Here is a 54,815-nt window from a genome sequence, read left to right as displayed (position 1 = left end):
GCTGGTCATCGCGGCGACGGTGGTCAGGACCTCGAGCTCGGACAGGCCGAAGGCGGCGATCTCCGGATGCTCGCTGTCGATCACGCCGACCACCTTGCCCTGCGAGATCAGCGGCACGCAGATCTCGGACCGCGCCGGTTGCGTGTCCGGAATGTAGTTCTGATCCTTCAGCAGATCGTCGACGACGATCGGCTTGCGGGTTTCGGCGACCCGACCGGTGATCCCCTGACCGAACGGGATCCGCAGCGGGTTGATGATCGTGCGCCCGTAGGGGTTCTTCTCGCCGAGGGCCGCGGCCTGCGTCAGCGTCGTCCCCTCCGCATCGGCGCGGTAGATGATGCAATCGACGAAGTTCAGCCGGCCGACCACGTTCCGGGCGACGTACCAGAACAGGTCCTCGACATTCGGGATCGAGATGATGTCCACCGCGAACGCGTTCAGCGTCCGCAGGGTCGAGGCGTGTTCCGGACCCGTGCGGTCGAATGCTGCAAACTTTATCGCGTCCCGCAAGGCGTCATCCATCCGGTAACCCTGGTCCCGATCGCCAACCGACGGAACCCCCGTCGCTCGGCATTAACATCCGTCCGATCCGAGACCGGACGAATGACGTTGATCGTAGCGATTTGAGGCAATCCGGCAATGGTCGAGATGTCATCCGGCCCTTACGGGAACGGTGGCGCCGCCGGTCGAGGCCGTTGACAGGCCCCGACGCCGCGGGGAAAGCTTCCGCAATGCAGGTGACGGGTGGAGGAGACCCGGCACCTGCGAACGGTCGAGGGACGGGCGCCGGAGCGGATCCTGCCCATCCGCTCGTGCGTCCACCGAGGGAGGAACGACATGCACAGAAGAACCATGCTGGCCGGCGCGACGCTGGCCCTCGCGAGCGTCGCGGCGGGCGCGCCCGTCCTGGCGCAGGATTATCCGTCCCGACCGATCCAGATGATCGTGCCCTGGGGCGCGGGCGGGGGAACCGACGCGGTCGGGCGTGTCTTCGCCTCGCTCCTGCAGGAGAATCTGGGCGTGCCGGTCAACGTCGTGAACCGTACCGGCGGCTCCGGCGTGGTGGGCCACAGCGCCATCGCCAATGCCGAACCCGACGGCTACACGATCGGGGTCATGACGATCGAGATCGACATGATGCATTGGCAGGGCCTGACCGACCTGACCTACGAGAACTTCGACATCCTCGCGCTCGTCAACGCGGATCCGGGCGGGCTCATGGTCTCCGCCGACAGCGAGTACCAGGACGCCGCCGCGCTGCTCGAGGCGATCCGGACCGAGCCCAAGGGCACGTTCAAGGGCTCGGGCACGGGGCAGGGCGGCATCTGGCATCTGGGCCTCGCCGGCTGGCTCATGTCCGAGGGGCTGCCGCCCGACCAGGTGACCTGGGTGCCGAGCGAGGGCGCCGCGCCGGGGATCACCGACATGGTCGCGGGTGGTGTCGACATCGTGCCGTCCTCGCTGGCCGAGGGGCGCGCGATGATCGAGGCGGACCGGGTTCTGCCGCTCGCCTCGATGTCGCAGGAGCGGCAGGAGGCGTTCGCGGACGTGCCCACCGTCACGGAGGCGACCGGCACCGACTACACCCACGCCGTCTGGCGCGCGATCGCGGCCCCCGACGGTTTGCCCGAGGATGTCCACGACCGGCTCGAATCCGCGATCCAGGCGGCCTACGAGAGCGAGGAATACCAGAGCTTCATGCAGGATCGCGGTTTCGGGCTCCGCTGGGCCGGGTCGGAGGAGGCGACCGAGATCGTCGCGGCCGACGACGAGAGCCTCGGCGCGGTGATGAAGGAGGCCGGGCTTGCCGCCGAGTGACCGCGGGACCGTGACCGGACGCACGGCGTGAAGCTCAACGATTCCGCGCTCGGTCTCATCCTGATCGTCGCGGCCATCGCGATCCGATGGTCCGCGACAGGCTTCTCCCGCCTGCCGAACCAGGCCTACGGATCGGAGACCATGCCGATCGCGCTTTCCGCGCTGGCGCTCGGGCTCGGGGCCTACATGGTGGGGCAGGGGGTCGTCGCGCGCGACGGCCTGCCCCGGGCACGGATGGCCGAGTGGGCCCGGGCGCCGAGCGCGGTGGCCCGCGTCGCGCTCGCGCTGGCGCTGGTGGCGGGCTATGTCCTGCTGGCCGGGCGGCTCGGCTTCGTCCCTGTCTCGGTGGCGATCCTGCTCGTCCTGATGCTCGCCACGCGGGTCCGGTGGTGGGTGGCAATCCCGGTGGCCGCATTCGCCACCCTCGTCATCCAGCAGGCCTTCGGGCGCCTCCTCCTCGTGCCGCTGCCGCGTTCGGACGCGCTCGGCTTTCTCTGGTAGTCGCCATGTCCGTCTTCGCCGAGGCCCTCGGGCTCGTCTTCCAGCCCTTCGTCCTCCTCGTGATCCTCGGCTCGGCGGCGTTCGGGATGTTCGTCGGCGCCATCCCCGGCCTGACGGCGACGATGGCGACCGCGCTCCTGGTCCCGATCACCTTCTTCATGGACCCGGTCCCGGCCATCGCGGCGATCGTGACGGCCACGGCGATGGCGATTTTCGCGGGCGACATCCCGGGCGCGCTGCTCCGGATGCCCGGCACGCCGGCCAGCGCCGCCTATGTTGAGGACGCCTACGCGATGACGCGCGCCGGGCGCTCGGAGGAGGCGCTCGGCGCGGCGCTGGTCTTCTCGGCCATCGGCGGCATCTTCGGGACGATCGTGCTGATGACGCTCTCGCCGGTCCTGGCCGAGGTCGCGCTCAAGTTCTCCTCATTCGAGTATTTCTGGCTCGTGGTCCTCGGCCTCTCCTGCGCGATCTTCGTCTCACCGGGCTCGGTCGCGCGCGGGCTGATCGCGCTCCTCATCGGACTCTTCGCGGCGACGGTGGGGATCGAGAATCCCGCGGGCCAGCCACGCTACACCTTCGGCAGCGTCGAGCTTCTGGCGGGCGTGCAGTTCATCCCCGCGATGATCGGCCTCTTCGCGGTAAGCGAGGTGCTGCGCAGCCTCGTGGACGCGACGCGCCGGCCGGCGATCGTGCCCGACCGGGGCAGCGGCATCTTCCGCCGTCAATGGGCGAACCTGCGGGCCTATCCGTGGCAGACGCTCCGAGGCAGCGCGCTCGGCACCGCCATCGGCGCGCTGCCCGGCGCGGGGGCCGACATCGCCGCCTGGATCTCCTACGCCGTCTCCAAGCGCTTCTCGCGCGAGCCGCGGAAGTTCGGGACCGGACACGTGGAGGGGCTGGTCGAGGCGGGGGCTTCCAACAACGGGGCGGTGAGCGGGGCGTGGATCCCGGCGCTGGTCTTCGGCATTCCGGGCGACTCGATCACCGCCATCGTGATCGGCGTGCTCTACATCAAGGGAATCAATCCCGGCCCCACGGTCTTCATCAATGACCCGCAGCTGATCTACGCGGTCTTCGTCGTGTTCCTGCTCGCCAACGTCATCATGCTGCCGCTCGGTTGGGTGGCGATCAAGGCGGCGGGCACGATCCTCGCGATCCCGCGCAACGTGTTGATGCCGATCATCCTGATGTTCTGCATCGTCGGCGCCTTCGCGATCAACAACTCGGTCTTCGGGGTGGGCGTGATGCTGGTCTTCGGGGTGCTGGGCTTCCTTATGGACGAAAACGACATCCCGATCGCACCGGCGATCCTGGGCCTCGTCCTCGGACCGATGCTGGAGCGGAACTTCATCACCTCGATGATCAAGGCCGATGGCAGCTTCCTCGCCTTCTTCGAACGGCCGATCGCGGCGGGACTGGGCCTCTTCACCTTCGCGGTCTGGTGCATCCCCGCCGTCGCCTGGGCGATCCGGCGCCGCCGGGACGCCTGACGTCGCGCCGAGGCGGGCGCTCTCTGCCTCGGCCTCCGGTCTGCAACCGTCCACGATCTCATGGGCCGGAGCGGTGGATCGAAGCGTCCCATCGCGCGAGATCGGGGGAGCAGCCATTCGAGCGCGCTAGCCCGTTTTCGCTTTTTTCAGGCCTGCGTGAAATATGCCCCCAGTCTGTTGCGCGACGCGCCGGGACAATGCGACGATGACTTCGGCTCGGACGGCGTTGCTTTCGTTACGTCTGGCTGAAAGGCCTCTACCCTCGCCGCGTCGATCCCTTGCTGTCCCATGAACCCGACATCCAGGCCGATCTTGCCGAGGCTGTCGCAGGATCCCGCATGCGGGGCTGCCATCGCGATAGGACGGTCCGCTCTGCCTCCTAGGCGAAACCGTCCGTGAGACTTAGTGAAGCCGCCATGGGCGCCGGGGCTGCGTCGCCTATGGCCCAACGTCTGGCAATCTTTAACCGGACCACCGAGTTGCAGACGGCCGGCTTCCGGGGAAGGCGATGCGATCCGCGCCCGGTGCCATGCTCGTGGACGATGCCAGCCGGCAATACGGTACGGCGCTAGAAGCGGCCGCGCGGCCTGCACGTGCGTGCGGCCCATGATCTCAGTCGTGCTGACGCGCGCGTCCAGAGGCTGCAAAGCCTGCATCAGCCAGCCTGTGACAACCTCCGACATGACCGCTCCCCAAGTTGGATTGTTGCGATCCCACCTTGGCACAGTGTGCCGTCGGGGGGCGGTTACACCATCAAAGCCGGATAATGCCCATACCAAGCAAAAACGATGATGGCAGAGGCGGTGGGATTCGAACCCACGAGACGCTTTCGCGCCTGCCGGTTTTCAAGACCGGTGCCTTCGACCGCTCGGCCACACCTCCGACCCGGTCCGGCTACACCGGCGCGCGGGATATGGAAAGGCGGATCGCGCCGACGTACGGGCAGGGATGCGACGAGGCCACGCGCGCCGTATCGCGACCATGTCACTTGCCCCTCGCCGCACCCTTCGGCACCCTGCGGCCGACACCGCCGATCCCCGAGGTTCGATGCTCGACGCCGCCGCCCGCCGCCTGATCGATCCGCCGCTGAACCGCGCGGGCCGGGCCCTCGCCGCACGGGGCGTGGGCGCCGATGCGGTGACGCTCGCGGGCCTCGCGCTCGGCCTCGCCGCCGCCGCCGCCATCGCGGGCGGCGCGCCGGGCTGGGCGCTCGTCCCGCTTCTTGCCTCACGTCTGCTCGACGGGCTCGACGGTGCCGTGGCCCGCGCCACGCAGCGCACCGATTTCGGCGGCTATCTCGACATCTGGTGCGACTTCGTCTTCTACGGCGCCGTGCCCTTCGCCTTCGCGCTCCTCGACTCGGCCAATACTCTCGCCGCCGCCTTCCTGCTCCTGACCTTCTACGTCAACGGGACGAGCTTTCTCGGCTACGCGATCCAGGCGGAGAAGCGGCTGATGGCGACCACGGATCAGGGCCTCAAGTCGTTCTACTACTCGCGCGGGCTGCTCGAGGGGACGGAGACGATCCTGTTCTTCGTCCTCCTCTGCCTCGTGCCGCAACATTTCGTTCCGCTGGCCACTGCCTTCGGCCTCCTCTGTCTTGCCACCGCCATCGGACGCGTCCTGCGCGCCCGGGCCATCCTCACATGAAAGCTCCGCCCATGCGCCTCGCCCTCGCGCTCGCCGTGACCACGGCCCTCATCCTCCCCGTTCATGCCCAGAATGCGCCCGACCCGTCCGACTGGGACGCCGTGACCGAGGCGGCGCAGGGCCAGACCGTCTACTGGCACGCCTGGGGCGGCGCGACGCCGACCAACGACTTCATCGCCTGGATCGGCGACCGTGCGTCCGAACAGGGGGTCACGCTCGAGCATGTGAAGCTCGCCGACACCGCCGACGCCGTGGGCGCGGTCGTCACCGAGCAGCAGGCGGGCCGCGACGCGGACGGATCGGTCGACCTCATCTGGATCAACGGCGCGAATTTCGCGTCGATGAAGGAAGCGGACCTGCTCTTCGGCCCCTTCGCCGAGCAGCTTCCGAACTGGCGCTACGTCGATGTCGAGGGCAAGACCGTCACCACCGACTTCACCGTCCCGACGGAGGGTTACGAGAGTCCCTGGGCGATGGCGCAGCTCGTCTTCGTCTACGACGGCGCCCGCGTGCAGGACCCGCCGCGGACCGCGCCCGAGCTTCTCGCCTGGGCCGAGTCCAATCCCGGTCGCTTCACCTATCCGCAGCCGCCCGACTTCCTCGGCACGACATTCCTCAAGCAGATGCTGATCGAGCTCGCGCCCGAACCCGCGGCGCTGCAGGACCCGGCGGGCGAGAACTACGACGAGGTCACGGCGCCGCTCTGGAGTTTCCTCGACACGCTGACGCCGCAGCTCTGGCGCGAGGGCCGGGCCTATCCCGAGACCGGGCCGCGCATGCTGCAGCTCATCAACGACGGGGAGACCGACCTGGCGTTCAGCTTCTCGCCCGGCGAGGCCTCGACCGCGATCGCGAACTTCCAGCTGCCCGAGAGCGTGCGGACCTACGTGCTGGAGGAAGGGACGATCGGCAATGCCAGCTTCGTGGCGATCCCCTACAATTCCTCCGCCAAGGAAGGCGCGATGGTCGTCGCCGACATTCTCCTGTCGCCCGACGCGCAGGCCCGCGCGCAGGACCCGGCGGTGCTGGGCTACGATACGGTCCTCGACCTCGGCAAGCTGTCGGAGGCGCAGCGCGCGGCCTTCGACGCGCTCGATCTCGGCGTGGCCACCCTGACGCCCGAGGAACTCGGTCAGGCCCTGCCGGAGCCGCACCCCTCCTGGGCCACGCGGCTCGCCGAGGATTGGGTCGCGCGCTACGGCGTCGCGAACTAGGGGCGTGCTCCGCCCGCTGCCGCTCCTGACGGCGGGCGTGCTGGCCGGTCCGGTCGCCTTCGGTCTTCTGGGTACGGTCCTGCCGGCCTTCGGCCTGCTGGTCCCGGAGGCGGAGATGCCCTGGGCGCAGGCGCTCAGCTGGCCGGGTCTGCCACGCGCGCTCGGCGTGGCAATCCTATCGGGTGTTCTCTCGACGCTGGGCGCGCTGACGATCGCCACGCTCATCCTCGCGGGCTGGCACGGGACCCGCGCCTTCGCCTGGCTCGAGCGCGCTCTCTCGCCGCTCCTCGCCGTCCCCCACGCCGCGGCAGCGCTCGGGCTCGCCTTCCTGATCGCTCCCTCGGGTTGGATCGCGCGTGTTCCGGCAACGCTGTTGGGTTGGGAACGTGCGCCGGACCTGCTGATCCTGAACGACCCGTGGGGCCTGTCGCTCGCCGCCGGGCTCGTCGCCAAGGAGATGCCGTTCCTGCTGCTGATGATGCTCGCCGCCCTGCCGCAGGTGCAGAGTCGTCGCCGCCTCCGCGTCGCCCGGTCGCTGGGGCAGGGACGGGTCGCGGGCTGGCTCAAGGCGGGGTTTCCGGGCGTCTATGCGCAGGTGCGGCTGCCGGTGCTGGTCGTGCTCGTCTTCGGCATAACGAACGTGGACGTCGCCGTGATCCTCGGGCCGAACACGCCGCCGACGCTGGCCGTGCAGGTGGCACGCTGGATGATGTCGCCGGACCTGTCCCTGCGTGCGGTGGCTGCCGCGGGCGGGCTGATTTTGCTTTTCGCGACGCTCGGCGTTCTCGCGCTCTGGCTTCTCGGCGAGCGAATCGCCGGACGCCTCGGCCTTCTCTGGGTTCGCAGCGGGCGCGGCCTGCCGGAGCGGCGCGCGCGGGGCGCGGGCTTGCTCCTCGCCGGAACCTCCGCCACGATGGTGCTTGCCGGACTGGCCGCGCTCGCGGTCTGGTCGGTCGCCGCGCGATGGAGCTTTCCCGACCCGATGCCCGAGGCGCTGACCTTGCGCAGCTGGTCGCGCTTCGGCCCGGACATGCTCGCCGTGGCCGGCGACACGATGGCGCTCGCGGCCCTCGCCACGCTTGCCTCCCTCGTCCTCGTGATCGGCTGCCTCGAGGCCGAGCATCGCTTCGGCCTCACGCTGGGCCAGCGCGCGCTGTCGCTGCTCTACCTCCCCCTCCTCGTGCCGCAGGTGGCGTTCCTGCCGGGGCTGCAACTCCTGCCCCTCGCGCTCGGGATCGGCCCGTCCTGGCCGCTCGTCCTGGCCGGCCACGTCGTCTTCGTCCTGCCTTACGTCTTCCTCTCGCTGGCCGGCCCGTTCCGCGCCTGGGACGCGCGGCTGGCGCGCGTCGGAGCGGGGCTCGGCGCGTCGCGGGACAGGGTGCTCTGGCGCCTGCGACTGCCGATGCTGACGGGGCCGCTGCTGACGGCCGCGGCGATCGGGCTCGCCGTATCGGTCGGGCAATACCTTCCCACGCTCCTCCTCGGCGGCGGACGGGTCACGACGCTCGTGACCGAAGCCGTGGCGCTCGCCTCCGGCGGCGACCGGCGGGCCGTGGGGATCTGGGGGCTGGGGCAGACGCTGGCGGCGCTCCTGCCCTTCGCACTGGCGCTTCTCGTTCCGGCGCTCGTGTTCCGGCACCGGCGGGGGATGCGGCATGGCTGAGGGTCTGATGCTCGACCGTGTCTCGATTGCGCGGGATGGCACGACGCTGCTCTCCGTCGACGCGACCGTTGCGCCGGGCGAGGTGCTGACGCTGATGGGGCCGTCGGGGTCGGGCAAGTCCACGCTGCTCGACCTCGTGATGGGCGACCTTTCCCCGGCCTTCCGCGCGACGGGCCGCATCCTTCTCGACGGACGCGACCTCGCGGGCCTGCCGCCCGAGGCGCGGCGGATCGGTATCCTCTATCAGGACCCGCTCCTGTTCCCGCATCTCGACGTCGGCGCGAACCTCGCATTCGGCTTGCGCGGCGGGACGCGGGCGGCGCGGCAGGCGGAGGTGGCGGGGGCGCTGGCCGAGATCGGGCTGGAGGGCTACGCAGGCCGCGACCCTGCCACGCTGTCGGGCGGGCAGGCGGCGCGGGTGGCGCTGATGCGGGTGCTGCTCGCGAAGCCCCGCGCGCTGCTTCTCGACGAGCCATTCTCCAAGCTCGACGCCGAGCGGCGGGCGCAGATGCGGGATCTCGTCTTCTCGCGCGCGAGGCGGGCAGGGGTACCGGTGCTGCTGGTCACGCACGACGCTGCGGATGCCGAGGCGGCGGGGGGAGAGGTGGTGCGTCTCTAGGCACGTGCCTTTAGCGCGGTAAGGCGAGACAGAACCGCCCGGCGGCACGCCGGGCAGCCCACTACACCTTACGGAAACGTCGCCCGCTAGACTTACCGCCGTCGCCGCTTGCGTCCTTCGCCGGCCGTGTTGAAGCTCGGCTCCGGCAATGCGCCGAGATGTGGGAACGGGTCTGTCGCATGGGGAATCGCGTTGGCGGCGACGAAATGTTCCTGGAAGCGCGGGGCCACGGCCGTCTCGACCTTCTCGATGCGCCGGACCAGCCCCTCGATATGCCGCCGCGATGCGCGCGAGCAGAGCGCCATCCGCGCGCCGTGCCCCGCCGCGTTGCCCGCCGACACGACGGCGGACAGCTCCGCGTCGGGGATCATGCCGAGCACCATCGCGTGGCGCGGCGAGATATGCGCGCCGAAGGCCCCGGCGAGCGTCACCCGGTCGACATGGTCCACCCCGAGCTCGTCCATCAGCAGTCGCGCGCCGGCATAGAGCGCCGATTTGGCGAGCTGGATCGCTCGGATGTCGTTCTGCGTCACCAGGATCCGGCGCTCGCCCGACGCGTCCGCCCAGAGCCGGTAGGCATGCGTGCGGCCCGAACTCTCGCAGCGGTCGGTGCCGACTTGCGCCGCCGAGCCGATCAGGCCGGACCGGTCGAGGATGCCGGCCATCCGCATCTCCGCCACCGCCTCGATAATGCCCGAGCCGCAGATGCCGGTGATGCCGGCCTCGCCCACTGCCTCGTCGAAGCCCGCCTCGTCGGACCAGAGGTCGGAGCCGATGACGCGGAAGCGCGGCGTCTTGGTTTCCGGGTCGATCTGCACCCGCTCGATGGCACCGGGCGCCGCCCGTTGGCCCGCGCTGATCTGCGCGCCCTCGAAGGCCGGGCCGGTGGGCGAGGAGCAGGCGAGCAGGCGGTCGCGGTTGCCGAGCAGGATTTCGGCGTTGGTGCCGACATCGACGACGAGGGTCAGCGGCTCCGCCTGGTCGGGCGCCTCGGCCAGCGCGACGGCGGCGGCGTCGGCGCCGACATGACCGGCGATGCAGGGCAGGATGTAGATGCGAGCACCGGGAGCGAGGGCGGCGAGGTCGAGCTCCGGCGCGGCGAGCCGCACCGTGTCGGCGGTGGCGAGCGCGAAGGGCGCCTGGCCCAGTTCCACCGGGTCCACGCCGAGCAGCAGGTGGTGCATGACCGGGTTGCCGACGATCACCGCTTCGACGATGTCGGCGGCCGCGACCCCCGCCTCGGCGGCAAGCTCCGTGGCGAGGCGGTCGATGGCCTGCCGGACGACGCGGGTCATCTCGACGTCGCCGCCCGCGTTCATCATCGAATAGCTGACCCGGCTCATCAGGTCCTCGCCGAAGCGGATCTGCGGGTTCATCACCCCGCCCGAGGCGCGCACCTCGCCGGTGCCCAGGTCGCACAGATGCGCGGCGATGGTGGTGGAGCCGAGATCGATGGCGAGGCCCAGCGGCGCGTCGGTGCGGAGGCCCGGCCAGAGCGCGGCGATGCGGTTCTCGTCGTGGTTGACCGCGACCGTCACCTGCCAGGCGCCCTGCCGCAGGACGGGCTGGAGCCGGCGCAGCAGGACGAGGGGGATGTCGAGATCGTGCAGGTCCCACTCGGCGGCCAGCGCCGTGCGGAGCCGTTCGAGATCGCCCGAGGGATGATCCATGTCGGGCTCGTCCACGGCCACGAAATAGAGCCGCGTGGCCGGGTCCATGACGATGGGCTTGCCCGAGGCGGCCTTGCGGACGACCTGCCGGTGGACCTGGCTTTCGGGCGGCACGTCGATCACGACGTCGCCCTCGACCTTCGCCTGGCAGCCGAGGCGGCGGCCGGGGGCGAGGCCGCGCTTCTCGTCGTAGCGCCGCTCGACCGCATTGATCCCGGACAGCGCGTCCGCCGAGACGGTGACGCCGAGCTTCGGAAATGACCCCGCGCCCGGTTCGACCTGGCAGCGGGAGCAGATGCCGCGGCCGCCGCAGACCGAGTCGAGATCGACGCCAAGCTGCCGCGCGGCGGTGAGCACTGGGGTGCCGTGCGCCACGCGACCGCGCTTGCCCGACGGCATGAAGATTACCTGATGGTCGCTCACGCTGCTCTCCGCGTTCGTCGTGCCGTCCGCGTCACCTGCCTCAGGCCACGGGCGTGGTCCAGCGGGTCAGGCCCGCCGCCGACCGCCGCGCCGGCCGCTCGACCGCGCGCCCGAACTCTGCGCCGCCTGCGCCGCCTCGGGGAAGGTCGCGCCTTCCTTGACGGCGTCGAGGATGCGGGTGAAGCCGATCCAGCGGCCGCCGTTCGGGTCGTGGTTCATCAGCATGTTGGCGGCGTTCACCGCCTCCATCTCCTGCGCGCGGATCGGGTTCATGATGGCCGACGTCATGCCGGCACAGATCGCCATCGGCAGGAAGGCCGCGTTGATCCCGTGCCGGTTGGGCAGGCCGAAGGAGATGTTGGACGCGCCGCAGGTCGTGTTCACGCCAAGCTCGTCGCGCAGGCGCCGGACCAGCGTGAAGACCTGATGCCCGGCCGTCGCCATCGCGCCGATCGGCATGACGAGGGGGTCGACCACGATGTCGTGCGCGGGGATGCCGAAATCGGCGGCCCGCTCGACGATCTTCTTGGCCACCGCGAAGCGCACCTCCGGGTCCTCGGAGATGCCGGTGTCGTCGTTGGAGATCGCAACCACCGGCACGTTGTACTTCTTGACGAGGGGCAGGACGAGTTCCAGCCGCTCCTCCTCGCCGGTCACGGAGTTCAGGAGCGGGCGTCCCTCGGCCGTCTCCAGCCCCTTTTCGAGCGCGCCGGGCACCGAAGAGTCGATGCAGAGCGGCACGTCGACGAGCGCCTGCACGCGGGAGACGAGCTCGGGCATGAGCATCGGCTCGACGAAGTTGTTGTCGGCGTAGCGCGGGTCGGCGCCCATCTTGTTGGTGAAGACGGCGCCGGAATTGATGTCGAGGACCATCGCGCCGCAGGCGACCTGCTCGATGGCATCGCGCTCGACCGTGGAGAAGTCGTCCAGTTCGAGCTCGGCGGCGAGCTTCTTGCGGCCGGTCGGGTTGATGCGTTCGCCGATGACGCAGAACGGCTCGTCGAAGCCGATCGTGACGGTCTTCGTCCTCGATTCCAGTACGGTGCGCGTCATTCGGGGTCCTTCGTGTGGGTCGTGAGCCAGTCGGCGGATGTCTTGATGCCGCCCAGCGGGAAGACGTGGACGGATTCGATGTTGAAGTCCGGATGCGCGGCCTTGTGTCGGGCGAGCGCGGTCGTGACCTCCGTCGGCTCGTAGGGCAGCATGAGCTTGGTCACGTCCATCGCGCGCTTCTGCAGGACCTTCAGCGAGGGGCCGACGCCGCAGGCCACGGCGAACTTGATGAGCGTCTGCAGCTTCGCCGGCCCGGCCACGCCGATATGGACGGGCAGGTCGATTCCGGCATCGCGGATCGCGTCGGCCCATTCGATGACCGGGGCGGCCTCGAAGCAGAACTGCGTGGCGATGGCCATCTTCGCGTCGGTGCGCTCGGAGAACTTCTGTTTCCATTCGAGCGCGGCGGAGACGTTTTTCGTCGTCCCGTCCATGTCGATGTCGCGGTTGCCTTCCGGATGGCCGGCGACATGGAGGCGTTCGAACCCGTCGAAGGCGCCGGATTCGAGAAGTTGCATCGAGGTCTCGTACGCGCCCCGGGGCTCCGGCACGCCGCCGGCGAGCATCAGACCTTGCGTCACGCCGGCCTCGCCCCGGTAGCGCGCCACCCAGTCGAGGAGCGTGGCGCGGTCGGCGATGCTGCGCGCGGGGAAGTGCGGCATCGGCTCCATCCCCTCGGCGCGCAGGCGCGCAGCGGTGGCGACCATGTCCGCGATCGGCGTGCCGTCGATATGCGCGATGTAGACGCGGGTGCCGCGCGGCATGAGGGCGGCGAAATCGTCCACCTTCTCGGCCGTGCGGGGCATGACCTCGATCGAGTAGCCTTGCAGGAAGGCGGCCAGGGCCGCGTCCTTCGGCTGCGCCTCCGGCGCGGGCTTCGCGCGATTGGCCCTGTGGAAGCCGAGGATGCTCATGCTTCCACGCCCCCGGCCAGTGCCGCGGCGCGCAGGCGGTCGGGCGTCCATTCGGCCTCGAGCGCGGCGGCGCGGGCGGCTGCGGCCTCCGCCCCGTCGCCCTCGGCCTCGCCGTCGGGCACCTTGCGCCAGTCGGCGAGATAGGCATCGGTCTCGGACGCGCCGGCCTTCATCGCCGCACGGTCGATGGCCTGCTCGAACCGCTCGGACAGCGGCACCTTCGCCGCCCGCCGGCCGGAGCCCGCGATGACCTGCGCGGGAATGTCCCGCCAATAGACGACCGTGATCTGCGCCATGATGCCTCCGCCCTCTCGCGTCCCGCCCGCTATATGGGGCGGGGGCGTCGCACTTGCGACGGATTTCGACGTCGTGCCGCCCGATGGCGACATCGCCCTTCATAGCCCCGGCGCGACCGCATGGCGAGGGGGCGGCAAGATCGCAGGTTTCATCTCGGAGATGAAGAATACTTGTCGAACCGGCCATCCGGGGGCTAGGGTGTCATTAACCTTACATACGGAGGCGAGAATGCCACCGGACGACCGGACGGACGTGTCCGGGCCCGTCGCTGGCGCCCTGCGCGCCACCGGGCCCACGGTCCGGCCTTCACATGCTGCCGTTCGCGTTCCGGAACGGCCCGACCCCGCGGAGCTTTACGCCGCGCTCGATCTCGGCACCAATTCGTGCCGGATGCTGATCGCGCAGCCGAAGGGCGCGTTGCTGCACGTGGTCGACAGCTTCTCGAAGTCGGTGCAGCTCGGCAACGGGCTCGAGACCTCGGGGCGGCTGAGTCGCGCCTCGATGGCGCGCACCATCGGCGCGCTGAAGATCTGTCGCCGCAAGCTCGAGATGCACGACGTCCGTCGCATGCGGCTGGTGGCGACGGAGGCCTGCCGGCGGGCGACCAACGCCGCCGAGTTCATCCGGCTGGTGGAGCGCGAGACCGAACTGCCGCTCGAGATCATCAAGCCGGAGGAAGAGGCGCGGCTGGCCGTCGTCTCCTGCGCGCCGCTCGTCTCCGCCAAGACCGAGCAGCTCCTCGTCGTCGATATCGGCGGCGGCTCCACCGAGCTCGTCTGGATCGACCTGACGCGTGTGCCGCGCCACGACCGGGCGCGGGCGATCATGCGGCTCCATGCCGGATTCGAGGGGACGCGCGACGATCCGTTCCCGCGCGCCAAGGTGGTGGACTGGATCTCGATCCCGCTGGGCGTCGCCACGCTGAAGGACCAGTTCCGCGACGTGACCGACGACGCCGCGCGCTTCGCGCTGATGTCCTGGCATTTCGAGGAATGCCTGGCGGAGTTTTCGCCCTATGCCGATGCCGAGGGTGCGGTCGATCCGGGATTCCAGATCATCGGCACGTCGGGCACCGTCACCACCGTGGCGGCGACGCATCTGAACCTGCGCCGCTACGACCGCAACAAGGTCGACGGATTGCGCATGACCTCGCAGCAGATCGACCGCGTGATCCGCGGCTATCTCGCGCAGGGCCCCGACGGGCGGCGCCTCGATCCGCGGATCGGGCGCGACCGGCACAGCCTCATCATGTCGGGCGCTGCGATCCTGCAGGCGCTCTTGCGCGTCTGGCCCACGGACCGGCTGTCCGCGGCCGACCGGGGTCTGCGCGAGGGGCTGCTCTATGCGCAGATGTCGGCGGACGGCGTGCTGGACGACGGGCCGTTCTGACTTTCCAAGTCCGCCCGGTCCGCCTATCTGCCCGGTCATGGTCAAGAAGCCCACCAATACCTCCGGCCGCGGCCGGCGCGATCTGACGGTCAAGGTCAAGACGGCGCGGGGGCGCAGGTTGTCCTCGAAGCTCTGGCTCGAGCGACAGTTGAACGATCCCTACGTGCAGCGCGCCCGGGCGGAGGGTTATCGCGGCCGGGCGGCCTACAAGATCATGGAACTCGACGACAGATACGGCTTCCTCGTGCCCGGCGCGCGGGTCGTCGATCTCGGCTGCGCGCCGGGCGGCTGGTTGCAGGTGGCGGCGCCGCGCGTCAACGCGGACGGATCGAACGCGAAGAAGGCGCAGGGGCGCCTCATCGGCATCGACCTTCAGGAGGTCGATGCGGTGTCGGGTGCCGAGATACACCAGCTCGACTTCCTGTCCGACGACGCCGATGCGGCGATCAAGGGCTGGCTCGGCGGCCCCGCCGACGTGGTGATGTCCGACATGGCGGCGTCGAGCTCGGGTCACAAACAGACCGATCACCTGCGGATCATCGCGCTTTGCGAGGCGGCGGCGGAGCTGGCCTTCGACGTGCTCGCGCCCGGCGGGGCCTTCGTGGCGAAGGTGCTGGCCGGCGGGGCCGAAGGGGAGTTGCAGAAGCGCCTCAAGCAGCGGTTCGAGAAGGTCGCCAACGTGAAGCCCGGGGCGAGCCGGTCGGATTCCTCGGAGAAGTTCGTCGTGGCGCAGGGCTTCCGCGGCTGACGGGCGATGCGGGTTCGCTGCGGCCCATCAGCACCGCCTCCGGCCCGTGACCCCGCCGAGGCTGGCGCGGCCGGGTCGCAGCGTCTACGGTGACGGACGGGGTCCGCACCTGCGCGGCGTGGATGCACCGGGACTAGCAAGGGTCTTGGCATGGACGGATCGTCGGATGATGAGATGGGCCGCGATGCCGTCCTCACCCACGGTGTCGTCAGCGCCCGGCCGGACGACCTTCTCCACGGCCGCGGCCTCTATGTCGTCCGCGGCGTCCTGCGCGAGGCGGCGCTCCGGCTGTGGAGCGACGATGCGTTCGGGCTGGCGGGGAACGTCGCGTTCCGCGCGCTCCTCGCGATCTTTCCGTTCCTGATCTTCACGAGCTCGCTTACCGCCTTCGTCGGGGACCGGTCGATGGCGGACGGGCTGATCGACTTCCTGATCGCCATCGTTCCGCCGACGTTGGTCGAGCCGATCGTCTCGGAGGTCGAGCAGGTGATGACCGTGCAGCGGAGCGGCGTCCTCAGCCTCGGCATCCTGTTGACGATCTGGTTCGCGGTGGGTGGCGTCGACGGGGTGCGGATCGGCCTGAACCGCGCCTACGGCATCCGCGAGACGCGGTCGGTCATCGTGCTCTACTCGGTGATGGCCGCGGTCGTGCTCCTCGTGAGCTTCGTGCTCGTTCTGATCGGTTACATGCTGGTTCTCGCGCCCCGCGCCGGATCGTGGCTGCACACGCTGATGCCCGGTTTCGACCCGGCCTCGGTCACCGTTCGACTGGTGCGCTATCCGGTGGCCGCCTTCATCCTCATCGCGACGCTGTTCGCCGCGCATGTCTTCCTGCCGGCACGCCGGACCAAGTTCCAGAACATCTGGCCGGGCGTCATCTTCACCACCGCCGCCTGGACGATCCTCGCCATCGCGTTCTCATTCTACGTGAGCCACTTCGCGAGCTACGCGAGCTACTATGCCGGTCTGGCGGGCATCATCGCGACGATGTATTTCCTGTACCTTGCCGCGCTCGTCCTGATCTTCGGGGGCGAGCTCAATCGCGCCCTGCGGATCCGGCGCCTCGCGCGGGTGGTCGCGGAGCGCGAGCAGAGCCGCGCTTCGTGACCCGCGCGAGGTCGGCCGCCGTGAATCAGGTGTCCTTCGGCGCCTCGTTGCCGCGGATGCGCTTGTCGCGATCCTCGTCGATGGAGAAGTCTTCGGACCCTTCGGACGGCTTGTCGTATTTGGTCTTGCCGCCCTCGGCCGACGGCTGGGCCTCGCTCTCGCCGTAGGCGTTCTCCTTGGGGTCGCCGGGGGCATGGTTGCGCTCCGGGATCGGCTGCTGGGGGGCGTCGCGATCGGTCATGATGATCTCCTGTGGTTGCTGTGACGGAACGCGCGCCGGCGCCCGCGGGTTCTGCGGCATTTGCGCCACGATGCCGTTCCGCCTAGCAGAGGGCGAAGCCCGAACCCGGAGACGTTCCATGCCCCAGACGATCACCCGCGCCGGACACAGGCTCGCCTACCACGCGATGGCGGGGCGGGGGCCGGGCGTCGTGTTTCTCGGCGGCTTCCGGTCCGACATGACCGGCACCAAGGCCGTGGCGCTGGAGGATTGGGCGCGCGCGTCGGGGCGGGCGTTCCTGCGGCTGGACTATTCCGGGCACGGACAGTCCGGGGGCACCTTCGAGGGCGGCAGCATCGGCGACTGGTACGCCGACGCGCTGACGGTGATCGAGGCGGCGACGGAGGGACCGCAGATCCTCGTCGGCTCGAGCATGGGTGGCTGGATCGCGCTCCTGATCGCGCGCGACCGGCCGGAGCGCGTCGCGGGCCTCGTCACGATCGCCGCGGCGCCCGACTTCACCGAGGACGGCTACTGGGCGGACTTCTCGGAGGCGGAGCGGCTGACGCTGATGACGCGCGGGCGCGTGACCGTGCCGTCCGATTACGGCGAGCCCTACGTGATCACGCGCCATCTGATCGAGGAGGCGCGGGACCGGCTGGTGCTGCGCACGCCGCTGGATCTCGGAATGCCGGTGCGGATGCTCCAGGGCACGGCGGACGAGGCCGTCCCGACGGAGACGGCGACGCGGCTGATCGCCCATGCTTCGGGCAAGGACATCCGGCTGACGCTGGTGAAGGGGGCGGACCATCGCTTCTCCGGCCCCGAGGAGCTCGCCCTGATCCGCGAGGCGGTGATGGACGTGCTCGCGCGGGTCTAGGGCCAGAGCGCCCAGATCCCCCACAGCGCAGCGATGAAGGCGAGCCAGGCCAGCGCCATGACGCGTCCGTCGCGGGTCAGGAGCCCGAGCGAGAAGAGAACGATCGTTCCGCTCGGGATCGAGGAAGCGAAGGGCAGGAGTTCGAGCGGCGGGATCGTGCAGCACAACAGGATGATGGCCAACGCCACGATCCGGGTCGCGGGCGCGTGGACGAGGATCGACAGGTGATCGCCCAGATGGCGGTCGGACCACTTGGCGGCGGGGCGGAGCTTGTCCAGCGACGTGTGAAGCTTCTGCTTCGAGACCGAACGGTTCTCGAGAAAACCGGGCAGCCACATGTCCTCGCGTCCGAACAGGATCTGCACGGCGAAAAGCGCGATGATCAGGGCGATGATTGTCGGCACGCCCGGGATGCCACCGATGGGCGTCAGCTCGAGCGCTGCCGGGATCCCCAGAAGCGCCGCCGTGCCGCGATGCCCGATCTGGTCGTTGATCTCCCCGAGCGTGACGTCGTCCGAATCGTTCCCCGCACCCTCGAGCGTCGATACGATGTCCATCAGTCTCGCCATGTCGCCCCCGTTGCGCGTCTGCCGTCCAACGCCGGACCCGGCTTATCGTTCACGCCGCCGGCCGAAGCTGCGCCGGAGCCGGCGGCGCGCAGCCGGGCAGGGCTATTGCCGGGTGACACTGCGGCTGTTGGTCTCGCCCCGGACCACGATACTGCGCACCCCGGCGAGATCCTGCCGCGAGAAATAGCGGCCGGCGAGGACCTCGCGGGAGCGCTGCGTGCCCACCGGTTCGGTCGCGAGCGGTGCCAGGAGCTTGAAGTCGAGGACGAGCGCCGCCGGATCCGCGTCCGGCACCTCGATCAGCTCCGCTTCCCAGTAGCCCTGGGTCGGCGGCAGGCCGATCGCCGAGACGATGAGCCCGGACGGCGTCGGCGCGGCGGACAGCGATACGACCTGCGCGACGTTCGGCCGATCCGAGGCGGCGAGCGCGTCACGGATCGCGACGTCGCGTGGCGAGTCGAGGATGCGCATCGGGCTGACCCGTTCGGAACTGCCGCAGGCCGTCAGCGTCGCCGCGAGGCCGAGCAACGCCGCCCCGATCCGCACCCGTCCGTCCATGCCCGCACTCTCCCGTCGTCCGGGGACGGGGCTAGCCGATCCGGCCATGTTTGGGAAGCGGGCTGGATCTTCGCGGCGCCGGACCCTAGCTCAACGGACCGTAGGAAGGGACGCGCATGGCACAGGAACGTTTCGAGGATCTGGTCGAGACCTTCGAGTTTCTCGACGACTGGGAAGATCGCTACCGCCACGTGATCGAGATGGGCCGGGCCTTTCCGCGCCTCGACGACGCGTTGAAGGTCCCGGCGACGAAGGTGGAGGGCTGCGCCAGCCAGGTCTGGCTGCATCCCCGGATCGAGGGCGGGGGCGGCGCGGCACGATTCGATTTCGCCGGTGAGAGCGATGCGATGATCGTTCAGGGCCTCATCGCGATCCTGCACGACCTCTACGGCGGTCTCACGCTCGCGCAGGTGGGGGCCGTGGACGCGCCGGCGGAGCTCGCGCGGCTCGGGCTCGACGATCACCTTTCGTCGCAGCGCTCGAACGGGTTGCGCGCGATGGTCCGCCGCATCCGCGAAGTGGCCGCCGCCGAAGCGGGGTAGTGCGGCGCTCTGCGTACCGGTGCCCGCTTGACGACGGAGCCCGGTGCAGTGAGTGATGCTCGGCAGCGCGGGTCCGACGCGGCCATCATGGACCGTCCCCCGCCCCTGCCGGAGCCGCGGCCCCATGCCCGACATCATCGCCGCGAACGAGCCGATCCTCGCCCTGATCCTGCTCGGTGTCCTGTTCGCCACCTTCATCTTCGAACCCTATCCGCCGGAGGTGACGGCGACCGGCATGGCGGCGCTTTTCATCGTGCTGGGCCTCGTGGACGAGGACGCGGTGATGGGCGTGTTCTCGAACTCCGCGCCGATCACCATCGCGGCGATGTTCATCGTCTCCGGCGCGCTGATCCGGACGGGGGTGCTCGACGCGATCGCCAATCTCGTCATCGCGCAGGCGCGCAAGAGCAAGCTGCTGGGGATCGGCCTCTTCATCGCCGTGACGCTGTTCGCCTCGGCCTTCGTCAACAACACGCCCGTCGTCCTCGTCCTCATTCCCATCGTCATCCGGCTCGCCGGAAACATCGGTCTCGCGCCGACCCGGCTCCTGATCCCGCTCAGCTATGCCGCGATCTTGGGCGGCACGATCACCCTCATCGGCACCTCGACGAACATCCTCGTGGATGGCATCGCGCGCGACAACGGCATGCCCGGGTTCTCGATCTTCGCGATCGCGCCGGTCGGCCTCGTCACCGCGGCGGTCGGCGGCACCGTGATGATGGTCCTGTCGCAATTCCTCCTGCCGGACCGGGGCTCGTCGGATGCCGGCATGAGCGGGTCGGAACTGCCCTACCTGTCGGAGGTCACGATCCTGTCGGCCTTCGAGGAGATCGATCTGCCGCTGGGCGAGATGGCGGCCTTCGGTCGTCCGGGCGTGCGGGTGACGGGACTGCGCCGTGGCGGCAATATCCAGCGCCAGCGGATCAAGGAGGAGATGCTCCGCCCCGGCGACGCCGTCGTCGTGGTCGCGGCCACGTCGGAGCTCCTCACGCTGTCGGAGACGACCGGCCTGCGCGTCGGCCTGCGCCGCTTCGTCGAGGTGGAGGCGGGCGAGACGCCCCGCGTGGTCGAGGCGATCGTGACGCCGTCGCACGGCACGATGGGCAAGCGCATCTCCGACCTCGCGCTCGGCCGTCGCTCGGGCGTGCGGGTGCTCGGCGCCTACCGCCACAAGCACATCGCCGGGGCGGACCTGTCGAGCGTGCGGCTGCGCCCGGCCGACAAGCTCCTGCTCGAAGGCAGCGCCTCGGCTCTCGAATCGCTGGCCCGCTCGGACGACGTCGTGTCGATCACGACCCCCGGGGGACGCGCCTTCCGGCGGCGGCAGGCGCCGATCGCCATTCTCGCGCTTCTGGGAATCGTGGGGATGGCTGCGCTCGGGGTCATGTCGATCGGGCTCCTCGCGCTGATCGGCGTCGCGCTCATCCTCGTCCTGCGCTGTATCGATGCCGACGAAGCCTGGGGCTCCATCGACGGGGCGATCCTCGTGCTCATCTTCGCGATGCTGGTGATCGGTGCGGGGCTCGACCAGACCGGCGCGGTGGAGCTTCTGGTGACGTGGCTGACGCCGCTTCTGGAAGGAATGCCGCCGCTCCTGACGCTGGCGATGATCTACCTCGTTGCGTCCGTCCTGACCGAGATCGTCACGAACAACGCGGTGGCGGTGGTGCTCACCCCCCTCGTCATCTCGCTCGCGTCCGAACTGGGCGTCGCGCCCTTGCCCTTCGTCGTCGCCGTGATGTTCGCCGCCTCGGCAAGCTTCGCGACGCCGATCGGCTACCAGACGAACACGCTGGTCTACGGCGCGGGCAATTACCGCTTCACCGACTTCCTGAAGATCGGCGTGCCGATGAACATCATCGTCGGGATCACGTCGATCCTGATGATCAGTATCGTGTTTCCGCTCGGCGAATAAAAAAAGCCGGGCATCAAGCCCGGCTCAAGTCCAACAGGGAGGTGAAGTCCGCGCGCAAGCGCGTCCTTCGATTGCTTAATTATTCCGCAGGCTCCGACCCGACAAGGCTCAAACAGGAGGCAGTTCTGCAACGCCGTCATGCAGGACGCGCATGGCTTCTAGCTACTGTGCGGCGATCTGGCGGGCGCGGCGATAGGCCACGACCTCCTCGACCACGAAATCCCGGAACGCCTGCACCCGTCGCGACCCGCGCAGTTCCTCCGGGAAGGCCAGGAAGACCGGCACCTCGTTCGACTCCACCTCGGGCAGCACGCGGACGAGCTGCGGGAAGTCCTGCTGGAGGTAGTCGGGCAGCACCCCGATGCCGAGATCGCTCAGCACGCTCTGCAAGACGCCGAAATAGTTGTTCACCGTCAGCGTCCGCTTGATGTCGTAGGTCATGAGCTCGCGGACCAGCATCGCGCCGGCGCTGACCTGCGTCGCGCCCTGCGCCTGGCAGATGAGGCGGTGGTCCGAGATATCCTTCATCCGCCGCGGCATGCCGTTGGCCTTGATATAGGCCGGGGAGGCGAAGAGCTGCATGCGGATATCCATGAGCCGCTTGCGCACGAGGTCGGCCTGGCTCGGCTCCTTCATGCGGATGGCGATATCGGCCTCCCGCATCGGCAGGTCCAGCACCCGCTCCTCCAGCATCAGGTCGATGCTGAGATCGGGGTAGTTGCCGTAGAGCTTCTGCAGGCGCGGCGCGAGCCAGATCGACCCGAAGCCGATCGTCGTCGTCACACGGAGATTGCCGAACACTTCCTCCTCGGTGTCGCGGATACGCGCCGAGGCCGCATCGAGCCGCTTCGACATCGCCTGCGTCGCGTCGAACAGCAACTCGCCCTGCTCGGTCAGGATGAGGCCGCGGGCGTGACGGTGAAACAGCGTCGTCTCGAGACTCTCCTCGAGCGCCCGGATCTGCCGGCTGACCGCCGATTGCGACAGGTGCAGGACGTCGCCGGCATGTGTCAGCGAACCCGCGTCGGCGACCGCGTGGAAGATCCGCAATTTGTCCCAGTCCATCATGCTGCCCTCGATCCGGTCCGCACCTGTCATCCCATATAGGAGCCGAGCGCGGATATCTCCTCATGATTCCGATTTTGCGGGTCAGTCATGGCCCGTGCCGTCTCGGGAAGACCCGAGACCACGGGCTAGGACGTTTTTGTCAACATTCGGTTCGTTTCACAAAAGCCCGGTTTGCCGCCGCGCGGCCCTTCGACGCCGGATCGCCTCTTGTTAGGGCAAAAGACGCGGGATCGCCGCGCGTGTTTGCACGTTATGCGCGTTGTCCGGGCCTGGCACCCGCGGCAGAGCAGGCCGCCTCAGCCCTTCCGGATCCGGAACCGCTGGCCCTTGACGCCCAAGAACGCATGCCCCGCTTCGGCGCAGAAATGCGGCACGTCCACGTGTGCCGCCGGATCGTCGGCCAGCAGATGTACCTCCGCGCCCGAAGGCAACGGCGCCATCCGCTTGCGCAGCCGCAACACCGGCAACGGGCAGAGCAGGCCGAGCGCATCCACTTCCAAGTCCATGCAGATTATCCCTGATCTCCGGTCCGCTATCTGCCATCGTGGGCCCAAGCGAGGCAAGCCATGACCGACGTGAACACGAGCAGGATTCGCCACCGGAAGGTCCTCTACATTCCGGGCTTCGATCCGTTCCCGCCGCGGCGCTACCGCGAGCTCTACCGCCGCGAGGGGGCCGAGCAGGCGCGCCTGTCGGGCTACGAGCTGAACCTGTCGGCCGGTGCGGATGCGCGCAGCTGGATCGTCGAAGCGGTGATCGAAGGCGCGCGGACCCGGACCGAGTTCGAGGTGCTCGGCTGGTCCGATCTTGTGGCGGACGGGATGTCCGCTTCGGTCATGGGGACCTACGCATCGCTCGCGAGAACGGCGTGGACCTATCTCAGGTCGGGCACGTTCCTGCGCGTGCTGCGGCTTCGCAAGGGTCCGATGCTCGCCGTCGCGTACTCGACGGGCGTGTTGCTGATGCAGCTGCTCCTCGCCGTGGTGATCGGCGGCCTTGCCTGGTGGGTCGTCGCGGTGATGGCCGGGGGCTGGATCGGTTTGGTCTTCGGGCTCGCGGCGGGGCTCGCCACGGCCTGGATCACATTGCGCTGGTTCAAGGCTCGCGACAATCGCCTCCTCGCCCAGTACCTGCTGCACGATTACGCGTTCTGGGCGCGCTCGAGCGGGGCCTACCCCGCTTCCATCGAGGCACGGCTGGCGGCGTTCGCCGATCGGGTCGCCGCGTCACTCGCGACCGAGGCGGAGGAGGTTCTCATCGTCGGCCATTCGGCCGGGGTCCATATCGGCGTGTCGCTTCTGGCCGACATGATCCGCGCTGGTCGGATTCCCGAAGGGCGGTGCGCGTTCCTGAGCCTCGGACAGGTCGTCCCGATGGTAAGCTTCCTTCCGCAAGCCAACAAGTTGCGGGACGACCTTCATCTGATGGGCGGCCAGGACGTCGTCCCGTGGATCGATATCTCCGCCCCCGGCGACGGATGCACCTTCGCGCTTTGCGACCCTGTTGCCGTGTCGGGCGCTGCGCCGCAGGTGCGGACCGGGCCGCGCATCCTCTCCGCCGCCTTCTCGCGCACGTTGTCGCCGGCGAAGCAGCGGGAGCTGCGGCGCAGGTTCTTCCGCGCGCATTTCCAGTATCTCTGCGCCTTCGACAATCTGCAGGGCCGGTTAGGGGAGTACGATTATTTTCGTGTCACCGCCGGCCCGCTCCGACTGGCGGACAGGTTCGCCACCCGGAAGGACAGCCCGTCGACCCTGCGCGATTCCGGCCGTTCCGCGACCCGGCGCGCCGCGTGATCCCCCCGAAGCCGGCGTCGCGCCAGGGTCGCGCGGGGTGGCTGCGCTACATGCGCCTGTTCCGCCGGGACATCCTGTCGGCGCAACCGGCGCATCTCTACCGGGCCTGGATGGCCGAGTTCCGGACGCCGTTCTTCCGAAGTTACCTCATGAACGACCCGGAACTGATTGATCTCGTGTTGAAGGATCGGCCGGAGGATTTTCCGAAGTCGACGCGCGTGACCGAGGGGCTGGCGCCGATGCTGGGCCGGTCGGTCTTCGTGACGAATGCGGCGGAATGGGCACGGCAGCGACGGATCATCGATCCCGCCTTCGCGGGCGGGGAGATCCGGCAGGCATTTCCCGCGATCCGCGCGGCCGCGGAGGCTATGGTGGCGCGCCTGTCGGAGGACGCCTGCGAGATCGAGGCGGTCGCCAGCCGCGCGGCGGCGGACGTGATCTTCCGGACGCTGTTCTCCGTGCCGATCGAGGACCGGCTGGCGGCCGAGGTCTTCGACGGGTTCCGGACCTATCAGCGGGCGCAGCCGCTTCTGAACCTCGCGGCCTTCTTGCCGCTGCCGAACTGGATGCCCCGCTTTCACCGGCCCCGTACGCGAGCGGCGGCGCGGGCGATCCGTGCTGCCGTATCGGCGCTCGTCGCGCGGCGGGCCGAGGAGATATCGGCAGGTCGCGCGCCCGACGATCTGGCCACGCGGATCATGACGCTGCACGATCCGGTCAGCGGGACGCCGTTCTCCACGGCGGAGATGGTCGATCAGGTGGCGATCTTCTTTCTGGCCGGCCATGAGACGTCTGCGGCGGCGCTGGCCTGGGCGCTTTATCTGCTGGCGATACATCCCGAGGTGCAGGGTCGTGTCGCTGCCGAAGGCGTATGTTATAACGTCTCGGACCTGTCCGGGCATACCTTCACGCGGAACGTTGTCCGCGAGACCCTGCGCCTCTATCCGCCGGTGCCGATGATGGTGCGCGAGACGCTGCGGCCGGAGACGTTCCGCGGCCGTGCCGCGCCCGTCGGCGCGCAGGTCGTCCTGAGCCCCTGGCACCTGCATCGGCACGAACGGATCTGGGCAGCGCCCGACGCCTTCGATCCGGACCGCTGGCAGCGGGCGGAGACGAGGGCACAGGCGCGACAGGCCTACATGCCGTTTAGCGCCGGGCCGCGGGTCTGTCCCGGTGCGGGCTTCGCAATGGCCGAGCTCGTCGTGATAGTCTCGGCGATCGTAAGCGCGTTCGAGCTTTCGCCAGCCGGCCCGACACCGGTGCCGGTCGCGCATCTGACCGTACGGTCGCGCGATGGCATCTGGCTTCGCCTGCGGGCGCGGACGGCGGATTGAGTATTTGCGCCAAGAAGAAGGGGCGGGTTCAGTCCCGGCCGCGATAGGGCTCGACGTATTGCAGCGCCATGTCCCAGGGAAAGAAGATCCACGTGTCCTGGCTTACCCCGGTGATGAAGGTGTCCACCATCGGCTCGCCCTTCGGCTTCGCGTAGACGGTGGCGAAATGGGCCTTCGGATAGAGGTCGCGGACGACTTCCAGCGTCTTGCCGGAATCCACGAGGTCGTCGACGACGAGCACGCCGGTCCCGTCGCCGACCATCTCCGGGTCGGGCCGGGAGAGGACCTGCGCGGCGCCCTGCGTCTGGTGGTCGTAGGACTTGACCGAGATCGTGTCGACGGTGCGGATGCCGAGCTCGCGGGCGACGATCATCGCGGGCGCCATGCCGCCGCGCGTGATCGCCACGATGGCCCGCCAGCCGCCGTCGTCCGGGCCGCGTCCGTCGAGACGCCAGGCCAGCGCGCGGCTGTCGCGATGGATCTGGTCCCAGCTGATGTGGAAGCCTTTCTCGTGGGGGAGCGGATGCGGATCGGGCATGAGGACCTCTCAGGGAATGGCGAAACGGAGACCGAGCGCGCCGAGCGCGACGCCAAGCCCGCGGTCGAGGACGGTCTTGAGCCGGGCATAGGCGGCGCGGGCACGGGGCAGGGAGAAGACACGGGCGACGACGACGTACCACGCCGCCTCGACCCAGAGGATGTTCAGGAGGACGACCGCCTTCTCCCACGGTAACGCCGTTGCGGGGACGAGGCCGACGAAGACCGCGCCGAAGAAGATCGCGGGCTTCGGGTTGGCCAGCATGGCGAGCAGGCCGAGGCGGATAGCAGAGGCGAGCCCGCGCGGCGCCGCGTCGGGGTCGATGACCGGAAGGGGGTCGGGCGCGTGCCGCCACATTCGCACCGCGAGCCAGACGAGGAACAGCCCGCCCGCGACCTTCATCGCCGTGAAGAGGAGCGGCAGGGTCTCGAGCACCAGCGACAGGCCGAGAATTGCGGCGGCGGCCCAGACGAAGGCGCCGAGCCCGAAGCCGAGCGCGAGGCCGAGGGCGGGTCGGAACCCTTCGGCCGCCGCCGTTCGCACCGCGAGCACGAAGGCCTGACCCGGCGAGATCGCGGCAGCGAGATGGATCGCGGCGACGCCGAGGAAGGCGAACGGACTCACGACGCCACCAGAAGCCGCAGGCCGAGGGCGCCGAGTACGAGCCCCATGGCGCGCATCAGGATCGGCTTGGCCGCGAGGTATCTGTCCCGCACCGCATCGCGCGACACGAGCGTCGAGAGGGTGGCGTAGACCACGATCTCGAGGACGATGTGGTCGAGCGTGACGAGGAGCATGGCGGCGGTGCCGAGGTTCGGCGGGAAGATCAGGAGGAGGACGCCGACGGAGAAGAGGATCGACTTCGAATTGCCGAGATTGAGAAGGAACCCCCGCAGGAAGGCGCGGCGGGGCGAGGCGGGTGGCGTGTCCGCGATCGGGCGGGTCGCGTGGCGCCAGGTCTGGATCGCGAAGGCGAGGACGAGCAGGCCGCCGCCGATCTTCATCGACGTGTAGACGAACGGATAGGCGTCGAAGATCGCCTCGAGCCCGAACAGCGCCGCCAGCGTCCACAGGCCGGCCGTCACGGCGAGCCCGATCCCGGTCACGATGCCTTCGCGCTGTCCGCCGCGCAGCGCGGCCTGCAGGCAGACGAGGAAGGCCGGTCCGGGCGCCGCGACCGCGAAGAACAACGCCGCATTGAAGGCGATCAGATGGCCGGCGGTGAGCCCGTCCATCAGCCCTTGGGCGCCGCCACCGGCTCCGCCTCGCCGCCCGAACGCTTGTCGAGCGTGATGTCGGGCGCCTCCACGTTCTTCATGCCGACGACGTGGTAGCCCGCATCGACATGGTGGATCGTTCCCGTGACCGCCGAGGACAGGTCGGAGAGAAGGTACATCGCCGACTGGCCCACCTCGTCGATGGTGACAGTGCGGCGCAGCGGCGAATTGTACTCGTTCCACTTCATGATGTAGCGGAAGTCGCCGATCCCCGACGCGGCGAGCGTCTTGATCGTGCCCGCCGAGATGGCGTTCACGCGGATCCCGTCGCGCCCGAGGTCCTCGGCGAGATACTGCACCGAGCATTCCAGTGCCGCCTTCGCGAGCCCCATGACGTTGTAATGCGGCATGACCTTCTCGGCGCCGTAATAGGTCAGGGTCAGGGCCGAGCCGCCGCTCTTCATCATCTTCTCGGCGCGCTGCAGCACGGCCGTGAAGGAATAGACAGAGATGTTCATGGTCTTGAGGAAGTTGTCGAGCGAGGTGTCGAGGTAGCGTCCCCGGAGCTCGGACTTGTCGGAGAAGCCGATCGCGTGGACGATGAAGTCGAGATTGTCCCAATGCGTGCCGAGTTCCGTGAACATCGCGTCGATCGAGGCGCCGTCGCCCACGTCGCAGGGCAGGACGATATTACTGCCGACCTGACCCGCGAGCGGCGCGACGCGCTTCTTCAATGCCTCGCCCTGATAGCTGAAGGCGAGTTCCGCGCCCTGTTCCGCGCAGGCCTTGGCGATACCCCATGCGATGGATTTCTCGTTGGCAAGCCCCATGATGAGCCCGCGCTTGCCGTCCATGATCCCCGCCATCGGCCCCCCGCCTGCAACTTGTCTTGCGCCCGGCAATAGGCGAAAGGCCAGGATGCGGCAAGGGAAGCGGGGCAGCGGGATGGCGCCAAGGCTTGAAGGCATATTCGAGGGGGACGATCCGGTCGCCATCGCGGCGCGCTGGCTCGAGGAAGCGCACGGGACGGAGCCGAACGATCCGAACGCCATCGCCCTCGCCACCGTGGATGCCGACGGTATGCCCAACGTGCGCATGGTGCTGCTGAAGGAGATCGAGCGCGATCCCGGCGCCTTCGTCTTCTACACGAACTTCGAGGGCACCAAGGGACGCGAGATCGAAGCGAGCGGCAAGGCGGCCTTCGTCATGCACTGGAAGTCCCTGCGTCGGCAGGTCCGCGTCCGTGGGACCGTCGAACGCGTGGAGGATGCGCAGGCAGACGCGTATTACCGATCGCGCTCGCTGCAATCGCGTCTGGGCGCTTGGGCGTCGCGGCAATCGCGGCCTCTGGAGAGCCGGGCGGCCCTGATGGCGGAGGTCGCCAAGGTGACGGCGGTGAAGGGTCCGAACCCGGACCGGCCACCATTCTGGGGCGGGTTTCGTATCCGGCCGCTGGAGATCGAACTCTGGGCGGACGGCGCGTTCCGCCTGCACGACCGATTCCGGTTCGTGCGAGCCACTGCGGAAACCAGCAACTGGACCGTAGACCGGCTCAATCCCTGACAGCCGATAAGTCCAGGCGGATCGCTCGGCCGGATCTCGCCGTTCAATCTGACGTTGCGGCGGAAACGCCGTCGGACGCGCCCTGTACCTTGATCCCGGGCATTGGATTTTTAATTCACCATCAAGGTGAAAGAACAAGAGCAGACAAGCATACGATGATAAGTAACAGTGCCGACCTATCCGTCGAAGATCACGACGCGGCCCCCGTCATCGAGGGCGAAGTCAAGTGGTTCGATGCACAGCGCGGTTTCGGTTTCGTCGTGTCCGACGACGTCGACCGCGACGTGTTGCTTCACGTCAACGTCCTGCGCAATTTCGGGCAGTCCTCGGTGAGCGACGGCTCGCATATCCGCCTGACGTATCAGGCCGGCGACCGGGGGCTCCAAGCGGTCGAGGTTCTGGCGATCGAAGCGCCGGAATTGGACGCGGATACGGCGCCCGAATACCTTCAGCCGATCCCGGCGGACCTGCCCTATCTGCCGGCCCGCGTGAAATGGTTCGACCGGGCCAAGGGCTTCGGCTTCGCGAACGCGTTCGGCACGCAGGACGACATCTTCGTCCATATGGAGGTCCTGCGGCGCTTCGGCCTTGCGGATCTTGCACCCGGGGAGGCAATCTGCATTCGCGCGCTGGACGGTGCGCGGGGACGATTGGCCGTCGAGGTGCGCAGATGGGAAGACTACACCGCCTGAACGCGGTCCTGTTCGGGCTCGGATTGATCTGGGCGGCCGTACCGGTCTTCGCGCAGGGTTGTTCGGAGAATGCCGTCGACGTGCGCGGGGAGTTCGGCAAGGTGCGTTTCCGCGTCGAGCTGGCCCTTACGCCCGAGGAACAGGCGCGCGGCCTCATGTTCCGCGAAGAGATGGCGCAACTCGCCGGGATGCTCTTCGTCTACCCGTCTGAGCGCAGCGTCTCCTTCTGGATGCGCAACACGCTGATCCCGCTCGATATGGTCTTCATCGACGCGGAGGGGCAGGTCGTCCGGGTCCACGAGAATGCGGTCCCCCTCGACGAGACGGCCATTCCGGCCGGGACGCCGACGCTCGCCGTGCTGGAGATCAACGGCGGGCTGGCGCGGCGCCTCGGGATCGATGCGGGCGATGAGGTGCGCAGTCCCGCGCTGCCGCAGGACACGGCCGTCTGGCCCTGCGAGTAGGTCTTTCCCCGCGCGTTGCGCGCTGCTAGAGCGCGGATGTCGGGGCGTGGCGCAGTCTGGTAGCGCACCTGTTTTGGGTACAGGGGGTCGTGAGTTCGAATCTCGCCGCCCCGACCATCGCAAGCTGGAAGATCAGCCGCCGTTCGGGGCGCGGCGATGCGGGCCGTCCGACGTGCGGTCGCGGGGCCTCGCGCGCGCATCTTCGGGCAACGCCTCCGCCATCATCCCCATCAGCGCGGGGTCGGACCCGCCGCGTGCTGCCGAGCCGGCCACGAAGACAACTCGCCCGCCGTCGCTGGCTGCATCACGAACGGCTTCCATCTCGTTGACGGATGTGAAGAAGACCAGCGCCTCGGCGGGCGAGAGACCGGTCGTGCCGACGAAGTTCTCCAACGCCTCGGCATTGCCCTCGGCGATGGTCTTGCGGAACTGCGACCAGGCCGCGCCTTTGATCTCGAGGCTCTGGCCCTCCGCGTTGGCCTTGGCGACGGCCAGCCGACGCGCGGCCTCGCCCTCGTTCTCGGCGGCCTCCTTCAGACGCTGCGAGGCGATCACGCGGTCGAAGGCCTCGCGGAGTTGCTGGCTGGGCTGGGGGTCGTCGACGAGGACGTTCTCGATCCGGAAGCCGAAGGACGTCATGCGTTCCTTCAGGGTCGATTCCACGTCCTGTTCGAAATTGTCCCGACTGCGGAACAGCTCGTCGAAGGTCAGGCCCGACGCGGTCGAGCGGACCTGGTTCACGACGTAGGAGCGGATCTGCGATTCGGGGTCGTCGAGCTTGTAGAACGCCTGCTCGGCCCCGTTGTCGCTGACGCGATACTGGACGCGGATCGGCACGGTGACGAAGGCGTTGTCGCTCGACTTCACGGTAACTTCCTCCGCGATCTCCATAATCTTGAGAGAGAAGTTCGACGAGGCCGTCTGGATCGGCCAAGGCAGCTTCGCCGATAGCCCGGCGCCCCGGACGGAGGAGAATTTGCCGAAGGTCTCGACGATCTTCACGTGCTGCTGACTGGTGATGACGATCATCGACGGAACCAGCGCGAGCAATGCGACGCCGAGGACGAGCCACAGGATGGCGGTGGTTTCGATCATGGTCTGTCTCCCGTCGTGAACTCTCTGATGCACATGGGTCACAATGCCGGAAAACCCAGCGGCCGGGACAATCGGTAGCGGGTGACGTCGAGCGTGATCGTAAGGGCCCGGATCGGGCGCTTCGCCGGAAACGACTTATCCACAGAAAATCTCGGGCGCATGCCACCCCCGGATGGCAGCCCGGGTCTGTGGACGGTTCGGTGTGCGGGATGCGGTTCGGCCAAGCCACGTTGACGATCCGAATGCTTCACAGGCTGTGACTCCTGTGGATCGTTTTTGTCGAAGCGGACCGGCGGGCCGAATTCCACTTCACCATTCGATTTTATTAACCCTCGAATCCTTGACGATGGATCTAGGCGCACTCTAATTTGTGATCCTAGCGGTGCACGACACCAGATGTAGTGCCGTAGCCGATGGGAAGATGGATCACGGAATGGGTCGGCATGCCCGCGGGGCGTGCGGTCGCGGTGCGCCCCGGCGCCGGGACTCCGACTGATTTCGCCGGTCCGCAACCAGACAGATCAGGAGGCGGCCATGCGGCTCGAGCGGAAATTCACGGAAAGCGGACAGGATGCCTACGCGGCGCTGACCTTCACGACGACGACAAGCGAGATCCGCAATCCCGACGGACGCGCCGTGTTCAAGCTCGATGACGTCGAAGTGCCCAAGGGCTGGAGCCAGGTCGCCTCCGACGTCATCGCACAGAAGTACTTCCGCAAGGCCGGCGTCGCAGCACGCCTGAAGCGCGTTCCGGAAAAGGGCGTGCCCGAGTTCCTCTGGCGCTCCATCCCCGACGAAGCGGCGCTGGCCGAACTGCCCGAGGCGGAGCGCTTCGGTGGAGAAACCTCCTCGAAGCAGGTCTTCGACCGGCTCGCCGGGGCCTGGGCCTATTGGGGCTGGAAGGGCGGCTACTTTTCGACCGAAGATGACGCGCGCACTTACTTCGACGAGATGCGCGTGATGCTCGCCCGGCAGATGGCCGCGCCGAACTCGCCGCAATGGTTCAACACCGGCTTGCACTGGGCCTACGGCATCGATGGCCCGGCGCAGGGGCACCACTACGTCGACCCGCAGACCGGCAAGCTCGTCCGCTCCAAGTCGTCCTACGAGCATCCGCAGCCGCATGCCTGCTTCATTCAGTCCGTCTCCGACGACCTCGTCAATGACGGCGGCATCATGGATCTCTGGGTCCGCGAGGCGCGGCTCTTCAAGTACGGCTCCGGCACCGGCACGAACTTCTCGTCGCTCCGCGCCGAGGGCGAGGCGCTGTCGGGCGGCGGCAAGTCCTCCGGCCTGATGGGGTTCCTGCGGATCGGCGACCGCGCGGCGGGCGCGATCAAGTCCGGCGGCACGACGCGTCGGGCGGCCAAGATGGTCATCGTCGACATGGACCACCCGGACATCGAATCCTTCATCGACTGGAAGGTAATCGAGGAGCAGAAGGTCGCGGCCCTCGTTGCCGGCTCGAAGGCGCATCAGGCGCAGCTCACGAAGGTCATGGAAGCGGTCCGCGCCTGGGACGGCGCCCTGACCGACGCGACCGATCCGAACGTGAACGAGACGCTGAAATCGGTGATCCGCGACGCCAAGAAGCAGATGATCCCCGAAGCCTACATCATGCGCGTCCTGCAATACGCCGCGCAGGGCTACGACAGCATCGAGTTCCCGGTTTACGACACTGACTGGGACAGCGAAGCCTACAACACCGTCTCCGGCCAGAACTCCAACAACTCGGTGCGGGTAACGAACGCTTTCCTCTACGCGGTCGAGAAGGACGCGGACTGGGAGTTGACCAACCGTACCGACGGCCGCGTCGCCAGGACCGTGAAGGCACGAGACCTGTGGGACAAGGTGGGCCACGCCGCCTGGGCCTGCGCCGATCCGGGCATCCAGTTCCACGACACCGTCAACGACTGGCACACCTGCCCCGAGGACGGGGCAATCCGCGGCTCGAACCCGTGCTCGGAATACATGTTCCTCGACGACACGGCCTGTAACCTCGCCTCGTTGAACCTGCTCAAGTTCCTGCGGGAGGACGGCTCCTTCGACCACGAAGGCTACGTCCATGCCTGCCGGTTCTGGACCATCACGCTCGAGATCTCGGTGGCGATGGCGCAGTTCCCGTCAAAGGAGATCGCGCAGCGCAGCTACGATTTCCGCACGCTGGGCCTCGGCTACGCCAATATCGGCGGGCTTCTGATGAACATGGGGCTGGGCTACGACTCGCGCGAGGGCCGGGCGCTCTGCGGCGCGCTGACGGCGGTGATGACCGGCACGTCCTACGCGACCTCGGCCGAAATGGCCGGCGAGCTCGGGCCGTTCCCGGGCTACGGGAAGAACGCCGCGCACATGCTGCGGGTGATGCGCAATCACCGAAACGCGGCGAAGGGTCGGACGGAGGGCTACGAGAGCCTCGCCGTGAACCCGGTGGCGCTCGATATCGCGGGCTGTCCCGACGGGCGGCTGCCGGAACTGGCCGCCAAGATCTGGGACGACGTGGTGGCCCAGGGCGAGGCCCACGGCTTCCGCAATGCGCAGGCCACCGTGATCGCGCCCACTGGCACGATCGGGCTCGTCATGGATTGCGACACGACGGGGATCGAGCCGGACTTCGCGCTGGTGAAGTTCAAGAAGCTGGCCGGCGGCGGCTACTTCAAGATCATCAACCAGTCGGTGCCCGCCGCGCTGCGCAAGCTGGGCTACGGCGAGGCGCAGATCGGCGAGATCATCGGCTACGCCGTCGGCCACGCCTCGCTCGGCAACGCGCCCGGCATCAACCACACGGCGCTGATCGGTCACGGCTTCGGCAAGGCGGAGCTCGACAAGATCGAGGCCGCGCTGCCCTCGGCCTTCGACATCCGCTTCGTCTTCAACCAGTGGACGCTGGGCGAGCGGTTCTGCACCGAGACGCTGGGCATTCCGGCGGCGAAGCTGAACGACCCGACCTTCGACCTGCTGCGGCATCTCGGCTTCTCCAAGGCGGAGGTCGAGGCGGCGAACGACCATGTCTGCGGAACGATGACGCTGGAGGGCGCGCCGGGCCTGAAGCCGGAGCATTTGCCGGTCTTCGACTGCGCCAATCCCTGCGGCAAGAAGGGCCGCCGGTTCCTGTCGGTCGAGAGCCACATCCACATGATGGCCGCCGCGCAGAGCTTCATTTCGGGCGCGATCTCGAAGACGATCAACATGCCGAACGCGGCGACGATCGAGGATTGCAAGGCGGCCTACGAGCTTTCCTGGTCGCTCGGCGTGAAGGCCAACGCGCTCTACCGCGACGGCTCGAAACTCTCGCAACCTCTCGCCGCCTCGCTCGTCGAGGATGACGACGAGGCCGCGGAGGTGCTGGAGAGCGGTTCCCCCGCCGCAAAGGCGCAGACGCTGGCCGAGAAGGTGGTCGAGAAGATCATCGTCAAGGAGGTCGTGCGCAGCCACCGCGAGAAGATGCCGGAGCGCCGCAAGGGCTACACCCAGAAGGCGGTCGTGGGCGGCCACAAGGTCTATCTGCGGACCGGCGAATATGCCGACGGCAATCTCGGCGAGATCTTCATCGACATGCACAAGGAGGGCGCGGGCTTCCGGGCGATGATGAACAACTTCGCCATCGCCATCTCGGTGGGCCTCCAATACGGCGTGCCGCTCGAGGAGTTCGTGGACGCCTTCACCTTCACCAAGTTCGAGCCCGCGGGCATGGTGCAGGGCAACGACTCGATCAAGAACGCGACGTCGGTGCTCGACTACATCTTCCGCGAGCTGGCCGTCAGCTATCTCGACCGGGAGGACCTTGCGCATGTGAAGCCGCAGGGGACGACCTTCGACTCGATCGGCGAGGCGGAGGCGGCCAAGGCGGTGGACGGCAACGTCGCCCCGGTCGAGCGTTCGGCGGCGTCGAAGTCGCTGGAGGTCATCAAGTCCGTGACCTCCTCGGGCTACCTCCGCAAGCGCCTGCCGAGCGGCCTTGTTGCGCTCCGGGGCGGGGCGGACCGTGTCGCGGCGGAACTCGCGCGGAACGGGGGCGAAACGATGACGGTCTCCCAGTCCGAGACCTCGACAATCGCCATGACCACGAGCCTCGACCCACGCGCGAAGGCCAAGATGCAGGGCTACGAGGGCGAGGCCTGCGGCGAATGCGGTAATTACACGTTGGTCCGCAACGGCACCTGCATGAAGTGCAACACCTGCGGCGGGACGTCCGGCTGTAGCTGATCCGAACTGCGAGGGCGGGCGTTCCGATGTCCCGCCCTCACGGAATCCCTGCTCGGTGCGTGCGGCGCAACACCTTGCAGACCGTCACGAAAGTATCGCTTCCCCTGCGGAAATTGTGGGGTACGGTCTCCGCGAAACCTGGGGGAGATCACGAATGAACCATCTCGCATACACGACCGCGATCATCGCCGTGGCGGCGGCCGGGCCGCTGGCGGCGGAAAACAGGATCGACGGGCAGTCGGCCGACGCGCCCGACCTCGCGGCCTATGGCAATCTGCCGGTGGGCGTGCGTCAGATCGAGCTCGTGCACGAGAACCAGATCGACATCCTGGCCATCGACCCCGAGGGCGAACGGCCGGCGGAGCTGCCGCGTTACGACCGTCCGCTGACGGTGGAGATGTGGTATCCGGCGGCGCAGAACGCGACCGGGGACACCTCGATCCGGACCTTCCTGCGCGACGGCGAGACCGAGATCACGCTGGAAGGGCGCGCGATGCGCGACGCCGCGCCGGCCGCGACGGGGGCGGAATACCCCCTCGTCCTGCTCAGCCACGGCTATCCCGGCAACCGGTTCCTGATGTCGCATCTTGGCGAGAATCTCGCCTCCAAGGGCTACGTCGTCGCGTCGATCGACCACACGGATTCGACCTACCGGACACAGGCGGCCTTCGGCTCGACGCTCGTGAACCGGCCGCTCGACCAGCTCTTCGTCCTCGACGAGATGGCACGACTGAACGCGGATGCGAACTTCGACCTCACCGGCATGATCGACACGGACAATGCCGGGCTCATCGGCTATTCGATGGGCGGCTACGGGGCGGTCATCACCGCGGGCGGCGGCGTGACGGAGGAGTCGGTGGACTTCTCCTTCGGCGCGCCGCAGGGCACGCTCGGCATCCATGTCGCCGGCAGCGAAACGCACGAGGCGCTGCCCGATCCGCGCATCAAGACCGCCGTCGCGATCGGCCCCTGGGGGAAGAACCGGGACTTCTGGGACGCGGAGGGGTTGGCCGGCATCGAGATACCGATGCTCTTCATCGCCGGCTCCGACGATCAGGTGTCGCTCTACGAGGAGGGCGTGCGCGAGATCTGGGAGGGTGCCACAGGCGTGGATCGGTCACTGCTGACCTTCGAAGGCGGCAGTCACAACACCGCCGCGCCGATTCCCGCGCCGGAGGAAAGCTTCGCGGCGGGCGTCTCGGGCCATTACACCGACGAGGTCTGGGACACGGTGTTCATGAACAACGTCGCCCAGCACTTCACCACGGCCTGGTTCGACGCCGCGCTGAAAGGCGACGCGGGCGCGGAGAGCTTCCTGCAGCTTCCGGTCTTCGGCAGCGAGGGCTGGACCGGGTTCGACGCGGGCACGGCCGACGGTCTGAGCTACGAAGTCCTGCAAGCCGAAGTTGCGCCGTCGCCGGTGCCGCTGCCGGCCTCGGCCTGGCTGCTCGGCCTCGCGGTCGGCGGTCTCGGCATGATCCGCGCCCGCCGCAGTCGGACCGCTTAGGCGCCGCGGGCGTCGTTCGCGGGGCGACACGGGGACGAATGGCGCGCGATCGGCCGTGTCAGCCGGTCGCGCTCGGATTGGGCCGTCAGTCGCGCCCGCCGAACACGGCGACCACCGTCGCGCGGCCGTTCTCCTGCGTCGCCGCGGCGAAGCCGAGATAGCTTGCGCCGTCGCCGCCGAACGGTGCCTCCGCTTCTGACGAGGCCCAGTCCTCGACGAAGGCTTCTACCTCCTCCGAAGAGAGAGCCGACCCCGACCCGCCGCGGCTGGCGCTGCGGACCGACATGCTCGTCCAGCCGGTCGCGTCCGCAGGGAGCAGGCCGAAGAGGTCGTCGGGCAACGCGCCGTCCGACGCCACCGACTCGCGCAGACGCATGGCCACCGTGTTGAGCGCTGGACTTGCTTCGAGCGGGGCGAGGTCGTGCTCCGCGCGTCGGGCGTTCACCGCCTCGAGCGCGGCGCTCCGGATGCCGTCCGCGTCGAGCGGCGTGCCGCCGTCGTCCGCGCCGGGGCCAGCGAAGGTCTGCACCGCATGGATCTCGTCCCCCTCACCGGCGATCCCGAAGCCGAACCGGTCGAAACCTTCGGAGAGGATGTTCTCGCGATGACCGGGGCTCTGCATCCATCCGGTCTGGAAGGCCTCGACGCGGGACATGTTGGCGGGCGGGGTGCAGCCCGAGCACATGGCGATGTTCTCGCCGGTGAGCGACCATCGGCTGCCCCCGGCGGCGAGAAACCGGTCGAGCGGCGTCGTCCCGTCGGGGGCGACATGCGCGTAATAGTCCTCCGCAACCATGTCCGTCGCATGGCCCTGCGCCGCGTCGTCCAGTATCGCGTCGGCGCGCAGCGTCGAGAGCCCGGCCTCGTCCCGGGCCTCGTTGACGAGGTCGAGGGCGCGAGTACGGAGCTCATCGAGCCGTTCACTCTCCTGCGCGCCGGCCGGATAGGTGCAGGACCAGATCGCGAGCGCGGCCAGTCCCCGGGCAATGGCTTGGGTCAAGGTGGGTCTCCTCTCGGCTTCGACTCCATGGACCAACCAGCGCTCCTGCGCTCCCGTTCCTTCAGGCCCCTGCGGCGCGGCGGAGAGGGGATCAGGCGAGCTTGCGGATGCGCAGCTGCGTGATGCGGTTGGCCTCCCGCTCCGCCACCTCGAAGCGGAAGCCGTGGAAGCTGAAGACCTGCCCCGTCGTCGGGATCGTCTGCGCCTCGTGGATGACGAGGCCCGCGACGGTATTCGCCTCCTCGTCCGGCAGGCTCCAGTCGGTCGCGCGGTTCAGGTCGCGGATCGTCATCTGGCCGTCGATCACGTAAGTCCCGTCCGGTTCGGGCTCGACCACCGGGGCGTCGGGCTGGTCGTACTCGTCGGTGATCTCGCCCACGATCTCCTCGAGGATGTCCTCGAGCGTGATGAGGCCCTGCAGGGCGCCGTATTCGTCCACGACGAGCGCGAAATGCGTGTGCCGCTTCAGGAACTCCCGCATCTGGTCGTCGAGCGTCGTGGTCTCGGGGATGAAGTAGGGCTTCATCATCACCTCGGTCACGCGCAGCTTCTCGACCGCGTCGACCCCGCCGCCCTCTTGCCGGACCATCCGGTCGATCGCCCGCAGCAGGTCCTTGGAATGAAGTACGCCGATGATGTTCTCCGGCTCGTCGCGATAGACGGGCAGGCGGGTGTGCCGGCTGGCGAGGCACTGATCGAGGATCTCGGCCGGCGCGCTCGCGACGTCGATCATCTCGATGCCGGAGCGGTGGAGCATGATTTCCTCCACGAAGCGTTCGCCCAGGTCGAGCGCGCCGAGCAGCCGGTCGCGATCCTCCTTCTCGACGCCCCCCTCGGTATGGCCGAGCGTGATGGCGCCCACGATTTCTTCGTGTGCGGACATGATGTTTGTGTCCGGATCGGTATCGACGCCGAAGAGCCGCAGGACGCCGCGCACGAGCTTGCGGACGGCGTAGACGACCGGCGAGAAGAGCCGGATGACGATCGAGATCGGCGGCGCCACGAGGCTCGCCGCGCGCTCGGGATTGGTGATCGCGTAGGTCTTGGGCAGCACTTCCGCGAAGATGAGCACGAGAAGCGTCATGACCAGCGTCGCGATCGCCACGCCCCCGTCGCCGAACAACGTGGTGAAGAGCGCGGTCGCGAGCGAGGCGGCGAGGATGTTGACGATGTTGTTGCCGAGCAGGACCGAACCGATGAGGCGTTCGCTGTCCTCCGTGACCTTCAGCGCGCGAGCTGCCGTGCTGCTGCCCTTGTCGGCCTGGCTGCGCAGCTTCCCCCGGCTTGCCGCGGTGAGCGCCGTCTCGGAGCCGGAGAAGAACGCCGACAATGCGAGAAGCACGAGGATGGCCAGCGCCGTCCCGACGGTGGCGCCCCAGTTGAAGGTTTCGATCGACTGTTCCATCGTCGGGTTATGGGCGCAGCGTCAGGGCCCTTCAAGCGGATCCGGTTTGGCGAGCGGGTGATGCGTAAGCACGAGTTCGCGCAGTCGCGTCTCGAGGACATGGGTGTAGATCTCTGTCGTCGAGATATCCGAATGGCCCAGCATCGCCTGGATGGCCCGCAGGTCCGCGCCGCCCGACAGCAAGTGGGTCGCGAAGGCGTGGCGCAGGACGTGCGGGCTGACCCGCGCGGGGTCGAGCCCGGCATGGGCGGCCAAGAGCTTCAGGCGGGAATGGAACCAGATGCGGGTAAAATGCCCCGACTTGCCACGCGACGGAAACAGGTGGGGGGATGGCGGCACCCCCTTCGCCAACCGCGCCGCCGCCTCGTCCTCGTCCCGGCGGACGAGCCATACGGTCAGCGCGGCCCGCGCGGCGGGAGAGAGCGGAACCATCCGTTCCTTGCCCCCCTTGCCGCGGACGAGGAGCATCCGCGGATCGCCCCGGGCCGCGGAAACGGGCAAGCCGACGAGCTCGCTCACGCGCATGCCCGTCGCGTAGAGAAGCTGCATCAGGCACGTGTCGCGCAGTCGCTCGGTCTCCGTACGCCCCATCTCTTCGGCCGCGTCGAGAAGCGCATCGACCTCCGCCTCGGTCAGCGTCTTGGGCAGGCTCTTGGGCTTGGCGGGTCCGGTGATGCGGATCGACGGGTCGTCCTGACGCAACCCCTCGTCGTAGGCGAAGCGGTAGAGGCCGCGGATCGCTGCAAGCCGTCGGGCCCGGGTCGAGGCCGCGAGCCCGGCCGCTTCACAGGCGATCAGGTAGGCCTCGATCTCGCCCCGTGTCGCACTCTCGGGATCGCGGCCCTTCGCACGCAGATGGGCGAGGTAATCCGTCAGGTCGCGGCGATAGGCGAGCAGCGAGTTCAGCGCGGCCCCCCGCTCGGCCGCCTGCGCCTCGAGGAACATCTCGACCCAGTTCACAACAGCAGCATCTGCAGCGCGATCCGCCGCGCCATGTCCTCGTGGCCGACGGACCGCAGGAAGGCCAGACCGCGCGCAACCTCCCGGGGATCGCTCTCCGACCCCGCGGCCAGCGAACGCGCCACCTGCAGCAGCGCCTCGCCCAGCCGTCCGTCCGATGCGAGTTGCACGAGCTCCTCGGGCGCGGCGTCGGCGAACCCGTCGGCCACGGCGCGTGCGAGCGCGTCCGCCGGCGGGTCGTCCGGAACCTCGCCCCGCGCGACGGCGACGGCGAGGCGGCTACGCTCGTCGGACGCGGCGGGGACCGCGACCGCTCCGTAGGCGGGCGACAGGAGTCCGACCCGAACCGCGAGATCGGCCGTCTCGCCCTCGAGCGGGAGCGTGGCCAGACGCTCCCCGAAGAGCGCCGCGAAGGGCACCAGAAGCCGGGCGGCCTCCATCCGTTCGACCGCGTCGGGCAACGCGTCCGCGACCGCCTCCATGTCGCCGGCGAGCAGCGCCTGGTCGAGCGCCTGCACCGCCGCCGCGCGGTCCCAGACCCCGCCCGATGCGGCCGGCCGGCGCTCCGTATAGAGCGCGAGCAGTCGGTTCGGGTCCAACGCCTGTGCCCGGGTCAGCCGCTCCGCCGCCTCGATCTGCGCCTTCCACCCGGTCGTCGTGCGCAGATCGGCGGCTGCAAAGGCGAGGGGCAGCGGCTGCGTGGGGGGCGCCTCGCCGATCCCGTCGAGCAGGCGGAAGCCCAGGGGCGTCATCGGATCGGGGGGAGGGGGAGGCGGCAGGAGCTCGGAACTCTCGGGGTCGAGGAAATGCGCGAGCAGCGCGTAATCCGGCTCCGACACCGCGCCCAGCGCCCGACCGGTATCGAGCGAAAGCCACGCCGCCGCCCAGTCGCCGGTGCGCGACAGACAGAAGATGCGCGCGGGCAGGGTCGGCGCGACACCCGGATTGGCATTCATCGCGTCGCAGGCCCGTGCGTCGTAGCCCGTCAGCAGCGAGACGTCGAACCAGCGGCGGAATGCCTCCGCATCCGTCGCGCCCGCCCGTTCCAGAAGCGCCTGCGCCTGTTCCAGCGCGCCGAAGCGCAGGAGCGCGTCGACGCGGGCGAAGAACAGCGCATCCCCGTCGGTCGCGGCGGCGGGCGGGTCGAGCTCGGCAAGAAGCAGCATCAGCACCAGATCCTGCACCGCCGGGAGCGCGTCCGTCGGCAGATCGGCGATCCGTTTCGCTACGCGCTCCGGGTCGGATCCCGCGAAGGCATCCCGCGGCAGGCCGGTCACGCTGGCGGGCAGGAGGCCGACCGCGTCGCGGCGGGTGCCGCCGAGCGGCGTCGTGCTGATCGGCGTGCCGGCCAGCGGGGTCGCCTCCGGCTCCGGCGGCCCGGCCTGCGGCGCGCGAAGGCTGTCGGAGAGCCACGGGATCGCCGAGGCCGGTGCGTCCGTCTGCGCGGCAGCCGGTCCCGTCAGCCCGAGCAGGACCGCGAGAAGCATCTCAGCCCGCATCGATCTGGATCGTCTCGTTGATCGGCGCCGTCTCCGGCTCGAGGAGGTACGAGTATCCCCAAAGTCCGAGCGTTCCGAGGATCAGGAGGATAAGGAGATACTTGAGGAACCGGAGCATGCTCGCCTTCAGCGTTATCGTTGCATCCATTGTGGCGGCCCGAGATATAGATGGCAATCGTGGCGGCGTCAGGGCAGGGAGGGGCGGTGCAGCAGATGGGCAACAAGGTGCCGGGGATCGTGACGGCCGAGCGGGGGCTCCGGCTGACCCGTCCGGTCGCGCTCGTGGGCATGATGGGCTCGGGCAAGACCGCCGTCGGCACTGCCCTGGCCGTGCGCCTTCGCGTGCCGTTCCGCGACACCGACGAGGAGATGGTCACAGCGGCGCGCATGACCATCCCCGAGATCTTCGAGCGCGATGGTGAGGCGTTCTTCCGGCGGCGGGAGACGGAGGTGCTGCAGCGATTGCTGGCCGCGGGGCCCGGCATCCTCTCGACCGGAGGCGGCGCGTTCCTGCGGGCCGAGAACCGCGAGGCCATCAGCCGTCTGGGCGTGTCGGTCTGGCTTCGTGCGGATGGCGAGTTGCTGTGGAACCGCGTGCGCCACAAGACGACACGTCCGCTTCTGATGACCGGCGATCCGAAGGCGACGTTGTTCGCGCTTCTCGAAGACCGAACGCCGGCTTATGCCGAAGCCGATCTGAACGTCGAGACCGATCCGCATGTCTCGATCGCGGGAATGACCGACCGGGTAATCGTCACGCTCGAGCGGGCGGGGGTGCTGGCATGAGCGACGTGGTGCATGTCGATCTGGGCACTCGGGCCTACGACGTGCATGTCGGCCAGGGCCTGATGGCGCGAGCGGGCGATCTGATCGGACCGCATCTGCGGCGCTCGCGCGTTTTCGTCCTGACGGAAAAGCGGGTCGCGGCGCATCATCTCGTCGCCCTGCGGGCCGGTCTGGGCGCGATCGAGGCGTCGGCCCTCGCGCTCCCGCCGGGGGAGGGGACGAAAGGCTGGGCCGGGCTCACGCAGGCGGTCGAATGGCTGCTCGATCAACGTTGCGAGCGTGGCGACGTCGTGGTGGCGCTCGGCGGGGGCGTGATCGGCGATCTGGCGGGCTTCGCGGCCGCGATCCTGCGCCGAGGCGTGCGTTTCGTGCAGGTACCGACGTCGCTTCTGGCACAGGTCGACAGCTCGGTCGGCGGCAAGACCGGGATCAACACGCGGCACGGCAAGAACCTCGTCGGCGCGTTCCACCAGCCGAGCCTCGTGCTGGCCGACGTGGACCTGCTGACGACGCTGCCCGCGCGCGATTTTCGGGCAGGCTATGGCGAGGTGATGAAGTACGGACTGCTGGGGGACGCCGCGTTCTTCGGCTGGCTCGAGAAGAATGCCGCTGACCTGGAGACGGACGCGGAGCTGCGGGTCGAGGCCGTGCGCCGCTCGGTCGCGATGAAGGCCGATATCGTGCGCCGAGACGAGACCGAACAGGGGGATCGCGCGCTTCTCAACCTCGGCCACACGTTTGGACACGCGCTCGAGGCCGCGACGGGCTATTCCGACCGGCTGCTCCACGGCGAGGGCGTCGCCATCGGCTGCGCGCTGGCCTTCGACCTCTCGGCGCGGCTCGGCCTCTGCGCGCAGGAAGTGCCGAGCCGGGTGCGCGGGCATCTGCAGGCGATGGGTCTGCCGCGCGACCTGCGCGACATTTCCGGCGACCTGCCCGACGCGGCGGCGCTGCTCGATCTGATGGGACAGGACAAGAAGGTCGTCGATGGGCGGCTGCGTTTCATCCTTGCGCGCGAAATCGGCGATGCCTTCGTGACCGACGCCGTTCCAGCCGCCGACGTGCGCGCCGTGCTCGAAGCCTCCGCCTGAGCGGTTGCATCGTCGCGCCGCGCTGCGGCAATGATGGCGCATGAACGATCTCCTGGCGCAACTTACGGCCTTCCGGGCCGAGTTTTCCCCCCTCCTCGAGCCGTTGGCGAAACTGCTCGGCGCGATCGCCGTGGCGGTGATGATCCATGCGGCGATCTTCGCATTCCTCCAACGTGGTATGTTGCAGGAAGACACGTTCCTGACCCGCTTCCTGCACCGCGCGCGACGACCCTTGCGACTGGCCCTCGCGCTTCTGGCGATCGCGCTCGTCACGCGGAGCCTGACCTTCCCCGACCGGCTGGCCGCGATCCTCGGGCACGGCGTGCTGATCGCGATCATCGTCCTCATCGGCTGGAGCGTGATGGTGGTCATGGACCTGCTGACCGAACGCTCGCTCAGGCATCACCGGCTCGACACGGCCGACAACCTGATGGCGCGGAAGTTTCTGACGCAGGTGCGCATTCTGCGGCAGGCGGTGACGATCGTGACGGTGTTGCTGACCGTCGCGGCGGTGTTGATGACCTTCGAGGGCGTGCGCCGCTACGGCGTGTCCCTCTTCGCCTCGGCCGGTGCCGCGGGATTGGTGGTTGGTCTGGCGGCACGCCCCGTCCTCTCCAACCTGATCGCCGGCATCCAGATCGCGCTGACGCAGCCGATCCGGATCGACGATGTGGTTGTGGTCGAAGGCGAATGGGGCTGGATCGAAGAGATCTTCGCGACCTTCGTCGTGGTCCGCATCTGGGATTGGCGTCGGCTCGTGGTGCCGCTGTCCTACTTCATCGAGCAGCCGTTCCAGAACTGGACCCGTCAGAACGCGACGATCATGGGGTCGGTGTTCTGGTATGTCGACTACACGATGCCGGTCGAGGAAATGCGCGCCGAAGTCGAGCGCATCATCCGGGCGAGTCCTCGCTGGGACGGCAAGGTGGCGAACCTGCAGGTGGTCGAGACGGACAAGGAGGTCATGCAGTTGCGCGCGCTGATGTCGTCGCACGATTCGCCGACGAACTGGGACCTGCGCTGCGAGGTGCGCGAGAAGATCATCGGCTGGATTCAATCGACGCATCCGGCGTCGCTGCCGCGTCTGCGGGCCGAGATGGTGGCAGGAGACGGCGCGTCCCTGTCGGGGCACCCGTCGGAGGCCGCGCCGCGACCGGTCGGGTCGGCTTGACACCGTCGTGATTTAAGACGTTCGGGCCCGACGCTGCCGATCAGCGGTATTGCGAGAAGCTCACGCGATCGACCTGGGACCGGAGATCCCGCAACACGGCGACGCGGATGGCCGAGGCGAGGCCGGCGCTGACGCCCCGGTCCCGGTCGATCCGCGCTGCCAGAGCGTTGACCGACAGGCCCTGAGACTTTGCCATGCTCTGGAACTCGCACCAGAAGGCGTCCTCCAGCGAGACCGAGGTCCGGTGGCCGTGCAAGGTCAAGGACCGCTTGCGGGGCCGCAGGTCGGTCATGCGATGTCGGGCCCGTCATCCTCCGGCGGCGCGTCGCGGCGATGGGCGTCTAGATCGCGACGGACCTTGTCGTTCTCCGCTTCGGTCCGGACGCGCTCCTCCTTGGTCCGCCCGTGCTTCGCCGAATTGGCGTCCGCCTCGGCCCGCTTCGCATCGCGGGCGCGCGACTTGCGGACGCGGGCGAGGTTGACGACCTTGCCGCCCGTTCCGTTCCCGCGCGCGTCCGATGTCACAGTCTCAGTCCCTCGGGCCGATCATGTCCTCCGGCCGGACGACCCGGTCGAAGGTTTCCGCATCGACGAGGCCGAGGCCGATCGCCTCCTCGCGCAGCGTCGTGCCGTTGCGGTGCGCGGTCTTGGCTACCTTCGTCGCGTTATCGTAGCCGATCGTCGGAGCGAGCGCGGTGACGAGCATCAGGCTCTCCTTCATCAGCTTGTCGATCCGCTCAACGTTGGCCTGCGTGCCGGCCACCATGTTGTCGGTGAAGCTCGAGGCCGCATCACCCAGAAGCTGCATGGATTGCAGGACGTTGTAGCTCATCATGGGGTTGTAGACATTGAGCTCGAAATGTCCTTGGCTGCCGGCGAAACCCACGGCGGCGTCGTTGCCCATCACCTGCGCGCAGACCATGGTCAGCGCCTCCGCCTGCGTCGGGTTCACCTTGCCCGGCATGATCGAGGAGCCGGGCTCGTTCTCCGGCAGGATCAGCTCGCCGAGACCGGAACGCGGCCCCGAGCCCAGCAGCCGCATGTCGTTGGCGATCTTGAAGAGACTCGCCGCGACCGTCTTCAGCGCGCCGGAGAACATGACCATCGCGTCATGCGCGGCCAGCGCCTCGAACTTGTTGGGCGCGGTGACGAAGGGCAGGCCGGTGATCTCCGCGATCTCGGCCGCGACCTTCTCGGCGAAGCCCTTGCGCGTGTTGAGCCCGGTGCCGACCGCCGTGCCGCCCTGCGCCAGCTCGTAGATGTCGGGCAGGCAGGCCTCCACCCGCTCGATCCCCTTCGCGACCTGGTGCGCGTAGCCGCCGAACTCCTGACCGAGCGTCAGCGGGGTCGCGTCCTGCGTATGCGTGCGGCCGATCTTGATGATGTCGGCGAACTCGTCGGATTTCGCCCGCAGCGCGGCGTGCAGCTTGCGCAATCCGGGCAGGAGCACGTCGCGAGCGGTCATCCCGATCGCGACGTGCATCGCCGTCGGAAACGTGTCGTTCGACGACTGGCCCATGTTGCAATGGTCGTTCGGATGAACGGGAGACTTCGACCCGATCTGGCCGTTCAGAATCTCGATGGCCCGGTTCGCGATGACCTCGTTGGCGTTCATGTTCGACTGGGTTCCCGAGCCCGTCTGCCAGACGACGAGGGGGAAGTTGTCGTCGAACCGGCCGTTCACGACCTCCTGCGCCGCCTGCTCGATGGCCTGCGCCAGATCCGCGTCGAGGTCGCCGAAATCGAGGTTCACCCGCGCCGCCGCCAGCTTGATGACGCCGAGGGCACGAACGATGGCCACGGGCTGCTTCTCCCAGCCGATCGGGAAGTTCCGGATCGACCGCTGGGTCTGCGCGCCCCAGTACTTGTCGGCGGGCACGTCGAGGGGGCCGAAGCTGTCGGTCTCGGTGCGGGCTTCGGTCATCGTCGGCTCCGTCGAATCTGCGGCGCGCCGGTCACGTGCCGCTTGGGTGGCAGGGGCGCGTCAGGCAACCCACTTCATTTTCGGAACCGGTCGAGGCGCACGATCTCCGCGTCCTGATGCGGCTCGTCGCTCTCCTCGATTTCTTCGAAGGGGGCTTCCTCCGCGGTCCCGTCCGGGTCGTCGTCCGGATCGGCGCTGCGATGCTCGAATCGGAACCCGAACTCGACCGACGGATCCACGAAGGTCTTCATCGCGCCCCAGGGCACGGTGATCGGCTCCGGATTGTCGCCGAAGTTCAGGACCACCGAAAAGCCGTCCTCGCGCACGTCGAGCGCATCGAACCAGTGCTGGAGCACGATGGTCATGTCGTCGGGATAGCGTTCGCGCAGCCAGTCCGCGATCTCGACACCCGGATGGTTCGTGTCGAAGGAGATGAAGAAGTGATGCTCCCCGGGCAGTCCGTCTTCCGCGACGCGTCGCAAGACCCGCGCGATCAGGCCGCGCATGGCGTCGTGCATCATCGTGCCGTAGTCGATCGTGTCGGATGTATCGGCCATGAACCCCGCGCCTCTCCTTTCGGGCATGATAGAACAGAGGTCCCGCGCACCGGCAAGGGGGCCCCGGGGACTGCGTGGAACCCATGACCGTTTCGTCCGGCCCGATCGCTGACCATGCAGCAGCGTGCGACCGGGAATCGGCAGCGCGGCGTCGTCGACTTCCAGTCAGTTGGCCTGCAATCCCCCGGCACTCGCCCTAGTAGGGCAGGGGATTGCTCCGGTTGATCGCGTCGATGGCGGAGACGAGCTCTTCGGAGAGGACCATGTCCTGCGCCTTCAGCCCGTGGGCGAGTTGCTCGGCGTTCGTTGCCCCGAGAATGGCCGAACAGGCAAAAGGCCGGGTCTGGAGCCAGGCCAGCGCCATGTGGACCGGGTCGATCCCGTGCGCCCGCGCGAGTTCCAGGTAGATGCCGGTGATGGGCTCGACCCGTTCGGACCACCGCCCGCCCATCCCCTCGTTGATCGACCGGCGCGACCCCTCGGGCAGCACGCCGTTCTGGTACTTTCCCGTCGCGATTCCGGCCGCGAGCGGCGAGAAGGCGAGCATCGTGACGTCCTCGTAGACCATCATCTCGGTGAGATCGGTATCGGCAAGACGGAACAGCAGCGAGTACTCGTTCTGGATCGAGACCGGGCGGGCGGGCCCGTCGCCCGCGACGTCGTGCGCGGCGAGGCGGAGCCACTGGTCCATGCCCCAGGTCGACTCATTCGACGTCCCGAAAGCGCGGATCGTCCCGCGCGCGATCTCCCGCTCCAGCGCGCCCACGCAATCGGCCATGTCCTGCAGGATCGCGTCCCGTCGGCCCTCGGGGCGATAGTTCCAGTACTTCCGGAACTGGAAGCTGCCCCGGTTTGGCCAGTGGAACTGGTAGAGGTCGATCATCTCGACCCGGAGCCGCTTCAGCGACGCCTCGATCACGCGCGGGATACTCGCCGACGTGATCGGCGCGCCGTCATGCGCGAGCCCGCCTTCGCCCGCATGCTTCGTGGCGATGCGGATTCGGTCTGCGTTCCCCTTCGCGACCCAGTTGCCGACGATCGTCTCGGTGTCCCCGACCGTCTCCGCGCGGACGGGGTTCACCGGATACATCTCCGCCGTGTCGAGCCATGTCACGCCGGCCTCGATCGCCATGTCGAGCTGTTGGTGGGCGTCCGTCTCCCCGGTTTGCCGGCCCCAGGTCATGGTGCCGAGCATGATCTCGGAAATGGTGTCGTGTCGGCCGAGCGGTACGGTGCGCATGAAGTCTCCTAGAGGTCGAGGTCGAGCCAGACCGGAACGTGGTCGGACGGCTTCTCTCGCCCCCGCATCTCGGTCTGGATGGTGCAATCCCGCATCCGGTCCGCGATGGCGGGCGAAAGCAGGAAATGGTCGATGCGGATGCCGTCACCGCGGTCCCAGGCGCCGGCCTGGTAGTCCCAGAAACTGTAATGGCCGGGGGCGGGCGTGCGGGCACGGAACGCCTCGGTCAGGCCGAGGTTCAAAAGCCGCCGCCACGCCGCGCGTGTCGCGGGCAGGCCGAGCGCGTCGGTCTCCCAGACCTCCGGCCGCTTCGCATCCCGCGCGTCAGGGATCACGTTGAAGTCTCCGGTCATCAGGAACGGAATTTCGGCGGCGAGCAGGTCCCGCGCCCGCGCCTCGAGCCGCGCCATCCAGCCGAGCTTGTAATCGTATTTCGGGCCCGGCGCCGGATTGCCGTTGGGCAGGTACAGCCCGCAGACGCGCACCGCCCCCGCGTCGCCGATCACCGTGCCCTCGATGTAGCGCGCCTGCTCGTCCGTCTCGTCTCCGGGCAGGCCGCGCGTCACGTCCTCGACGGGCGTCTTCGACAGGAGGGCCACGCCGTTGAAGCCCTTCTGGCCATGGACATGCAGCTCGTAGCCCGCATCCTCGATCACCTCCCGGGGGAAGACCGCGTCGGCGGACTTGATCTCCTGCAGGATCGCGACGTCGGGCGCGTCCTCGCGCAACCAGTCGGACACGGTCGCATGGCGCGCCTTGATGCCGTTGATGTTGTAGGTCGCGATCTTCATGGGTCTGGCGTCTTTGCTTCTCAAATATCCCGGGGGACGCGCGGAGCGCGGGGGGCAGCGCCCCCGTCTCAGCCGCCGATGAAGCGCTCGGCCCGTTTTCTCGCGAGCACCGCGCGCAGGTCGTGCATCGCCAGCAGCAGCCGGTCCGTCACCGCTTCGAGATCCTCCGGCGTCGCATGCGCCTGCGCCCATTGCGCCGCGAGGTTCAGCCGCTCGGCCAGTTCGGTCATTCCGGACACCTCCCGCCGGCTCAGTTCGGTGGTCCGTTCTCCGGCCCAAGCCTCGATGGCGGCCCGGTCATCCGCATTCAACTCGCCGCCCCCCTGCGGCCGGATCTCCCCGTTGCGGACATTCACCGTCGCGATCGGCGCCAGCTCGAGTCGCTGTGCCCGGTTCTCGGTCTCAATCCTGAACACCAGGGCACCATTCTCCTTCACGCGGAAATAATAGGGTGGAAGCGCGCCGGTCTCGGTCACGTGAGCCCCTCGCAGAAGCGCCGGATCCGGAGGCAGGCCTCGCGCAGCGCGTCCTCGCCCGTCGCGTAGCTGACGCGAAAATGCGGGCTGGAACCGAAGGCCGCGCCGAAGACGACGGCGACGTTCTCCTCCTCCAGAAGCGCCGTCGCGAAGGCCTCGTCGTCGTTGATCGTCATGCCCCCGCGGCTGGTCTTGCCGATGCAGCCGGCAATCGACGGGTACACATAGAACGCGCCTTCGGGGCGCGGACAATCGATGCCGGGGCAGGCGTTCAGCCCTTCGACCACGAGGTCGCGCCGCTTTCGGAACAAGGCCTGGTTCGGGCGGATGAAGTCCTGCGTGCCCTCGAGCGCTTCGAGCGCCGCGTACTGGCTGACCGAGCAGGGATTGGACGTCGATTGCGACTGCACCTTCCGCATCGCCGCGATCAGCGCCTCCGGTCCGGCGGCGTAGCCGATCCGCCAGCCGGTCATCGCATAGGCCTTGGAGACGCCGTTCACCGTGAGCGTGCGGTCGTAGAGCTTCGGTTCCACTTGTGCGGGTGTGGCGAAGACGAAGTTGTCGAAGACCAGATGCTCGTACATGTCGTCGGAAAGTACCCAGACATGCGGATGCCGCAGAAGCACGTCGGTCAGTCCCTTCAGCTCCTCGGCCGAATAGGCCGCGCCGGTCGGGTTCGACGGCGAGTTGAAGACGAACCACTTGGTCCGCTCGGTGATCGCCGCCTCGAGCGCGTCGGGCGTCAGCTTGAAGGCCGTCTCGATCCCCGCCTCCGCGATGACAGGCTCACCCCCTGCCAGAAGGACCATGTCCGGGTAGCTTACCCAGTAGGGCGCAGGGATCACCACTTCGTCGCCGAAGTCGAGCGTCGCCACGAAGGCGTTGTAGAGGACCTGCTTGCCGCCGGTGCCGACGCTCACCTGCGACGGCGCGTAATCCAGCCCGTTGTCGCGCCTGAACTTGTCGCAGATCGCCTGCTTCAACTCCGGGATGCCGTCGACGGCGGTGTATTTGGTGTGGCCGTCCTCGATGGCGCGAATGGCCGCGGCCTTGATGTTCTCGGGCGTATCGAAATCCGGCTCGCCCGCGCCCAGGCCGATCACGTCGCGACCCGCCGCCCGAAGCTCGCGCGCCTTGTTCGTCACCGCGATGGTGGGCGACGGCGCCACGCGGGCGAGGGTGTCGGAAAGGAACGCCATGAGGTCGGGACTCCGGGTTGGCAGGGGGTCGGACCCGTCCTAGGTTGCGCTTGACCGGCAATCAAGGAGCCTCGCGATGGACGAGACGACCGAGACCGCAGATTGGTACGATCCCGCGGCGACGACTTTCGGCGATCGCCTGACCGGCGCGCGCGAGGCGGCGGGCCTCGACGTCGAGGGGCTGGCCGAACGGCTGGGCGTTAAGGTCAAGACGATTCGCGGCTGGGAGGGCGACCGGACGGAGCCACGCGCCAATCGCGTTTCGATGCTCGCGGGCATCCTGAACGTGTCGCTCGTCTGGCTGATGACGGGCGTCGGCAAGGGCCCCGCGACCACCGAGACGCCCCGCGACGGTGAGATGCTGGAGGAGGTCGGGCGCCTCGCGCGGGAGGCGGCGGGCCTGACCGACCGGTTGCGGATGCTCGAGACCCGGCTCCGCGCTCGCCTCGAGGAGGATCGGTGAGCGACACGGCGACGCGGCGAAAGCGCCTGCGCATCCGCGCCTGGCGTCGCGGCATCAAGGAAATGGACCTTATCCTCGGCGGTTATGCCGACGACCGTCTCGCCGGGATGGACGAGACCGAGATCGCGACCTTCGAGGCCGCGCTCGACGAGAACGACCACGACCTCTTCGCCTGGGTGACCGGGCAGGACGCGCCGCCGCCCCGCTTCGCGCCGCTGATGGCGGAACTCTCCGCCCGCAATTCCGGCCGCGCGCGCTGAACACCGTTCGACATCTCGTCGAAGCCGTTGCAAGTTCTCGCTTCGTTTAACGAAATATCAGTTTGTTGACGCTCTATTCCGCGCACTGACATTGCGAGAACTAGGGCAAGCCATGAGCCGACTGGACAACATTCAACCCCGGAACCAGCCGGACTTCATGTCCGGCTATCTCGACGCGCTGACATTGGTGGAACGTCTGCACCGCCTCCTGCTGGACGTCATCAAGGACGAGTTCGAACGCCTCGGTCTGCTCGAGGTCAACGCCGTGCAGGGCCTTCTTCTCTTCAACATCGGCGAGAACGAGGTGACCGCAGGCGAGCTGAAGTCGCGCGGCTACTATCAGGGCTCCAACGTGAGCTACAATCTCAAGAAACTCGTCGAGATGGGCTACATGCATCATCAGCGTTGCGAGATCGACCGCCGCGCCGTCCGCGTCCGCCTGACCGCCAAGGGCCGCGAGGTCCGCGACGCGATCGCGGCGCTGTTCACCCGCCATGCCGACGGCATCCGCCATACCGGTGTCCTCTCGGATGCGGGCCTCGTGGAGATCGTCGCGACGCTGCGCCGGGTGGAGCGCTACTGGTCCGACCAGATCCGCTACATCTACTGAACGCGAGGGACGCGACCGGCCGCCCCGCGTCACTCGATCTGCGGGCAGAATGCCCGTTCCCGCGCCGGTGAAACCGGCTTGCGTCCCAATCCTTCCGCTCATACAGACGGCCACGATTTCACCCCGCCTTTCCGGCGGGGCGTTTGCATATGCAGCCGGGCCCGCAAGGCCCGCGCCCGGAACGGACGGAAGGATGCTCCCATGCTGGTCACCGAGACCCTGAACGAAGGCCTCAAGCGCGGCTATACCATCACGGTGCCCGCCGCCGATCTCGACACGAAGGTCAACGAGAAGCTGACCGAGGCGCAGCCCTCGGTCGAGATGAAGGGCTTCCGCAAGGGCAAGGTCCCGATGGCGCTTCTCAAGAAGCAGTTCGGCCAGCGCCTGATGGGCGAGGCCATGCAGGAGGCCATCGACGGCGCGATGGGCGAGCACTTCCAGGCGTCGGGCGACCGTCCCGCGATGCAGCCCAAGGTCGAGATGGCCAACCAGGACTGGAAGGAAGGCGACGACGTCGAGGTCACGCTGAGCTACGAGGCGCTGCCGCAGGTGCCCGACGTGGATTTCGCCGGCGTCGAGATCGAGAAGCTCTCGGTCGAGCCGGCCGAATCCGATATCGACGAGGCGCTGAAGAGTCTCGCGCAGAACGCGCAGACCTTCGAGGCAAAGGAGGGCGCGGCCGAGAACGGCGACCAGGTCGTGTTCGATTTCCTGGGCAAGGTCGACGGAGAGCCGTTCGACGGGGGCGCTGCCGACGACTACCCGCTCGTCCTCGGCTCGGGCAGCTTCATTCCCGGCTTCGAGGAGCAACTCGTCGGCGTCTCGAAGGGTGAGGAGAAGCAGGTCGAGGTCAGCTTCCCGGCCGAGTACCAAGCGCCGCATCTGGCCGGCAAGGCCGCGACCTTCGACTGCACCATCAAGGACGTGAAGAAGCCGGCCGAGGCCGAGATCAACGACGACCTCGCCAAGCAGTTCGGCTCCGACAGCCTCGATGCGCTGAAGACGCAGATCTCCGACCGCCTGAAGGGCGAGTACGACAGCGCCGCGCGCCAGGTGGTCAAGCGGCAGCTCCTCGATCAGCTCGACGACCTCGTGACCTTCGACCTCCCGTCCTCGCTCGTCGATGCCGAGGCGCAGCAGATCGCGCACCAGCTCTGGCACGAGGAGAACCCGGACGTGCAGGGCCACGACCACCCGAAGATCGAGCCGACCGACGATCACCGCAAGCTTGCCGAGCGTCGCGTGCGTCTGGGCCTGCTCCTCGCGGAGCTCGGCCAGAAGGAGGAGGTCCAGGTTTCCGACGCCGAGATGACGCAGGCGATCATGACGCAGGCGCGGCAGTACCCGGGTCAGGAGCGCGAGTTCTTCGAGTTCATCCAGAAGAACCAGCAGGCGCAGCAACAGCTCCGCGCTCCGATCTTCGAGGACAAGGTGATCGACCTGATCCTGGAGCGGGCGAACGTGACCGAGAAGACGGTCACGAAGGAGGAGTTGCAGGCCGAGGTCGAGAAGCTCGAAGAGATCTGAGCGACTCCACCGGTTCGCCGGAATTGGAGAAGGGCGCCCGCGGGGCGCCCTTTTTCGTCGACGCTTAAGCGCGATCAGCTTTCGGGAGACGGTCGGACGTGGATCAGGCTGCCGCTTTCGAAATCGGTAATCACGAGGAACGATCCGTCGTCCTGGATCTCCACGTCGCGGATGCGGCCCTGGTCGCGGAGCAGGCGTTCCTCCTCGACGACATGGCCTTCGTCGTTCAACGCCAGTCGGACGACACCGCCGGGATAGAGCGATCCGATCAGGGCGTCGCCGTTCCACTCCGCGAAAGTATCGCCGGAATGAAAGGTCATGCCGCCGGGCGCAATCACCGGATCCCAGAAGTAGACCGGCTGCTCCATGCCTTCCTGCACCGCGTCACCGGACCCAATCGGCTGTCCGGAATACTGCTTGCCATAGGAGATGACCGGCCAGCCGTAGTTGAGTCCCGCTGCCGGCCGGTTCAACTCGTCGCCCCCCTTCGGACCGTGCTCGATGGTCCACAGCGTGCCGTCCGCGTCGAGTGCGGCGCCCTGGATGTTGCGATGGCCATAGGACCATATCGTGTCGGTCGCGTCGTCCTGCCCGACATACGGATTGTCCTCGGGCGTCGCGCCGTCGAGGTCGATGCGGATCACCTTGCCGTAGGTCTTGTCGAGATCCTGCGCGTAAACCCGTGTTTCCATCGAGGAATGCTCTCCGGTCGTCACGAAGGCGGTACCGTCACCGGGAAAGACGATGCGGCTGCCGTAGTGCTTGGCGGTGTCGTCGGGCGGGTCCTGCACGAAGATATCCTCGACACCTTCGAGCGCGGACAGGTCGTCGCTCAACGTTCCCCGCGCGGCGGCGGTTGCCGAGAGGCCGTCGCCCATCGGTTTGGAATAGGTCAGGTAGACCATCCGGTCGGTCTCGAAATCGGGACCGAGCGCCACGTCGAGCAGCCCGCCCTGATCGACGGCATGGACCTCGGGCACCCCGCCGATCGGCTCCGACACGGAGCCGTCGGGCAGGACGTGACGCAACCGTCCCGGCCGTTCCGTCACGAGCCAGCCATCCGCGTCGGGCAGGGTGGCGATGCCCCAGGGATGGACGAGGTCGCTGGCGATCACCTCGAGATCGAGCTCGACCCCGCT

General features: G+C 68.3%; 56 protein-coding genes and 2 tRNA genes (2 of these 58 only partly in view). 28 read left to right on the top strand and 30 right to left on the bottom strand.

Features of this window, described 5'->3' with window-relative positions:
- Positions 1-522, bottom strand: the 5' end (the start) of a protein-coding gene (locus tag Q1A87_RS09315; protein ID WP_299650163.1) for an ATP-binding protein. It extends 864 nt beyond the left edge of the window; only the first 522 of its 1,386 coding nucleotides appear in the window; the start codon lies at positions 520-522; its stop codon lies off the left edge, out of view.
- A gap of 315 nt (positions 523-837) precedes the next feature.
- On the opposite strand from Q1A87_RS09315, the gene Q1A87_RS09310 reads away from it, so the two are divergent.
- Genes Q1A87_RS09310 through Q1A87_RS09300 form a run of 3 tightly spaced genes read left to right on the top strand, consistent with a single transcriptional unit; the run spans position 838 to position 3,812 of the window.
- Positions 838-1,818, top strand: coding sequence for a tripartite tricarboxylate transporter substrate binding protein (locus tag Q1A87_RS09310; protein WP_299650160.1), 981 nt, complete (start codon positions 838-840; stop codon positions 1,816-1,818).
- Between the two features lie 27 nt (positions 1,819-1,845).
- Entirely contained in the window at positions 1,846-2,319 is a 474-nt protein-coding gene (locus Q1A87_RS09305) for a tripartite tricarboxylate transporter TctB family protein (RefSeq protein ID WP_299650157.1), read from the top strand.
- Between the two features lie 5 nt (positions 2,320-2,324).
- Complete coding sequence (locus Q1A87_RS09300; protein ID WP_299650154.1) at positions 2,325-3,812, top strand: tripartite tricarboxylate transporter permease; 1,488 nt, start codon at positions 2,325-2,327, stop codon at positions 3,810-3,812.
- A 792-nt stretch (positions 3,813-4,604) separates the two neighbouring features.
- Here Q1A87_RS09300 and Q1A87_RS09295 read toward each other — a convergent pair.
- Positions 4,605-4,694 (bottom strand) — tRNA-Ser (locus Q1A87_RS09295).
- A gap of 165 nt (positions 4,695-4,859) precedes the next feature.
- On the opposite strand from Q1A87_RS09295, the gene Q1A87_RS09290 reads away from it, so the two are divergent.
- Genes Q1A87_RS09290 through Q1A87_RS09275 form a run of 4 tightly spaced genes read left to right on the top strand, consistent with a single transcriptional unit; the run spans position 4,860 to position 8,958 of the window.
- A complete protein-coding gene (locus tag Q1A87_RS09290; RefSeq protein ID WP_299650151.1) occupies positions 4,860-5,462 on the top strand; it encodes a CDP-alcohol phosphatidyltransferase family protein in 603 nt (200 codons plus the stop codon).
- 11 nt (positions 5,463-5,473) lie between these two features.
- Positions 5,474-6,676, top strand: a complete 1,203-nt coding sequence (locus Q1A87_RS09285) for an ABC transporter substrate-binding protein (RefSeq protein ID WP_299650279.1) — start codon at positions 5,474-5,476, stop codon at positions 6,674-6,676.
- Between the two features lie 4 nt (positions 6,677-6,680).
- Positions 6,681-8,339, top strand: a complete 1,659-nt coding sequence (locus Q1A87_RS09280) for an ABC transporter permease subunit (protein ID WP_299650148.1) — start codon at positions 6,681-6,683, stop codon at positions 8,337-8,339.
- On the top strand, positions 8,332-8,958 hold the full coding sequence (locus Q1A87_RS09275; RefSeq protein ID WP_299650145.1) for an ATP-binding cassette domain-containing protein: 627 nt from the start codon (positions 8,332-8,334) through the stop codon (positions 8,956-8,958). Before Q1A87_RS09280 ends, Q1A87_RS09275 begins: the two co-directional genes overlap by 8 nt.
- A 92-nt stretch (positions 8,959-9,050) precedes the next feature.
- Here the strand turns inward: Q1A87_RS09275 and Q1A87_RS09270 are convergent, their stop codons facing one another.
- From Q1A87_RS09270 to Q1A87_RS09255, 4 genes are all read right to left on the bottom strand, one after another.
- Entirely contained in the window at positions 9,051-11,051 is a 2,001-nt protein-coding gene (locus tag Q1A87_RS09270) for an ASKHA domain-containing protein (protein WP_299650142.1), read from the bottom strand.
- 66 nt (positions 11,052-11,117) lie between these two features.
- A complete protein-coding gene (locus Q1A87_RS09265) occupies positions 11,118-12,104 on the bottom strand; it encodes a methyltetrahydrofolate cobalamin methyltransferase (RefSeq protein WP_299650139.1) in 987 nt (328 codons plus the stop codon).
- Positions 12,101-13,018 carry a methylenetetrahydrofolate reductase gene (locus Q1A87_RS09260; protein WP_299650136.1) on the bottom strand — a complete coding sequence of 306 codons (918 nt, stop codon included), beginning with the start codon at positions 13,016-13,018 and terminating at the stop codon, positions 12,101-12,103. Before Q1A87_RS09260 ends, Q1A87_RS09265 begins: the two co-directional genes overlap by 4 nt.
- Positions 13,015-13,314, bottom strand: coding sequence for a virulence factor (locus Q1A87_RS09255; RefSeq protein WP_299650134.1), 300 nt, complete (start codon positions 13,312-13,314; stop codon positions 13,015-13,017). The genes Q1A87_RS09260 and Q1A87_RS09255 overlap by 4 nt, the downstream gene beginning before the upstream one ends.
- Positions 13,315-13,543: 229 nt before the next feature.
- Here Q1A87_RS09255 and Q1A87_RS09250 point away from each other — a divergent pair, with 229 nt between their 5' ends.
- The 3 genes from Q1A87_RS09250 to Q1A87_RS09240 all read left to right on the top strand — a co-directional run bounded on the left by Q1A87_RS09250 (position 13,544) and on the right by Q1A87_RS09240 (position 16,559).
- Positions 13,544-14,704, top strand: coding sequence for a Ppx/GppA phosphatase family protein (locus Q1A87_RS09250; protein WP_299650131.1), 1,161 nt, complete (start codon positions 13,544-13,546; stop codon positions 14,702-14,704).
- 37 nt (positions 14,705-14,741) lie between these two features.
- On the top strand, positions 14,742-15,452 hold the full coding sequence (locus Q1A87_RS09245; protein WP_299650129.1) for an RlmE family RNA methyltransferase: 711 nt from the start codon (positions 14,742-14,744) through the stop codon (positions 15,450-15,452).
- A gap of 174 nt (positions 15,453-15,626) precedes the next feature.
- On the top strand, positions 15,627-16,559 hold the full coding sequence (locus Q1A87_RS09240; RefSeq protein ID WP_299650126.1) for a YihY/virulence factor BrkB family protein: 933 nt from the start codon (positions 15,627-15,629) through the stop codon (positions 16,557-16,559).
- Positions 16,560-16,584: 25 nt separating this feature from the next.
- Here Q1A87_RS09240 and Q1A87_RS09235 read toward each other — a convergent pair whose 3' ends face one another.
- Positions 16,585-16,800: a hypothetical protein gene (locus Q1A87_RS09235; protein WP_299650123.1), complete on the bottom strand. Its 216-nt coding sequence runs from the start codon at positions 16,798-16,800 to the stop codon at positions 16,585-16,587.
- Positions 16,801-16,918: 118 nt separating this feature from the next.
- Between Q1A87_RS09235 and Q1A87_RS09230 the strand changes: the two genes are divergently transcribed.
- Positions 16,919-17,659 carry an alpha/beta hydrolase gene (locus Q1A87_RS09230; protein WP_299650120.1) on the top strand — a complete coding sequence of 247 codons (741 nt, stop codon included), beginning with the start codon at positions 16,919-16,921 and terminating at the stop codon, positions 17,657-17,659.
- On the opposite strand, the gene Q1A87_RS09225 is transcribed toward Q1A87_RS09230, so the two are convergent.
- Together Q1A87_RS09225 and Q1A87_RS09220 are read right to left on the bottom strand one after the other, a co-directional pair.
- Positions 17,656-18,228, bottom strand: a complete 573-nt coding sequence (locus Q1A87_RS09225; protein ID WP_299650117.1) for an exopolysaccharide biosynthesis protein — start codon at positions 18,226-18,228, stop codon at positions 17,656-17,658. The genes Q1A87_RS09230 and Q1A87_RS09225 overlap by 4 nt on opposite strands.
- Positions 18,229-18,330: 102 nt before the next feature.
- Positions 18,331-18,786: a hypothetical protein gene (locus Q1A87_RS09220; protein WP_299650114.1), complete on the bottom strand. Its 456-nt coding sequence runs from the start codon at positions 18,784-18,786 to the stop codon at positions 18,331-18,333.
- 116 nt (positions 18,787-18,902) lie between these two features.
- On the opposite strand from Q1A87_RS09220, the gene Q1A87_RS09215 reads away from it, so the two are divergent.
- Together Q1A87_RS09215 and Q1A87_RS09210 are read left to right on the top strand one after the other, a co-directional pair.
- Positions 18,903-19,328 (top strand): SufE family protein, encoded by a 426-nt coding sequence (locus Q1A87_RS09215; protein ID WP_299650111.1) that lies wholly within the window; start codon positions 18,903-18,905, stop codon positions 19,326-19,328.
- Positions 19,329-19,452: 124 nt separating this feature from the next.
- A complete protein-coding gene (locus Q1A87_RS09210; protein WP_299650108.1) occupies positions 19,453-21,243 on the top strand; it encodes an SLC13 family permease in 1,791 nt (596 codons plus the stop codon).
- A 162-nt stretch (positions 21,244-21,405) separates the two neighbouring features.
- Here Q1A87_RS09210 and Q1A87_RS09205 read toward each other — a convergent pair whose 3' ends face one another.
- Both Q1A87_RS09205 and Q1A87_RS09200 read right to left on the bottom strand, forming a co-directional pair.
- On the bottom strand, positions 21,406-22,308 hold the full coding sequence (locus Q1A87_RS09205) for a LysR family transcriptional regulator (RefSeq protein WP_299650276.1): 903 nt from the start codon (positions 22,306-22,308) through the stop codon (positions 21,406-21,408).
- Positions 22,309-22,607: 299 nt separating this feature from the next.
- A complete protein-coding gene (locus tag Q1A87_RS09200) occupies positions 22,608-22,817 on the bottom strand; it encodes a sulfurtransferase TusA family protein (RefSeq protein WP_299650105.1) in 210 nt (69 codons plus the stop codon).
- Between the two features lie 60 nt (positions 22,818-22,877).
- Between Q1A87_RS09200 and Q1A87_RS09195 the strand changes: the two genes are divergently transcribed.
- A complete protein-coding gene (locus Q1A87_RS09195) occupies positions 22,878-24,104 on the top strand; it encodes a hypothetical protein (protein WP_299650102.1) in 1,227 nt (408 codons plus the stop codon).
- Positions 24,101-25,438, top strand: a complete 1,338-nt coding sequence (locus tag Q1A87_RS09190; protein ID WP_299650099.1) for a cytochrome P450 — start codon at positions 24,101-24,103, stop codon at positions 25,436-25,438. Before Q1A87_RS09195 ends, Q1A87_RS09190 begins: the two co-directional genes overlap by 4 nt.
- Positions 25,439-25,466: 28 nt before the next feature.
- Here Q1A87_RS09190 and gpt read toward each other — a convergent pair whose 3' ends face one another.
- From gpt to fabI, 4 genes are read right to left on the bottom strand one after another with little or no spacing between them, the layout of a single operon-like run.
- Entirely contained in the window at positions 25,467-25,976 is a 510-nt protein-coding gene (gene gpt, locus Q1A87_RS09185; RefSeq protein ID WP_299650096.1) for a xanthine phosphoribosyltransferase, read from the bottom strand.
- 9 nt (positions 25,977-25,985) lie between these two features.
- On the bottom strand, positions 25,986-26,600 hold the full coding sequence (locus Q1A87_RS09180) for a LysE family transporter (protein WP_299650093.1): 615 nt from the start codon (positions 26,598-26,600) through the stop codon (positions 25,986-25,988).
- Positions 26,597-27,211 (bottom strand): LysE family transporter, encoded by a 615-nt coding sequence (locus Q1A87_RS09175; RefSeq protein ID WP_299650090.1) that lies wholly within the window; start codon positions 27,209-27,211, stop codon positions 26,597-26,599. The genes Q1A87_RS09180 and Q1A87_RS09175 overlap by 4 nt, the downstream gene beginning before the upstream one ends.
- Positions 27,211-28,059 carry an enoyl-ACP reductase FabI gene (fabI, locus tag Q1A87_RS09170; protein WP_299650087.1) on the bottom strand — a complete coding sequence of 283 codons (849 nt, stop codon included), beginning with the start codon at positions 28,057-28,059 and terminating at the stop codon, positions 27,211-27,213. The genes Q1A87_RS09175 and fabI overlap by 1 nt, the downstream gene beginning before the upstream one ends.
- 79 nt (positions 28,060-28,138) lie before the next feature.
- On the opposite strand from fabI, the gene pdxH reads away from it, so the two are divergent.
- The 4 genes from pdxH to Q1A87_RS09150 all read left to right on the top strand — a co-directional run bounded on the left by pdxH (position 28,139) and on the right by Q1A87_RS09150 (position 30,029).
- On the top strand, positions 28,139-28,756 hold the full coding sequence (pdxH, locus tag Q1A87_RS09165; protein ID WP_299650084.1) for a pyridoxamine 5'-phosphate oxidase: 618 nt from the start codon (positions 28,139-28,141) through the stop codon (positions 28,754-28,756).
- 155 nt (positions 28,757-28,911) lie between these two features.
- A complete protein-coding gene (locus tag Q1A87_RS09160) occupies positions 28,912-29,448 on the top strand; it encodes a cold shock domain-containing protein (protein ID WP_299650081.1) in 537 nt (178 codons plus the stop codon).
- Complete coding sequence (locus Q1A87_RS09155) at positions 29,427-29,912, top strand: DUF192 domain-containing protein (protein WP_299650078.1); 486 nt, start codon at positions 29,427-29,429, stop codon at positions 29,910-29,912. Before Q1A87_RS09160 ends, Q1A87_RS09155 begins: the two co-directional genes overlap by 22 nt.
- Before the next feature lie 40 nt (positions 29,913-29,952).
- Positions 29,953-30,029: transfer RNA gene (locus Q1A87_RS09150), tRNA-Pro, on the top strand.
- 15 nt (positions 30,030-30,044) lie between these two features.
- On the opposite strand, the gene Q1A87_RS09145 is transcribed toward Q1A87_RS09150, so the two are convergent.
- Positions 30,045-31,007 carry an SPFH domain-containing protein gene (locus tag Q1A87_RS09145; RefSeq protein ID WP_299650076.1) on the bottom strand — a complete coding sequence of 321 codons (963 nt, stop codon included), beginning with the start codon at positions 31,005-31,007 and terminating at the stop codon, positions 30,045-30,047.
- Between the two features lie 534 nt (positions 31,008-31,541).
- Between Q1A87_RS09145 and Q1A87_RS09140 the strand changes: the two genes are divergently transcribed.
- The gene (locus Q1A87_RS09140; protein WP_299650073.1) at positions 31,542-35,210 is read left to right on the top strand and encodes a vitamin B12-dependent ribonucleotide reductase; all 3,669 of its coding nucleotides are present in this window, start codon (positions 31,542-31,544) and stop codon (positions 35,208-35,210) included.
- A 154-nt stretch (positions 35,211-35,364) separates the two neighbouring features.
- Positions 35,365-36,717 carry a VPLPA-CTERM sorting domain-containing protein gene (locus tag Q1A87_RS09135; protein ID WP_299650070.1) on the top strand — a complete coding sequence of 451 codons (1,353 nt, stop codon included), beginning with the start codon at positions 35,365-35,367 and terminating at the stop codon, positions 36,715-36,717.
- An 85-nt stretch (positions 36,718-36,802) separates the two neighbouring features.
- On the opposite strand, the gene Q1A87_RS09130 is transcribed toward Q1A87_RS09135, so the two are convergent.
- The 5 genes from Q1A87_RS09130 to Q1A87_RS09110 all read right to left on the bottom strand — a co-directional run bounded on the left by Q1A87_RS09130 (position 36,803) and on the right by Q1A87_RS09110 (position 41,699).
- Positions 36,803-37,717, bottom strand: coding sequence for a CAP domain-containing protein (locus Q1A87_RS09130; protein WP_299650067.1), 915 nt, complete (start codon positions 37,715-37,717; stop codon positions 36,803-36,805).
- Between the two features lie 91 nt (positions 37,718-37,808).
- Entirely contained in the window at positions 37,809-39,122 is a 1,314-nt protein-coding gene (locus Q1A87_RS09125; RefSeq protein WP_299650064.1) for an HlyC/CorC family transporter, read from the bottom strand.
- A gap of 21 nt (positions 39,123-39,143) precedes the next feature.
- Positions 39,144-40,067, bottom strand: a complete 924-nt coding sequence (locus Q1A87_RS09120) for a site-specific tyrosine recombinase XerD (RefSeq protein ID WP_299650273.1) — start codon at positions 40,065-40,067, stop codon at positions 39,144-39,146.
- A gap of 11 nt (positions 40,068-40,078) precedes the next feature.
- Positions 40,079-41,581 (bottom strand): hypothetical protein, encoded by a 1,503-nt coding sequence (locus tag Q1A87_RS09115; protein ID WP_299650061.1) that lies wholly within the window; start codon positions 41,579-41,581, stop codon positions 40,079-40,081.
- Positions 41,571-41,699 (bottom strand): hypothetical protein, encoded by a 129-nt coding sequence (locus tag Q1A87_RS09110; RefSeq protein ID WP_299650058.1) that lies wholly within the window; start codon positions 41,697-41,699, stop codon positions 41,571-41,573. The genes Q1A87_RS09115 and Q1A87_RS09110 overlap by 11 nt, the downstream gene beginning before the upstream one ends.
- A gap of 95 nt (positions 41,700-41,794) precedes the next feature.
- On the opposite strand from Q1A87_RS09110, the gene Q1A87_RS09105 reads away from it, so the two are divergent.
- Genes Q1A87_RS09105 through Q1A87_RS09095 form a run of 3 tightly spaced genes read left to right on the top strand, consistent with a single transcriptional unit; the run spans position 41,795 to position 44,629 of the window.
- Entirely contained in the window at positions 41,795-42,367 is a 573-nt protein-coding gene (locus Q1A87_RS09105) for a shikimate kinase (protein ID WP_299650270.1), read from the top strand.
- Positions 42,364-43,458 carry a 3-dehydroquinate synthase gene (aroB, locus tag Q1A87_RS09100; protein WP_299650055.1) on the top strand — a complete coding sequence of 365 codons (1,095 nt, stop codon included), beginning with the start codon at positions 42,364-42,366 and terminating at the stop codon, positions 43,456-43,458. Before Q1A87_RS09105 ends, aroB begins: the two co-directional genes overlap by 4 nt.
- A 40-nt stretch (positions 43,459-43,498) precedes the next feature.
- Positions 43,499-44,629, top strand: coding sequence for a mechanosensitive ion channel domain-containing protein (locus Q1A87_RS09095; RefSeq protein ID WP_299650052.1), 1,131 nt, complete (start codon positions 43,499-43,501; stop codon positions 44,627-44,629).
- A 40-nt stretch (positions 44,630-44,669) separates the two neighbouring features.
- Here the strand turns inward: Q1A87_RS09095 and Q1A87_RS09090 are convergent, their stop codons facing one another.
- From Q1A87_RS09090 to Q1A87_RS09055, 8 genes are all read right to left on the bottom strand, one after another.
- Positions 44,670-44,921 carry a ribbon-helix-helix domain-containing protein gene (locus Q1A87_RS09090; RefSeq protein WP_299650049.1) on the bottom strand — a complete coding sequence of 84 codons (252 nt, stop codon included), beginning with the start codon at positions 44,919-44,921 and terminating at the stop codon, positions 44,670-44,672.
- Entirely contained in the window at positions 44,918-45,154 is a 237-nt protein-coding gene (locus tag Q1A87_RS09085; RefSeq protein WP_299650046.1) for a DUF4169 family protein, read from the bottom strand. The genes Q1A87_RS09090 and Q1A87_RS09085 overlap by 4 nt, the downstream gene beginning before the upstream one ends.
- A 4-nt stretch (positions 45,155-45,158) precedes the next feature.
- Positions 45,159-46,553: a class II fumarate hydratase gene (fumC, locus tag Q1A87_RS09080; RefSeq protein ID WP_299650043.1), complete on the bottom strand. Its 1,395-nt coding sequence runs from the start codon at positions 46,551-46,553 to the stop codon at positions 45,159-45,161.
- Positions 46,554-46,627: 74 nt separating this feature from the next.
- On the bottom strand, positions 46,628-47,110 hold the full coding sequence (locus Q1A87_RS09075; RefSeq protein ID WP_299650040.1) for a ClpXP protease specificity-enhancing factor SspB: 483 nt from the start codon (positions 47,108-47,110) through the stop codon (positions 46,628-46,630).
- Positions 47,111-47,306: 196 nt separating this feature from the next.
- Positions 47,307-48,350: an aldo/keto reductase gene (locus tag Q1A87_RS09070; RefSeq protein ID WP_299650037.1), complete on the bottom strand. Its 1,044-nt coding sequence runs from the start codon at positions 48,348-48,350 to the stop codon at positions 47,307-47,309.
- Positions 48,351-48,358: 8 nt separating this feature from the next.
- Positions 48,359-49,141 (bottom strand): exodeoxyribonuclease III, encoded by a 783-nt coding sequence (xth, locus tag Q1A87_RS09065; protein WP_299650034.1) that lies wholly within the window; start codon positions 49,139-49,141, stop codon positions 48,359-48,361.
- A 68-nt stretch (positions 49,142-49,209) separates the two neighbouring features.
- Positions 49,210-49,617 carry a hypothetical protein gene (locus Q1A87_RS09060; protein WP_299650031.1) on the bottom strand — a complete coding sequence of 136 codons (408 nt, stop codon included), beginning with the start codon at positions 49,615-49,617 and terminating at the stop codon, positions 49,210-49,212.
- Positions 49,614-50,816, bottom strand: a complete 1,203-nt coding sequence (locus Q1A87_RS09055; protein WP_299650028.1) for a pyridoxal phosphate-dependent aminotransferase — start codon at positions 50,814-50,816, stop codon at positions 49,614-49,616. The genes Q1A87_RS09060 and Q1A87_RS09055 overlap by 4 nt, the downstream gene beginning before the upstream one ends.
- A gap of 76 nt (positions 50,817-50,892) precedes the next feature.
- On the opposite strand from Q1A87_RS09055, the gene Q1A87_RS09050 reads away from it, so the two are divergent.
- The 4 genes from Q1A87_RS09050 (at position 50,893) to tig (ending at position 53,676) form a co-directional block, all read left to right on the top strand.
- On the top strand, positions 50,893-51,279 hold the full coding sequence (locus Q1A87_RS09050; RefSeq protein WP_299650025.1) for a helix-turn-helix transcriptional regulator: 387 nt from the start codon (positions 50,893-50,895) through the stop codon (positions 51,277-51,279).
- On the top strand, positions 51,276-51,539 hold the full coding sequence (locus Q1A87_RS09045) for a succinate dehydrogenase assembly factor 2 (protein WP_299650021.1): 264 nt from the start codon (positions 51,276-51,278) through the stop codon (positions 51,537-51,539). Before Q1A87_RS09050 ends, Q1A87_RS09045 begins: the two co-directional genes overlap by 4 nt.
- A 112-nt stretch (positions 51,540-51,651) precedes the next feature.
- Positions 51,652-52,149 (top strand): winged helix DNA-binding protein, encoded by a 498-nt coding sequence (locus Q1A87_RS09040; RefSeq protein WP_299650018.1) that lies wholly within the window; start codon positions 51,652-51,654, stop codon positions 52,147-52,149.
- 201 nt (positions 52,150-52,350) lie between these two features.
- Positions 52,351-53,676 (top strand): trigger factor, encoded by a 1,326-nt coding sequence (gene tig, locus Q1A87_RS09035; RefSeq protein ID WP_299650015.1) that lies wholly within the window; start codon positions 52,351-52,353, stop codon positions 53,674-53,676.
- A 74-nt stretch (positions 53,677-53,750) separates the two neighbouring features.
- Here tig and Q1A87_RS09030 read toward each other — a convergent pair whose 3' ends face one another.
- Positions 53,751-54,815, bottom strand: partial view of a PQQ-dependent sugar dehydrogenase gene (locus Q1A87_RS09030; protein WP_299650012.1) — the 3' portion only. It continues 126 nt past the right edge of the window; only the last 1,065 of its 1,191 coding nucleotides appear in the window; the start codon falls outside the window, past its right edge; it ends in the stop codon at positions 53,751-53,753.

Source organism: uncultured Jannaschia sp. (genome assembly GCF_947494055.1).
Classification (GTDB): domain Bacteria; phylum Pseudomonadota; class Alphaproteobacteria; order Rhodobacterales; family Rhodobacteraceae; genus Jannaschia.
This window is presented reverse-complemented; position numbering and strand designations above follow the sequence as displayed.

Excerpts from the sequence above, each read along its gene's own strand:
- Q1A87_RS09310 (WP_299650160.1), top strand. The coding sequence starts at position 838 with ATGCACAGAAGAACCATGCTGGCCGGCGCGACGCTGGCCCTCGCGAGC.
- Q1A87_RS09300 (WP_299650154.1), top strand. The coding sequence starts at position 2,325 with ATGTCCGTCTTCGCCGAGGCCCTCGGGCTCGTCTTCCAGCCCTTCGTC.
- Q1A87_RS09290 (WP_299650151.1), top strand. The coding sequence starts at position 4,860 with ATGCTCGACGCCGCCGCCCGCCGCCTGATCGATCCGCCGCTGAACCGC.
- Q1A87_RS09285 (WP_299650279.1), top strand. The coding sequence starts at position 5,474 with ATGCGCCTCGCCCTCGCGCTCGCCGTGACCACGGCCCTCATCCTCCCC.
- Q1A87_RS09275 (WP_299650145.1), top strand. The coding sequence starts at position 8,332 with ATGGCTGAGGGTCTGATGCTCGACCGTGTCTCGATTGCGCGGGATGGC.
- Q1A87_RS09265 (WP_299650139.1), bottom strand. The coding sequence starts at position 12,104 with ATGACGCGCACCGTACTGGAATCGAGGACGAAGACCGTCACGATCGGC.
- Q1A87_RS09260 (WP_299650136.1), bottom strand. The coding sequence starts at position 13,018 with ATGAGCATCCTCGGCTTCCACAGGGCCAATCGCGCGAAGCCCGCGCCG.
- Q1A87_RS09255 (WP_299650134.1), bottom strand. The coding sequence starts at position 13,314 with ATGGCGCAGATCACGGTCGTCTATTGGCGGGACATTCCCGCGCAGGTC.
- Q1A87_RS09250 (WP_299650131.1), top strand. The coding sequence starts at position 13,544 with ATGCCACCGGACGACCGGACGGACGTGTCCGGGCCCGTCGCTGGCGCC.
- Q1A87_RS09245 (WP_299650129.1), top strand. The coding sequence starts at position 14,742 with ATGGTCAAGAAGCCCACCAATACCTCCGGCCGCGGCCGGCGCGATCTG.
- Q1A87_RS09240 (WP_299650126.1), top strand. The coding sequence starts at position 15,627 with ATGGGCCGCGATGCCGTCCTCACCCACGGTGTCGTCAGCGCCCGGCCG.
- Q1A87_RS09235 (WP_299650123.1), bottom strand. The coding sequence starts at position 16,800 with ATGACCGATCGCGACGCCCCCCAGCAGCCGATCCCGGAGCGCAACCAT.
- Q1A87_RS09230 (WP_299650120.1), top strand. The coding sequence starts at position 16,919 with ATGCCCCAGACGATCACCCGCGCCGGACACAGGCTCGCCTACCACGCG.
- Q1A87_RS09225 (WP_299650117.1), bottom strand. The coding sequence starts at position 18,228 with ATGGCGAGACTGATGGACATCGTATCGACGCTCGAGGGTGCGGGGAAC.
- Q1A87_RS09220 (WP_299650114.1), bottom strand. The coding sequence starts at position 18,786 with ATGGACGGACGGGTGCGGATCGGGGCGGCGTTGCTCGGCCTCGCGGCG.
- Q1A87_RS09215 (WP_299650111.1), top strand. The coding sequence starts at position 18,903 with ATGGCACAGGAACGTTTCGAGGATCTGGTCGAGACCTTCGAGTTTCTC.
- Q1A87_RS09210 (WP_299650108.1), top strand. The coding sequence starts at position 19,453 with ATGCCCGACATCATCGCCGCGAACGAGCCGATCCTCGCCCTGATCCTG.
- Q1A87_RS09205 (WP_299650276.1), bottom strand. The coding sequence starts at position 22,308 with ATGGACTGGGACAAATTGCGGATCTTCCACGCGGTCGCCGACGCGGGT.
- Q1A87_RS09200 (WP_299650105.1), bottom strand. The coding sequence starts at position 22,817 with ATGGACTTGGAAGTGGATGCGCTCGGCCTGCTCTGCCCGTTGCCGGTG.
- Q1A87_RS09195 (WP_299650102.1), top strand. The coding sequence starts at position 22,878 with ATGACCGACGTGAACACGAGCAGGATTCGCCACCGGAAGGTCCTCTAC.
- gpt (WP_299650096.1), bottom strand. The coding sequence starts at position 25,976 with ATGCCCGATCCGCATCCGCTCCCCCACGAGAAAGGCTTCCACATCAGC.
- Q1A87_RS09175 (WP_299650090.1), bottom strand. The coding sequence starts at position 27,211 with ATGGACGGGCTCACCGCCGGCCATCTGATCGCCTTCAATGCGGCGTTG.
- fabI (WP_299650087.1), bottom strand. The coding sequence starts at position 28,059 with ATGGCGGGGATCATGGACGGCAAGCGCGGGCTCATCATGGGGCTTGCC.
- pdxH (WP_299650084.1), top strand. The coding sequence starts at position 28,139 with ATGGCGCCAAGGCTTGAAGGCATATTCGAGGGGGACGATCCGGTCGCC.
- Q1A87_RS09160 (WP_299650081.1), top strand. The coding sequence starts at position 28,912 with ATGATAAGTAACAGTGCCGACCTATCCGTCGAAGATCACGACGCGGCC.
- Q1A87_RS09155 (WP_299650078.1), top strand. The coding sequence starts at position 29,427 with ATGGGAAGACTACACCGCCTGAACGCGGTCCTGTTCGGGCTCGGATTG.
- Q1A87_RS09145 (WP_299650076.1), bottom strand. The coding sequence starts at position 31,007 with ATGATCGAAACCACCGCCATCCTGTGGCTCGTCCTCGGCGTCGCATTG.
- Q1A87_RS09140 (WP_299650073.1), top strand. The coding sequence starts at position 31,542 with ATGCGGCTCGAGCGGAAATTCACGGAAAGCGGACAGGATGCCTACGCG.
- Q1A87_RS09135 (WP_299650070.1), top strand. The coding sequence starts at position 35,365 with ATGAACCATCTCGCATACACGACCGCGATCATCGCCGTGGCGGCGGCC.
- Q1A87_RS09125 (WP_299650064.1), bottom strand. The coding sequence starts at position 39,122 with ATGGAACAGTCGATCGAAACCTTCAACTGGGGCGCCACCGTCGGGACG.
- Q1A87_RS09120 (WP_299650273.1), bottom strand. The coding sequence starts at position 40,067 with ATGTTCCTCGAGGCGCAGGCGGCCGAGCGGGGGGCCGCGCTGAACTCG.
- Q1A87_RS09115 (WP_299650061.1), bottom strand. The coding sequence starts at position 41,581 with ATGCGGGCTGAGATGCTTCTCGCGGTCCTGCTCGGGCTGACGGGACCG.
- Q1A87_RS09110 (WP_299650058.1), bottom strand. The coding sequence starts at position 41,699 with ATGCTCCGGTTCCTCAAGTATCTCCTTATCCTCCTGATCCTCGGAACG.
- Q1A87_RS09105 (WP_299650270.1), top strand. The coding sequence starts at position 41,795 with ATGGGCAACAAGGTGCCGGGGATCGTGACGGCCGAGCGGGGGCTCCGG.
- aroB (WP_299650055.1), top strand. The coding sequence starts at position 42,364 with ATGAGCGACGTGGTGCATGTCGATCTGGGCACTCGGGCCTACGACGTG.
- Q1A87_RS09095 (WP_299650052.1), top strand. The coding sequence starts at position 43,499 with ATGAACGATCTCCTGGCGCAACTTACGGCCTTCCGGGCCGAGTTTTCC.
- Q1A87_RS09090 (WP_299650049.1), bottom strand. The coding sequence starts at position 44,921 with ATGACCGACCTGCGGCCCCGCAAGCGGTCCTTGACCTTGCACGGCCAC.
- fumC (WP_299650043.1), bottom strand. The coding sequence starts at position 46,553 with ATGACCGAAGCCCGCACCGAGACCGACAGCTTCGGCCCCCTCGACGTG.
- Q1A87_RS09075 (WP_299650040.1), bottom strand. The coding sequence starts at position 47,110 with ATGGCCGATACATCCGACACGATCGACTACGGCACGATGATGCACGAC.
- Q1A87_RS09070 (WP_299650037.1), bottom strand. The coding sequence starts at position 48,350 with ATGCGCACCGTACCGCTCGGCCGACACGACACCATTTCCGAGATCATG.
- xth (WP_299650034.1), bottom strand. The coding sequence starts at position 49,141 with ATGAAGATCGCGACCTACAACATCAACGGCATCAAGGCGCGCCATGCG.
- Q1A87_RS09055 (WP_299650028.1), bottom strand. The coding sequence starts at position 50,816 with ATGGCGTTCCTTTCCGACACCCTCGCCCGCGTGGCGCCGTCGCCCACC.
- Q1A87_RS09050 (WP_299650025.1), top strand. The coding sequence starts at position 50,893 with ATGGACGAGACGACCGAGACCGCAGATTGGTACGATCCCGCGGCGACG.
- Q1A87_RS09040 (WP_299650018.1), top strand. The coding sequence starts at position 51,652 with ATGAGCCGACTGGACAACATTCAACCCCGGAACCAGCCGGACTTCATG.
- tig (WP_299650015.1), top strand. The coding sequence starts at position 52,351 with ATGCTGGTCACCGAGACCCTGAACGAAGGCCTCAAGCGCGGCTATACC.